This is a genomic window from Nocardiopsis sp. B62 (assembly GCF_018070675.1).
Taxonomy (GTDB): Bacteria; Actinomycetota; Actinomycetes; order Streptosporangiales; family Streptosporangiaceae; genus Nocardiopsis; species Nocardiopsis prasina.
In genome coordinates, this window is record NZ_JAGPXK010000017.1 from 56,799 (window position 1) to 114,399 (window position 57,601).

Consider the following 57,601-nt stretch of genomic DNA (forward strand, 5'->3'; position numbering starts at 1 on the left):
CCAGAGAGGGCATGGGTAACTCCTTCGGCGCCTCCTGGCGGGGAGACGCGGTTGGGGGCCGGGCGGATCGGACCACCGCTCACGGTGGCCGCGTGCGCCGCGGGTCACTGGTGGGTGTGACGCGCGGCACGAACGGCGACGGGAGAGACAATAATTTATAAATGACAAAATGCCAAGGTGCGATAGTCTGATCCCCATGTCGATCGAGCGCGCGGAAGCCCCGACCAAGTCCGAGGTGGCCTACCGCGCACTGCGTGACGCCATCCGCTCGGGAGAACTGCCTCCGGGGGAGCGGCTACGGCTCCAGGACCTCGCGCGCAGGCTCGGGATGAGCCTGACCCCCGTGCGGGACGCCCTCCGGATGCTCGCGGCCCACGGCCTCATCGAGCAGAAGGCCAACCTCGGTGCCGTCGTCGCCCAGTGCACCCCCGAGCGGGCGGAGGACGTGTACCGGCTCCGCCTCGTCCTCGAACCCATGGCGGCCCGGCTGGCCGCGGAGCAGGCCACGGACGCGCAGCTGGAGGAGATGGCGGAGGCCCTGAAGGTCCTCGACCGGGCCGTCGCGGACGGGCGCAACGAGGACATCACCGGGCTGAACGTCCGTTTCCACCGAACGGTCTACGGCGCGGCCCGCTCCGACTACCTCATGGACTTCATCGACCGGCTGTGGAACGGGGTCCCCTACCAGGCGATCAGCCTCGTGGGGCGTGCCCACGCGTCGTCCGAGCAGCACCACGCGATCATGGCCGCGCTCCGGGACCGGGACGGCGAGCTGGCCGCCGAACTCATGCGCGCGCACATCGACGAGGCGGCCGAGCACACGATGCGCCAGCTCACTGCGGAGACCGCTGGCGACTGAGGTGGTCGCCGGTGCGCCCGACGGGCCGGGATGGTGTGCCCAAGGCCTCCGGCCCGGGGTTGAACACGCCAGGCGGACTCGGGGCCCGGATTCCGTCCTTGGGCGTGGTCCGAGGCAGCCCGTGGACCTACACGACCGGGACCGTGCTCGGACCCCTACGGTCCGGCCCGGGGCCGAATGCGTCAGGTGGACCCGGGGCCAGGATTCGGTTCTTGGGCGTGGTCCGAGGCAGCCACCGGTGGGGCCGAACCGGGGCGGCCCGGGGGCGGATCGCCCCAGGGAGCCCGGGGTCGGGTCCCACCTGGTCGGTACTTCGCCGTGCCCCGGTCAGCCCTCGAACGGCTCCACGCCCAGCGGGGGGTCGAAGGCGCGGACGCGGGGCGGAGCGCCCTCGTACGGCTCCACCCGGACCCGCACCAGCTGACCGGTGCACCCCTGGGACAGCGACGAGGTGCCCACATCCTCGGTGAGGGCGTTCGGGTTGCCGTGCACGCAGGTGACGTCGGTGCCCGAGGGGTCGTACCAGGCACCGGTCGAGAGCTGGACCACCCCGGGCCGCAGGGCGTCACTCACCACCAGACCGGCCAGGCACGAACCCCGCGCACCCGACACACGCACCACCTCGCCGTCGCGGACCCCGGCCCGCTCGGCGTCGTCGGGGTGCATCCGCATCGGGTCGCGGCCGTCGACCTTCCGGGAGGCGCTGTAGGCACCCATGTCCTGCTGACTGTGCAGCCGGGTGCCGGGTTGGTTGGCAACGAGCACCAGCGGCAGGTCCGCGTCGTCGGCGCCGGTCACCACCGGACCGGGCAGCCAGACCGGGTGCCCGGGGCAGTCCTCGTAGCCGAAGGACGCGATGGTTTCCGAGTACAGCTCGATCCGCCCGCTCGGCGTCCGCAGCGCGTTGGCCTCGGGGTCCTCGCGGAACTCGCCCAGGTGGGTCTCGTCCTCGACCCGGCCGGGCATCTCGATCCGCCCCCGCTCCCAGAACTCGTCGAAGCCGGGGATCTCCAGGTCACGGCGCGCCAGCAGCGACCGCCACCGCTCGTAGGCCACCCGCGCCCACTCGCCGCTGGTCCGCCCCTCGGTGAACTCCTCCCGCACACCCAGACGTTCGGCCAGGTCGGCGTAGGTGTCGTACTCGTCGCGCGCCTGCCCGTGCGGCGCGACCACGCGCGGCATCGCTCGCAGAGCCAGGTCGCCGTGGCTGGCGGCCATGTCGTCCCGCTCCAGCACGGTGGTCGACGGGATCACGATGTCGGCGTGCCGGGCGGTGGCCGTCCAGTGCGTCTCGTGCACCACCACGGTGTCGGGACGGCCGAAAGCCCTGGTCAGCCGGGCCAGGTCCTGGTGGTGGTGGAAGGGGTTGCCACCCGCCCAGTACACGAGCCGGATGTCCGGGAAGACGCGGCGCTCGCCGTTGAAGTCGTAGGCCTGCCCGGGACGCAGCAGCATGTCGGAGACCTGCGCGACCGGGATGGAGGCGGTCACGGCGTTGTTCCCCTGCGGCATGCGCGGCAGCCCCAGCGGGGTGGCCCCGCCCCCGTAGTTGCCCATGGAGCCGTACCCCGACGCGAACCCCGCCCCGGGCAGCCCCACCTGGCCCAGGACACAGGCCAGCGCGAACCCCGCCCACAGCGGCTGCTCGCCGTACCTCGCCCGCTGGAGCGACCAGCCCACGTTCACCAGGGTGCGCTTCTCGGCCATCCGCCGGGCCAGGGCGCGCAGGTCGGCGGCGGGCACCCCGCTCACCCGCTCGGCCCACTCGGGGGAGCGCTCCACCCCTCCCGGATTCCCGCGCTCGTCCCGCTCACCCATGACGTAGGCGCGCACGCGGTCCGCGCCCTCCGTGTAGCGGTCGAGGAAGGCGGTGTCGGCCAGCCCCTCGGAGAACAGCACGTGCATGAGGGCCAGCATCACGGCGGTGTCGGTCCCCGGCCGGAGCGAGACCCACGCCGACTTCACCCCGGCGTCGGTGTCGTCGCGCAACGGCGACACCGAGACGAACTCGACGCCGGCGTCCGAGGCCGCGCGCATCGCCTGGGCGGCGGTCTGCGAGTCCCGCCCGCCCGAGGTGGTCCACGTGTTGCTCACCCGCAGCCCGCCGAAGCTCACCAGGAGCTCCGTGTGCTCGCGGATGCGCTTCCAGGACGGCACCCGCCGGAACAGGCGGTTGGCCGCCCGCGTGCCGATCAGGTGCGGGAACAGCACCTCGAGGGCGGCGTGGCTGTAGGTGTTCACCGACCGCGTGTAGCCGCCGATGGTGTTCAGGAACCGGTGCAGCTGGCTCTGCGCGTGGTGGACGCGACCCGCGCTGCCCCAGCCGTAGGAACCCCCGAAGACCGCCTCGTTGCCGTGCTCCGAACGCACCCGGTCCAGCTCCCCGGCGAGCAGGTCCAGAACGGTGGACCACTCCACCTCCACGTAGGAGTCCTCGGGGTCCCCCCGGAGCGGGTCGGGGCCGGGGCCGTGCTCCAGCCAGCGGCGGCGCACCGCCGGGCGGGCCACCCGGGTGCGGTGGTGCTGCGCCACGGGGGTGTTGCCGATGACCGGTGACGCCTCCGTGTCCTCTGGGTTGGCGCGCACGCCGACCACCCGGTCGTCGTGGACCTCGACCTGGTAGCTGCCCCAGTGGGCGCTGGTCGGGCGAAGCGTCGCGGACATGTGCACTCCCGTGTTCCCCTGCGTGACCCGGACGGGGGTTCGACCCCTGTCCCAGGTCACACTCTACGCAGCGCGGGGGGCGCGCCTCGTGCGGCGACGGGACGCGGTGCGATGATGATCCGCGCAGCCAACACCAGGACACACGCGGCAAGGGAGCAGGCGAAGATGGGCGAGCTCAGGTCACGGCGGTCGGTACTCGCGGTCCCGGGGTCCAACCCACGGTTCGTGGAGAAGGCCCGGGGACTGGAAACCGACGCCTTCTTCCTGGACCTGGAGGACGCCGTCGCGCCGACGGAGAAGGAGGCGGCCCGCGCCACCGTGGTCCGGGCGCTCAACGACGGCGGCTGGGAGGGCCGGGTCCGGTCGGTGCGCGTCAACGACGTCGCCACCGAGTGGGCCTACCGCGACGTCATCGCCGTCGTCGAGGGGGCCGGGGCGCACCTGGACACCCTCGTCCTGCCCAAGGTCACCGAGGCCCGGGACGTCCACTGGCTGGACACCCTCCTCACCCAGATCGAACGCGCCTCGGACCTGCCGGTCGGCCGGATCGGGATCGAGGCGCAGATCGAGGACGCCAAGGGACTGGTCGAGGTGGACCGGATCGCCGCCGCCTCACCCCGCCTGGAGACCCTGGTCTACGGACCCGCCGACTTCATGGCCTCGGTCAACATGAAGAGCCTGGTCGTGGGGGAGCAGCCGCCCGGCTACGACACCGGTGACGCCTACCACCACGTCCTCATGCGCATCCTCGTGGCCGCGCGCGCCCACGGACTCCAGGCCATCGACGGCCCCTACCTCCAGATCCGCGACGTCGACGCCTTCCGCAGGGCGGCCGGGCGCACCGCCGCGCTCGGGTTCGACGGCAAGTGGGTCCTGCACCCGCTCCAGGTGGAGGCGGCCAACGAGGCCTACGCGCCGACCCAGGAGGACTACGACCACGCCGAGCTGATTCTGGACGCCTACCGGCACGCCACCACCGTCGACCGGCGCGGCGCCGTCATGCTCGGCGAGGAGATGCTCGACGAGGCCTCCCGCAAGATGGCTGTGGTCGTGGCGGGCAAGGGCCGCGCCGCCGGGCTCACCCGCACCCGCACGTTCGACCCCGGCGCCTGACCCGCGACCACCGGTCTCGCACCCCTCCGGCCCGCCTCTTACCGACCTCTCACCAAGGTGGGAGAGCATGTCCCCCATGGAAAGCACCGCCACCGTCCTGATCGCCGACGATGACCGGGCCATCAGGGAGTCCCTGGAACGCGCCCTCCAACTGGAGGGGTACACGGTGCGAACGGCGGCGGACGGCGTCCAGGCGCTGGCCGCCGTCCACGCCGACCCCGTGGACCTGCTCGTCCTGGACGTGATGATGCCCGGGGTCGACGGGCTCGGAGTGGCCCGCGTGCTGCGCGCCGAACAGGACAGGACCCCCATTCTCATGCTCACCGCCAGGGTGGAGACCCCGGAGCGGGTGGCGGGGCTGGACGCCGGGGCCGACGACTACCTCGCCAAGCCCTTCGAGCTCGACGAACTCCTGGCGCGACTGCGCGCCCTGCTGCGCCGCGCCGCACCCGTGCCCGAGGAGGCCGACGGCGACGCTCCTCTGCGGGTGGGCGAGCTGCGGCTGAACGCCAGGGCCCGCCGGGTCTGGCGGGGCGAACGCGAGATCGAGCTGTCCAAGACCGAGTTCGACCTGCTCGAACTGCTCATGCGCAACTCCGGGATCGTGCTCGACCACGCCACCATCTACGACCGCATCTGGGGCTACGACTTCGGTCCGGAGTCCAAGAACCTCGCGGTCTACATCAGCTACCTGCGCCGCAAGCTGGAGGACGGTGGCCCGCCGCTGATCCAGACGGTCCGGGGTGTCGGGTACACGCTGCGTCCCCAGGGGTGAGGCCCGTGTCCGCTCCCGCTCCCGCACCGATGCCCGCTCCCGCCGGTCCCTCGCGCGCCAGCATGGTCCTGCATCCCAGGGAGTGGCGCCTCGGCACCCGGTTCGCCGTGCTGTTCGCCCTGGTCGCGGCGTTCACCATCGCTCTCGTCGGCACCCTGGCCTACAGCACCGCCGCCGCGCTCATCCGGGCCGACGCCGAGAGCGAGTTCGACGAGGCCGTGCAGAACCTGTCCCGGCAGCTCGTGGTCTCCGCGCAGAACAACCAGGACGCCCCGGACGGCAGCACCTTCACCTTCCTGGCGCCCGGCAGCCTGGACGCGCAGATCCTCACCCCGGACGGCACCTGGGCGCGGCTGATCGCCAACCGGCACGAACTCTCCTCCTTCCACCCCACCTCGGCGGACCTGGAGGTGGCCCGGGCCGCGGGCGCCGGGGTCGTGGACACCAGGGAGACCCAGATCCAGGGCCAGGAGTACCGGGTGGGCACCGTGTCCCTGGGGGAGGGGCGCGGCGCGATCCAGCTCCTGCAACGGCTCTCGCCCGTGGAGCAGATGATCGGGCGGCTGGCCACCCAGATCCTGTGGGTGGGCCTGCTGGTCGCCCTGTGCGCGGCCTCGGTGGGCTGGCTGGCGGGCCACCGCATCACCGGCCGCCTGGTCCGGCTCACCAACGCGGCCGAGTACGTCAGCTCCACCGGACGCCTGGACCCGGTCACCCCGAACCGGAACACCCACGGCGAGCAGGGCGACCCGACTGGAGGGACCGGCGCCCCGGAGGAGCCGGGCAACGACGAGGTGGGACGGCTGAGCACCGCGTTCAACGCCATGCTGGCCCGCCTGGCACGCTCCAAGGACGAACAGCGCCGTCTGGTCCAGGACGCCGCGCACGAGCTGCGGACCCCGCTCACCAGCCTGCACACCAACGTGCAGGTCCTGGGCCGGGTGGACAGGCTCAGCCCGGAGGGGCGCCAACGGCTCATCGACGACCTCCAGGGGGAGACCCGCGAGCTGACCGGGCTGGTCAACGAACTGGTCGGGCTGGCCACCGGCAACCACGAGGACGAGTCCCCGAGCCCGGTCGCGCTCGCCGACGTCGCCAGGCGGGTGGCGGCGCGCAGCCACCGCCGCACGGGCAGGGAGATCCTGGTGGACGCGGACGACAGCGTGGTGTGGGGACGGCCCGGCTCCCTGGAACGGGCCCTGGCCAACCCGGTGGAGAACTCCGCCAAGTTCGACCCCGAGGGGAGCGAGCCGATCGTCATCCGGGTCCGCCAGGGCGTGGTGGAGGTCCTGGACCGCGGTCCGGGCGTGGACCCGGCCGAGATCGGTCACCTCTTCGAGCGCTTCTTCCGGGCCACCGTCGCGCGCGGCCTGCCCGGCTCCGGACTGGGGCTGGCCATGGTCCAGGAGATCGCGCACACGCACGGCGGCCAGGTCTTCGCCCGCAACCGGGAGGGCGGGGGCATGGTGATCGGCCTCCAGCTGCCGCTCCACCGGCCGCCGCAGGACGGCCCACCGCCCGCGGACCCGGGAGGTTCGGGACCTGCGGCCGGACCCGCGGCCGCGCCGCCCGGACCTGCGGCCGCGCCGCCGGGCACGCCGCCAGGGGTTCCGCCAGAGCCCCCGGGACCACCCGCCTAGCCGGTCAGGGGGAAGGCGTCGGGGGCGGCCGCGACGGCCAGCTGGTCGAAGGTGCGGTGCAGCACGGCCCGGCGCTCCTCCCTGAACTCCGGGGAGGGTTCGAGCCCGTCGATGCTCCGCTCCCAGGCCGCCATGTAGACCCGGCGCCAACCGAGCACCACCTCGGGTGCGGGCAGCCGCCCGCCCGAGTAGCCCTCACGCGCCAGGACGTACAACAGCTCCAGGTGGCACGGGACGGCGTCGCCCCAGTAATCGTCGGCCTCCAGCTCGACCGGGTCACCGGCCATCGCCGCGGCGACCTCCCCGACGAGCCGGTCGACGACGGCCGACAGGTGGTCGGCGGCCGTGTCGTTGTCGAGGTTTCCGCTGCCCCAGGTACCCATGGACGTCCTCCCGGTCACGTGTTCCGACTGTGGACATCGAACCAGGCGGCACCGACACTTCCGGGTCGGAGCGGCTCCGGGGCCGGACCCCGGGCCGGTCGGGACTCTCACCAGGGGCGCGCGCCGACCATCGCCTCCCGGTAGATCCGCTCGAAGCGCTCCAGGGAGTCCTCCAGACGGTGCCGGGACGCCATCGACCTGCTGTGCGCGCCCATCCGCTCCCGCGTCGCCTCCTCGTCCAGCACCAGGCGCAGCCGTGCGGCCAGCTCGATCGGGTGGCCCGGCCGGTACAGGTAGCCGTTGCGGCCCTCCTCCACCAGGTGGGGCAGGGCCATGGCGTCGGCGGCCACCACGGGCAGCCCGCTGGCCATGGCCTCCAGGGTGGCGATGCTCTGCAGCTCCGCGGTGCCCGCGATCGTGAACACGTCCGCGCACCGGTACACGTCGGGCAGGTCCCCGTGGGCGACGAACCCGAGGAACACCACCCGTTCGGCCACCCCCTCGGCTCGGGCCAGCTCCTCCAGCCTCTCCCGGTGGGCGCCGTGCCCGGCCAGCACCAGCTGGACGCCGGGCAGGAGCCCCACGGCCCGGACCAGCTCGTCGGCGTTCTTCTCCTCGTCCAGACGGCCCACGAACAGCATGGTCGTGCGGTCGGGGACACCGAGCCGCTCACGCAGGCGCCGCCGTTCGGCCGCCGGGGCCCTCGCGGGCAGCGGCTGGAACCGGGCGAGGTCGATGCCGCAGGAGACGGGCTCCACCGGCCGAGCGAACCCCTGCTCCGTCAGGAGCCCCGCGGCGGCCGGGGTCGGTGTGGTCACGTGCTCGACCTTCGACAGCACGCGGCCCAGGTCCCACCAGGCCAGGCGGGCCGCGTACGGGCGCAGCGGCTCGGGTATGCGCATGGGGTCGAAGAGGTTCTCGGGCATGAAGTGGTTGGTAGCCACCACCGGGATGCCATGGGCGCGCGCGGCGTGGGTGAGGATCCGGCCGACCACGAAGTGGTTCTGGATGTGCACGGTGTCCGGGCGCAGCCGGTCCAGGAGCCGGTTCAGGTGCCCACGGACCCCTGGCGGCAGGGCCAGGCGCACGCTCTCGTGCGCCAGCGACGGCATGGACCGCAGGCGGTGTTCCACCACTCCGTCGCGCTCGGCCACGAAGGGGCGGCCGGTGGGCGAGGGGCCCAGGACGTGCACCTCGGCACCGCGCTCGGCCAGCCCGTGGGCCAGGCGGGCGGTGAAGTAGGCGGCGCCGTTCACGTCGGGCGGGTAGGTGTCGGTGCCGATGAGGACCCGGACGCGGCGCCCCCCGCGACCCTTGTCCGGCGACCGGGGAACGGTGGGGGACTGCGGTACGAAGGACGTGGACATACCGGTTCTCCTGGAGGCGTCGAGCGGCTGGGCCGTGCTCTGGTCCGGTGCGGTGTACGACGAGTGTGGTCCACCGGTATGGACCGTCGCCGACCTCCCGGTGACGCCGAGGCGACCGGCGACGTAGCAGAAGGCGCAGGGAAGAATACTCTCCGTGGTCGCCTCGTGTGTCAAGGCACCGTGTGTCAAGGCACAACGGCCGCGTCCCGGACACCGGTTCGCAAAGCCCCCACCCCGCACAGCGGACGGGGGCGGACCGGCCCCCTGGCCAGTCCGCCCCCGTCCCGGGATCGGAGAAAGAAAAGGAAGACGCCCCCGTCAGTCCTCCTCGATCTCCGAGGCCTCCTCCTCGGCCGCGGCCGCGCTCTGCTCGCCCAGCGTCACCGTGACCTCCTGCTCGGAGCCGCTGCCACCGGGCAGTACGCCCAGGGTGACCTCGTCACCGGGCCGCAGGGCACGGATGAGCGCGATCAGTTGGTCCGGGGAGGAAACGGCCTCCCCGTCCACGGACACGATCACGTCCTCGACCTTCAGGCCCGCCTCCTCGGCGGCCCCGCCCTCGGTCAGCTCCATGATCTGCGCGCCGCCGACCGGGCTGGGCGCGATGGTGGCCTGGATGGCCGGGTAGCTCGCGCTGCCGGTCTCGACCAGCTGCTCGGTGATCGGCCGGACCTGGTTGATGGGGATGGCGAAGCCCAGTCCCACCGAGCCGCTCTCCTGGGAGAGCCCGGCGATCGCGGTGTTGATCCCGATCACCTCACCGGCCATGTTCACCAGCGGGCCGCCGGAGTTGCCGGGGTTGATCGCGGCGTCGGTCTGGATCGCGTTGATCACCGTCGCGGTCTGGCTGCCGCCGCTCTCGGTGGCTCCGGTGTTCACCGGGCGGTTGAGCGCGCTCACCACACCCGTGGTCACCGTGCCGGACAGCCCGAGCGGCGAACCGATCGCCACCACGTCGCCGCCGACACCGACCTGGTCGGAGTCGCCGAGCTTCGCGGGGGTCAGGTCGGTGCGGTCCTGGGCCTGGAGCACGGCGATGTCGGAGACCGGGTCGGCCCCGAGCAGCTCCGCCTCCGCCGAGGTGCCGTCGTTGAACCGCACGAGCAGGGGCCCCTCTCCGGCGGCCTCCACCACGTGCGCGTTGGTCAGGATCTGGCCGTCCGAGGAGATGACGACACCGCTGCCGCCGCCCGCGCTGGTCTGGATGGAGACCACGCTGGGCAGGACCTCGTCGGCGACGTCGCCGACGGCGCCCTCGGTCGCGGTCGTCCCCTGCTCGCCGGTGAGCGAACTGATCGGCGAGCTGCCCCCGCCGGGCATCAGGTAGGCGGTGCCCAGAGCGGCGGCCGGGCCGACGATCAGGCTGGTGACGAGTGCGGTCGCCGCCGCCACGCCCACGATCCGGCCGGTGCCGCGCTTCCTGCGGGCCTCCTGCGGCTGGCCTGGGAAGGGTCCCTGACCGAACTGCGGGTAGTGGGACGGTCCGAACGGACCCGTCTGGTGCGGCCCTTGGGGCTGCGGACCACCTTGCGGGTGCGGACCCTGGGGGTGCGCTCCACCGAAGCCACCCGGCCCCTGCGGGCCTCCGTGACCCCCGGCCATGAAGGCCGCCGTGTGCGGCCCCTGGGGCGGCGGCGCCCCGGGAGGCTGGTGGCCCGCGATCCGCGGACCCTGGGGCGGGCCGAACGGGCCGCCGAAGCCGCCTGGCCGCTCGGGGCCGTCACCGGGCCGCGGGCCCTCCGGCGCGGGACCGGGAGCCGAGCCCGCGTGGCCGTCGGGGCCGGGGAAGACGTAGGAGGCCCGGTCGGTGTCGTTGGGGCCGGTCGCCCAGCCGGGCTCGGATCCCTCGGGCGCGGTGAAGCGTGGCGCGGACGGGCCGGGCTCGCCCGGCTGCTCGTTCGCGGCGTCGTCGGGGAGGGTGCCCTCGAAGGGACGCGCCTCACCGGTCTCGGGCTGGTCCGTGGCACCGGACCCGGTGTGACCGTGCTCGGCGTCGCCGCGCTCGGCTCCAGCACCGGTCTCCGGACCTTCACTCGGGTCGTTCGGGTGCAACTCATCCTCCGGCTGACGGGACGATGTACTGACTTGCTTCATCTTGGGGGGCGTGGGTTAGAACAGGGTGAGAGCCCCATACATCGTGGTTTCGAGTTGGCTCCGGCCCTGGTCGGCGGTGCGCCCCGGTGTGTGTTGCCCTGCGAACACAGGGACTTATGCACCACAATGTCCGAAACGATACCGCGCCCCCGCCTCCAGAACCCGGTACGACAGGGAAGGCCCCACCCGTGATCAAGCTCGTGCTCGCCGACGACGAACACCTCGTGCGCGGAGCGATCGCCGCGCTCCTCGGACTGGAGGACGACCTGGAGGTCGTCGCCGAGGTGGGGCGCGGGGACCAGGTGGTCGACACCGTCCTCGAACACGGGGCCGCCGTCGCCGTCCTGGACATCGAGATGCCGGGCGCCACCGGGCTGGAGGCCGCCGCCGAACTGAAGGAGCGCGCCCCCGACTGCGGGGTGGTCATCCTCACGAGCTTCGGCCGCCCCGGCTACCTGCGCCGCGCCCTGACCTCCGGGGCCCGGGGCTTCCTCGCCAAGGACGCCCCCGTCGAACAGCTCGCCGGGGCCATCCGCAGGGTCCACGAGGGCGGGCGCTACATCGACACCGAACTGGCCGCCGCCGCGATGGTCGGCGGGGAGAGCCCGCTCACCGACCGCGAGTCGGAGGTGCTCCGAGCCGCCGCCGACGGCGCCACCGTCGCCCGCATCGCCAAGGCCCTGCACCTCACCGAGGGCACCGTCCGCAACTACCTGTCCAACGCCATCGGCAAGACGGGCGCGGACAACCGCATGGCCGCCATCCGCACCGCCCAGGACATGGGTTGGCTCTGACCGGCTCGGGACTCCGGCCGATCCGGCGTGCCCGGTCCGGCTCGGGACCGGCGCGACCGGAAGGGTCGTCGGGAACCGACGGGGCCGGGCCGGAAGGCGGCCGGGCTACAGGAAGCGCAGGACGAGCATCGCGGTGTCGTCGGAGTTGCCGCCCGGGGCGTACTCCTCCAGCTCACGGTCGATCCGGCTGATCACGGCCTGCGCGGTGAGCCCGGCGGCGCCGGAGAAGATCTTCATCAGACCCTCGTCACCGAGCATGTCCGAACCGCTGCGGCGCTCGGTGACGCCGTCGGTCACCGCGAGCACCACCTCGCCCGGGCGGATGTCCACGCTCTCCGTGCTGAAGCCCACGTCCTCGAAGGCGCCCAGCAGCGGCTGGGACGTGCCGAACGGCTCGACCTCGCCCTTCTGGTTCAGGCGCAGCGGCAACGGGTGCCCGGCCGAGACCATGCGCACCCGCATCCCGCCGGCCTCGTCCGTGGCCGGGGTCATCTCCCCGTAGAGCATGGTCAGGAACCGGGTCGAGGTGTTCTCGTCGAGGATCGCCAGGTTCAGCCGCTGCATGATGTGCGCCGGGGTGAACCCCTCCCGGGCCAGGGCGCGCAGCGTGTGCCGGGCCAGGCCCGTGACAGCCGCCGCCTCCGGTCCGGTGCCGCACACGTCACCGATGGCGAAGCACCAGCGGCCGCTCGCGGAGAACACGTCGTAGAAGTCCCCGCCCACCTCGCTGCGCTCGTCCGAGGGCCGGTAGTAGACCGCGTGGTCCACACCAGGGATCACGGGTTCCTTGTCCTTGGGCGGCAGCAGACTGCGCTGGAGCGCGGTGCTCATGGCCGTGTGCCGCTCGTGCAGCCGCGCGTTCTCCATCGCCGACGCCACCCTGCGGCTGAGGTCGTCCGCGACGTCGGCCTCCTCGCGGGTGAAGTCGTCCGAATCGTTCTTGCCGATGGTCATCCGGCCGAGCGCGCGCCCGTGGGCCACCAGCGGGATGCTGATCGCCGGACCCCGCGCGATCGCCCCGGTCATCTGCTCGTCCAGACCCTCCTCGGCCAGCTCCTTGTTCGACCACAGCGGGCCAGGCTCACGCTGTTCACGCGGGGGAAGCCCGGTCAGCAGGGAGCGCAGGACGTCGTTGAGGTTCTCGTCCCCGTGGACCACGTGGGTGAGCCGGGAGATCCCGAGCTCGTTGGTGGTGTGGATGGCGCACCAACGGCCCAGCCGGGAGGTGATCAGCTGCGCGGCCAGCGCACCCGTCATCCGCTCGTCCAACGTGCCCGCGAGCAGGTCGCTGGCCTCGGCCAGGAAGCTCAGCGAGGCGCGGCGGCTCAGCTCCACCTCGGCCAGACGGGACCGCTCCACCGGCAGGGCGATCAGGTCCGCGCCCTCCTGGAGCCGCTTGGCCGCGGCCGGACCGAAGTGCCGGGCCCTCGTGGATGCCACGCCGAGCAGACCGGTCACCCGGCCGTCGACGATCAGCGGAGCCGTCACCAGCGAACGCATCCCGGCCCTGGCCAGGGCGCCCCGGGTGGTGCGGGCGATCATCAGGTCGTCGTTGATCACCGGTCCGGGTTCGGGCGCCGCGGACGGGAAGATCTCCTCGGAGCGCACCCGCAGCGGACGCCACGGCGCACCGCCGGTGAGCCCCACCGCCGAACGCACCTCCCACATGGTCTCGTCCGAGGTGGCCAGCGCGACGTAGGCGGCGTCCCCGCTCAGCGCCGTGGTCGAGTACTCCACGGTGCGTTCCAGCAGCTGGGGCAGGGACAGCCGGGAGCCCAGCGCCGAGTCCAGCGCCGACCACGCGGGCGGGCGCACCGGACGGGTCGGGCCCCTGCGCACCGGAGGGGACTCCAACGACGGGTGGTCCCCGGGCCGGTCCTCGATCCGGAACCACACGGCCTTGTCGTTGCGTCCGTAGCTCACGCCCCAGCTGGAGGCGATCGCCGACGCCAGGGCCAGTCCCAGGCCGCCGCTGCGCTCGTCACCGGTGGAGGGAGAGGTGTCCACGGCGAGCGGCCCGGCCTGCGGCACGGCGCGCTCGGGCGCGGAGTCGGTGACCATCACCTCGGTCGAACCCTCCGCGCGGCGCACCGCCACCTCCAGCGCCGAGTCCGCGTGGATGACGGCGTTGGTGACCAGTTCGCTCACCAGCAGGATGATGTCGTCGAAGGGGTCGGGCACGCCCCAGCTGAGCAGGGTGTCGTGCACGAACTCTCGGGCGGCCGCCGCGGTCTCGGGAGCAGGGGGAAACTCTCGTCGTGCGACCTTCAACGCGTCTTGTGCTGCCAAGCCGTCGGTGTCCTTCGTCACTGGGCGCGGGTGTGGGAGGGGTGGCCACTGCCACGATACGCGTGCCGTCCTCCCTGGGAACCCCGAACCACCCCGAACCTCACGCGACCCCGCGCGGGAACGGCTCTCACGGACGGGAACCCGAGGCGGGTCAGCCACGAGCGAAAGGGGAACATGCCCAACACTCCTGTGCGCTTTGGCTCCGCCAGTTAGTGTAAGACGACACATCCGCTTCTTTCGGGTGGTATTCCGCGACGATAACGTGACGGGGTGTCACCAGGGGTGCTCGTGAGGCACGTGCACCTCCGTGTCCCGTGCGTGCGATTCGTACGGGGCCGTTCACCGTGGGCCGATACGCGTTCGGTGGCCGAGAAGACGTGCGGGATTGAGGAGGGGTTCATGCCCGAGGCGGTCACGGAACTGGCCGACGACCAGCTCGACGAGATCCTGAGTGCCCTGTACCGGATGCGTGACGGCGACTTCAGTGTCCGGCTCAGGTCGCGCGGCAGCGGCAAACTCCGCGAGATCACCTCCGTCTTCAACGAGGTGATCGACCACAGCGAGCAGCTCAGTACCGAACTCCAGCGGGTCGGCGACGTCGTGCGCGACGAGGGCAGGCTCAACGAGCGGGTCAACGTCCACCCGGCACGCGGCGCGTGGGGCAACAGCGCCCGCGCCCTCAACGTCCTCCTCGACGAGGTCGCCGAACCCGTCACCGACGTCGCGCGCGTCCTGGACTCGGTCGCCGAGGGCGAACTGAACCGCCGGGCCTCCACCGAGGGCCGCCGGGGCGAGCTCAAGGGCGACCTCCTGCGCCTGGCCAACACCGTGAACCGGATGGCCGACCAGATGAGCGGCTTCACCGAGGAGGTCACCCGGGTCGCCCGCGAGGTGGGCACCGAGGGCAAGCTGGGCGGCAGCGCCCGCGTCGAGGACGTCTCCGGTGCCTGGCGCGAGGTCACCGAGTCGGTCAACCAGATGGCCTCCCGCCTCACCCTCCAGGTCCGTGACATCTCCACCGTCACGACCGCCGTCGCCCGGGGTGATCTCAGCAAGAAGATCACCATCGACGTCCAGGGCGAGATGCTGGAGCTCAAGGACACCTTCAACACGATGGTGGACCAGCTCTCCACGTTCGCCGACGAGGTCACCCGCGTCGCGCGCGAGGTGGGTACCGAGGGCAAGCTGGGCGGCCGCGCCAACGTCCGGGGGGTCCAGGGCATCTGGAAGAACCTCACGGACAACGTGAACTCCATGGCGGACAACCTGACCAACCAGGTCCGCGACATCTCCAAGGTGACCACCGCGGTGGCGCGGGGCGACCTCACCCGCAAGGTCGAGGTGGACGTCCAGGGCGAGATGCTGGCCCTGAAGAACACCGTGAACACCATGGTCGACCAGCTCGACTCCCTGGCCGACGAGGTCACCAGGGTGGCCCGTGAGGTGGGCACCGAGGGCAAGCTGGGCGGTCGCGCCAACGTCAAGGGCGTGTCGGGTATCTGGAAGGACCTGACCGACAACGTCAACTCGATGGCCAACAGCCTCACCTACCAGGTCCGCAACATCTCCCAGGTGACGACGGCGGTCGCCAAGGGCGACCTGAGCAAGAAGATCACCGTCGACGCCCAGGGCGAGATGCTCGACATGAAGGACACCATCAACAAGATGGTGGACCAGCTGTCGACGTTCGCCGACGAGGTCACCAGGGTGGCCCGCGAGGTGGGTACCGAGGGCAAGCTGGCCGGGCAGGCCCATGTGCGGGACGTGTCCGGGGTCTGGAAGGACCTCACGGACAACGTGAACTCCATGGCCAACAACCTGACCTACCAGGTGCGGCAGATCTCCATGGTCACGCGGGCGGTCGCCGCCGGTGACCTGACCAAGAAGGTCACCGTCAACGCCAAGGGCGAGATGCTGGAGCTGAAGGACACCATCAACGTGATGGTGGACCAGCTGTCCGCGTTCGCCGACGAGGTGACCCGTGTGGCCCGTGAGGTGGGTACCGAGGGCAAGCTGGGCGGACGCGCCAGCGTCCGGGGCGTCTCGGGTATCTGGAACGACCTCACCGAGAACGTGAACTCGATGTCGCACAACCTCACCACCCAGGTGCGCAACATCTCCGAGGTCACGACCGCCGTCGCCGCGGGCGACCTCACCAAGAAGATCGACGTCAACGCCCAGGGCGAGATCCTGGAGGTGAAGACGACGGTGAACACGATGGTCGACCAGCTGTCGGCCTTCGCCACCGAGGTCACGCGAGTGGCGCACGAGGTGGGCAGCCAGGGGCAGCTGGGCGGCCAGGCCAAGGTCGAGGGCGTCACCGGCACGTGGAAGCAGCTGACCGACAGCGTGAACGGGCTGGCGGGCAACCTCACCACACAGGTCCGCGCGATCGCCGAGGTCGCCAACGCCGTCGCCAAGGGCGACCTGACCCGCAACATCCAGGTCGACACCCGCGGCGAGATGGAACAGCTCAAGGACAACATCAACCTGATGGTGTCCAACCTGCGCGAGACCACCGCCGACCAGGCCGACGCCGACTGGCTCAAGTCCAACCTGGCCCGCATCTCCGGTCACATCCAGGGCCACCGCGACCTCAACGAGCTCGCCCGCCTGATCATGACCGAGGTGACGCCGCTGATCGGTGCCCAGCACGGAGCCTGCTACCTGCCCGAGGACCAGGACAACGAGGGGGTCTTCCGCCTCTACGCCGGGTTCGGCTTCGACCCGCCCGAGGGGCGCCAGCGCATCCGCAAGGGCATCGGCCTGGCCGGTGAGGCGCTGTCCCAGCAGGTCGAACAGCAGATCTCCAACATCCCGCCCGGTTACGTGCAGGTCGAGTCCGGGCTGGGCGGCGCGCAGCCGCGCAACCTGTACATCCTCCCGATCGTCACCGAGGGGCGCTCGCTCGGCGTGGTCGAGTTCGCGTCCTACGACGAGTTCCGAGAGATCCACAAGAACTTCCTGCGCCAGCTGGTGGCCCTGCTCGGCACCACCATCAACACCATCCTGGCCAACAACCGCACGGAGCACCTGCTCGAACAGTCCCAGCAGCTCACCAGCCAGTTGCGCGAACGCTCCAACGAGCTCCAGCGCCAGCAGGAGGAGCTGCGCGGCAAGAACGCGGAGCTGCGGCAGAAGGCCACACAGCTGGCCAACCAGAACCGCGCGATCGAACTCCAGAACCAGCAGATCCAGCGTTCCCGCAACGCCCTGGAGGAGCGCGCGCACCAGCTCCAGGTCTCGTCCAAGTACAAGTCCGAGTTCCTGGCCAACATGTCGCACGAGCTGCGCACGCCGCTGAACAGCCTGCTGATCCTGGCCCGCCTGCTCGCGGACAACGCCGAGCAGAACCTGTCCGCCAAGCAGGTGGAGTTCGCGCAGACCATCCACAAGGCCGGCAGCGACCTGCTGCTGCTCATCGACGAGATCCTGGACCTGTCCAAGGTGGAGGCGGGCCGCGCCGAGGTGCAGCCCAGCGAGGTCTCCATCGCCCAGCTCGTCGACTACGTGGAGGCCACCTTCCGCCCGGTCACCGGCGAGCAGGGGCTGGCGTTCGCGGTGGACGTCTCACCGGACATCCCGGGCACCCTGTGGACCGACGAGCAGCGCCTCCAGCAGATCCTGCGCAACCTGCTCTCCAACGCGGTGAAGTTCACCCCGCAGGGCGAGGTGCGGCTGCTGATCGAACCCGCCTGGGCGCTGGAGAACGCCGACCTCGACATGTTCGTGGAGAACGAGGAGGTCATCGCGTTCACCGTCGCCGACACCGGGATCGGGATCGCCGAGGACAAGCTCCAGGTGATCTTCGAGGCCTTCCACCAGGGTGACGGCGGCACCTCGCGGCGCTTCGGCGGCACGGGCCTGGGCCTGTCCATCAGCCGGAACTTCGCCCGCCTGCTCGGCGGTGAGATCCGCGTGCAGAGCGTGGCCAACCAGGGGTCGACCTTCACCCTGCTGCTCCCGGTCCGGCTGCCCGACGACGCCGGGGAGAACGCGGACGAGATCACCACCAGCCTGGAGCCGGTGCCCGCGATCGAACCGAGCCGGATCGAGTTCGACTCCCTGCCGGACCTGACCGACGACGAACTCAACATGCCGGACGAGGACTTCGACGCCGTCGTGGCGGCCCTGACCGACTCCGGGGAGACGGTCGAGCCGCTGCCCATGGTGCAGGTGCTCAAGGCGCCCGATCCCGCCGAGGCGGAGTCGAGTGAGAGCTCCCAGGAGACGGTGGAGGCCCGGACCGACCCCGAGCGGCGGGCCGTACTGGCCGGACAGCGGGTGCTGATCGTCGACGACGACGTGCGCAACGTGTTCGCGCTGACCAGTGCCCTCGAAGCCCAGGGGCTGGAGGTCCTCTACGCTGACAACGGGCACACCGGCATCGAGAAGCTGGAGGCCAACGAGGACATCTCCCTCGTCCTGATGGACGTGATGATGCCCGAGCTGGACGGCAACCAGACCACCCAGCGCATCCGCGAGATGCCGCAGTTCGAGGACCTGCCGATCATCTCCCTGACGGCCAAGGCCATGCAGGGCGACCGGGAGCGCAGCCTCGCGGCGGGGGCCACGGACTACGTGACCAAGCCGGTGGACCTGGACCACCTCCTGGACGTGATGCGACGCTGGCTCACGGCGGGCCCGGAGGAGACCAGAGCGGGCGCGGCGGGCGACGACCTCAGGGCCGGTGGAGCGGACGCGACCGAGGCCGGGCACAATGGCGCCACGGGCCACCACGGCCACGGCGAAACCACGGATAACAACGACGCGAGCGGGGACACTGGCAGCACCGGTAGCACCCCGACAGAAGACTCGGAGTAGCCAGCAGTGACTCAGAAGGCCAACATCCTTCTCGTCGACGACCGAGACGAGAACCTGATCGCTTTGGAGGCGGCCCTCACCTCCCTCGACCAGAACCTGGTCAGGGCCAACTCCGGTGAGGAGGCTCTGAAGCACCTTCTGGGCACCGACTTCGCGGTCATCCTGCTCGACGTGATCATGCCGGGCATGGACGGGTACGAGACCGCCGCGCACATCAAGCAGCGCGAGAAGACCAAGGACGTGCCGATCATCTTCCTGACCGCCCAGGAGGTCGATCGGCACCAGGTCTTCCGCGGTTACTCGTCGCGCGCGGTGGACTTCCTGATCAAGCCGTTCGACCCGTGGGTGCTGCGCTCCAAGGTCGAGGTGTTCGTGGAGCTGCACCAGCTCAAGGCGCAGATGCGCGAACAGGCCAGGTCACTCCAGCGGGTCCTCAACCAGGAGACCGGGGAACCCGGCCGGGTCCTGGCCGAGCAGCTGGCCCAGCGTTCGCGCCAGGTCCAGGCCGACCTCGCCTCCCTGCGCGAGCACGTCGTCGACAACTACCAGGAGGCCGACCAGCCGCTGGTGGACGCCGTCCGACGAGTCGACCGCTCCGCCTCCCGGCTGTCCACCCTGGTCGACACCCTGCACGGGCCCCAGTAATTCGGGGCCCTTGCGGGGAACCTTCGGTGTCTGCGGTGTGATGGCTCGTTCCTCGCGATCCCACCTCCACCACCTCCAGAACCCTCTCCGGCGTCTCACCTTTTTTGGGCCTCCGCTTCGCTTTGGCCCGGGTTCGGCGCCTTTGCAGAGGAACCTTCGGCGTCTGCGGTGTGATGGCTCGTTCCTCGCGATCCCACCTCCACCACCTCCAGAACCCTCTCCGGCGCCGAACCAAGCACCCCCCTTGGGGTGAGCGCGTAGAGGCTGGACTCACGCCTGTGGCTGAGGTGAGCCTGCGGGTTGCCGCCTGCGGCTGGGGCGGTCGGGCCTTCGGCCGCACGGGCGCCCATGGCGGCTGAGACCCCCGATCGAGCATCCGGCTCTGCCCTGCGGGAGTTGCCTGTACACCTGAGCCACGGTCGGGAAAGCCGATCCACCGCGTCTGCCACGCCAGCAAGCCGCCAGCGAGGAACGAGCCAGGCGTGGACGAGGACACTGTGTCCCGAAACCCGAATCCTCTCCAAGGCGCCGAACACGGGCCGAAGCGAAGCGGAGGCCCTGGAAGGACGCGGAGGCCCGAATATCAGGGACGGGGTGGGAGGGCCAGGCCGATGTGCTCGCCGATCTCCTCGATCAGTCCGAGGTCGGCCAGCCGGAAGCTGCCCCGGTTGCTGCGGCGGATCAGGGTGAGTGCGCCACGCACCCCCCGACTGCCCCTCAGCGGCACGGACAGCAGCGAACCCGCGCCGAGGACGGACAGGAGCGGGGCCCCGACCCGCGAGTGCCCCAGGACCGTCTCGTCCTCGATCAGGGGGAACAACAGGGACTGGCCCCGTCCCAGCACCTCGCCTGGGATGTCCGAGTCACCCGGCGTGAGTGAGGCGACCTCCTCCCGCTGTCCCTCGGGAGCGTCGGCGGGGCCGACCACGGTCGCGCGGCGGGCCGCCCTGGGGCCCTCGGGCAGGTCGCAGACGTCGATGATCACCCAGTCCGCGTAGGAGTCGGCCAGGAGGTCGGCCGCGTCGGTCAGGGCCAGGTCCCTGGTCGGGGTGGTGCCGCGCAGCAGCAGCCGGGTCATCCGGGTGAGCACGTCCAGGCGTCGAGCGGCCAACACGACCACCTGGTCCTCCACCTCGGACTCCAGCGGGGCCGGGCCCTCCTCCTCCGAGCCGCTCATGGGCGGCGACATCGCCACCAGCACCAGCGGCTGCGCCTCGGTGGGCAGCTGCAGGCGGGTGAGGGTCAGGTGCACGTCCTCCGCCCAGCCGCGCTGGGCCAGGCGCGACTCCAGGTGCGCCGGGCCGTCTCCGCGCAGGACCGCAGCCAACCACGACTGCATCGCGGCGCGTTTGCGCAGGTCCACGAAGTGCGTGAAGGGTTTGCCGGTGAGGTAGCCGGGGGCGCTGCCCAGCTGGGTGGCCCCGGCGCCGTTGATCCTTCGGACGTAGCCGTCGTGGTCGAGCAGGACCACGGGCACGCTGAGTTCGTTGAACACCGCGCGCAGCAGTGCGCGGTCGCCGTCCTCGGCGGGTCTGCGGGGTTCGGGCGGTTCGCTGTGCGCGCGGGCCAGCTCCGACCCGGCGGTCCCGAGCAGGCGCTCGGCGTACTCCAGTTCGGCCAGGGCCGCCTCCGCGGTGCCCTGGGCGTCGTCCGGGTACATGGCGTGCGTATTGCGCAGGGCAACTATCCGCTCACTCAGAGCGGCGATCTCGCGTTGCAGATCGGCGAGGTTCTCCGACACGCTCAGGGTCTCCCGGTCATCGTCGAGGGCGTCCCGCCAGCCACGGGCCTGACACCGTTGACCCGCGGCCGGGTCGGGCGACCGTCCGGTCGAGGGTCTCCCGAAGGTTACCTTTGGAGCGGGGACCCGGGAATCGTCGGAGGAGGTTCGGACAGTGTGGATCGAACGCCTCGCCCGTGACATCGGAGCGTTGGGGCAGGCCGAGCACACCACCCTCCAACGTGCCCTGGACCAGATGAGCAGGGCCGCCGCCCTCGGGGTCCCGGGCTGCTCGGCCGCGCTGGTGGTGGTCTGGCGCGAGGTGGTGGGACAGGACGGCTCCATCCGCCACGTGGTCACCGACTACGGCGCCTCGCACTCCGACCTCGCCGAGGCCCTGGAACACCAGTACACGACCGACCAGGGCCCCACCGTGGAGGCCGTCCGCGAGATGACCCAGGTCCGCGTCGCGGACGTGCTCCGCGAGAACCGCTGGCCCCGGTACACGAGCATGGCCGTGCAGTGCGGCGACCGCTCCTCCGTCACCCAGCCGAGCAAACTCACCGGCGACGGCGACGAGGACCGCATCCTCACCTTCGGCGTGCACTCCGGCCGCGCCGACGCCTTCGACGAGGTGGTCGTCACCCAGCTCACGGCGCTGCTGGCCGAACACGCCGCGATGGCCCTGAACACCGCCGACCGCCAGGCCGACGCCGCCCGCGAGTCCGCCCACATGCGCCGCGCGATGTCCGCGCGCACGGTGATCGACCAGGCCAAGGGCATCATCATGCACGCCCGGGGCTGTGACGCCGACACCGCCTTCGCCGCGCTTCGGGAGGTGGCGCAGCGTAACCGGAAGAAGGTCGTGGACGTGGCCCGGGATCTGGTCGCGGAGAACACCGGGCCGCAGCGGTCGCGCCGTCCGAGGCCAGACGGGCGCTGAGACGGCGGCTTCGCCTACTGGTCGAGGTCACTCCGAGTCCAGAGCGTGACCGTGAGCCGTCATGATGAGGGTTCGGGGCCGTCGCGGTACGCGGTGGCGGTCGGTCCGCCCGGGGGAGCGTCGAGCTCCGCTCGGCGCACGTGAACGACAAGGAGAACCGAGCGTGACGTCAGACATCTCGATCCGCCGCGAGGATGGCGTCGTCATCGTGACACCCGTGGGGGAGATGGACGCCGTCACCTCACCCGCCCTCGCGGAGGCCCTCGACGAGGTGCTGTCCGCGCCCCTGCCCGTCGGAGTGGTGGTCGACCTCGCCAAGGTGGGCTTCTGCGACTCCCGCTGCATCGGGGTGCTGGTCTCGGCCTTCCGCCAGGCCCGCGACCTCGGCCTGGGCCTCGTCGTCACCGAACCGCAGCCGCAGGTGAACCGCCTCTTCGTGATAGCGGGCATCGACCAGGTCATCCCGATCGACGCGAGCACGGACAACGCCGTGGACACGCTCAAGGCGTGAGCTCGACCCCCCGGCCGCACCCCGCCCGGGCACCGACCGAACCGCCCTCATGGTCGACACGTGTCTGATCGACGAAGTGCAGCCGGGTCAGCGACCCCTCACCGCTGCCGCAGATCTCCAGGAAGTCACAGGTCTGCCGGGTGATCCACAGCCCGTAACCGCGTGATCGGAGGGTGTCGGCCGGGCGGTAGCCCGCCAGCGGATCAGTGAGGTCGCCGTGTTCGTCGAGCACATCGCACACCCACCGGTCCCGCGCACGCCACAGGTGGACGCTGCCCTTGCCCGCGCCGTGTTCGAGCACGTTCGCCGCGAGTTCGTTCACCGCCACGACCATGCTGTCCACCCGCGCCCGGGGCAGGCCGACCGCGCCCGCCAGCGCCGCCAGCTCCTCGCGCAGACGGGGGAGCGACTGCCCGATCTCCAGCCGGTGCACCGGCCCCCTCACGGCGAGCGGCTCCGGCGCCAGGGGGCGGCGGCCGAAGGTCTCGGTCCCCAGGTAGGCGGGGTTGGGTCGCGGACCCGCCTCGTCCACCAGCGTCGGGTGGGTGGCGCGGATCGCGGCGCGCACGCCCGGCCCCAGGGGGCGCTCGTCGTGCACGCACAGCATGCGCATGCGCATCGGCGCCAACGCTGTGCTCAACACCGACTCCAGCCGGTGCCACTCGCGCAGCTCCATCGTCGGCCCGTCCGCCAGTGACGCCAGGGGAGGCTCGGCCACCACGCTCACCGGCCCCGGCCCGTGGAGGAGGGCCAGCCGGTGCAGGGCGGCCAGAGTGCGCCCAGGGGCCTCGTAGAGGTCGTCCCTCCCGATGACGTTCACCCTGTCACGCTCGTGCCGGTCCAGCTCGTTCAGGAGCGGTCCGGGGTCGGCGACGGAGAGCACGACGTGGGCGTCGGCGCGGACGGAGGACCGCAGCCGCTCCAACGCCACATCGTGGAACCGTCTCTCACGGCGGAACAGGAGTCCCTGGTGTTCGAACGTCATCGGTGTGGGCGGACCGTTCAGTTGGCGGAGCCGGACAGGAGGAGGTCCGCCTCATCCTCCTCGATCTCGTCGCGCGCGGCCAGATGCGGACGCGAACGTTCGTAGGCGAGCTCGGTCTCGATGGCGATGCGCTGCCACGTGAACCGGGAGCGGGCCCGGTCCACGGCGGCGATCCCGTAGGCGGTGCTCATCGTCGGGGTACCCAGGACGGCGCGAACCGAACGGGCCACCTCGTCGGGGCGGCCGAAACGCATCAGGACGCCGCTGGTGCGGTGCAGGACCGCGCCGGGGACAGCGCCGGTGGCGGTGGCCACCACGGGCAGCCCGCAGGCCATGGCTTCCAGGACCGCGCCGCCGTAGGGGTCATAGGAAGCCGCGGAGACGAAGACGTCGGCCGAACGCAGCAGACGCGGGAGCTCCTTGCGCTCCACCGGACCGGTCAGGTGCACGCGGTCGTCCACGCCCAGCTCCTTGGAGAGCAGCTCGATGCTCCGGGCGTTCTCGTCCAGGGCCACGTCCCGGTCCTCGGCCGTGGACACCAGCACCAGCTCGGCCTCGGGCAGGCGCACCATCGCCTCCACGAGGCGCCGGGCGCCGCCCGCCTCGGTCAGGGGGGTCACGGAGACCAGCCGGGCGCGCTCCTCGCGGCGGGCGTGCCACGGCTCGGCCGAGGCGCTGCCCTCCACGCTGAAGTGGTCCGGGTCCACGCCGAACGGCACGACGCTCACGTGGTGGCGCGGCACGCGCAGGCGGGCCAGCTCCCCCTGCTGGTCGGTGGAGTTGACCAGGACGTGGTCGGCGCGGGAGGCGAGGATCGTCTCCATGCGGGCGCGGTCGGGCCGCTCGGGCAGACCGGAGCGCTGCTCGCTGGCGTTGAGCGAGTGGAAGGTCTGGACGATCGGGGTCCCGCTCTGGTCCTTCTCGCTGTGTGCCTGGGCGTGCAGGGCGGCCAGACCGCTGGTCCAGCCGATGGCGTGCAGGACGTCGGGCACGTCCTCGTCCAAGACGGCGGCGAGCGCGGTCCCGAAGGCCCCGGTGTGCTCGGCGTGCTCCTCCTCGGCGAGCGGGCGGGCGGGCCCGGCGTCCAGGTAGGCGACGGAGACGCCGCGCGCCATGCGGGTGCGGCCGTCGGGCTGGGCGGGGTCGCTGCGGCGGACGTAGACGGTCACCCGGTGCCCGCGCTTGGCGAGCTGGCGGGACAGGGCACACACGTGCAGGCTCGCGGGGCAGGCCGGCTCGCCCCGGTGGGCGGGGAGGGGATTGGCGTGTTCGGCGACCATGGCGATCTTCACTGGGCTTCGGACTCCTTGGACACCGCCGTGGTGTCCGTCGTGGATGGGCCCGGCGGGACTCCGGAGCGGGGAGTCGGAATCCTGCCGGGCGGGGCTTGCGCGGTGGTCCCGCACCGGCGGCCGCGGTGGCGCCGGGCCGCTCGGGCACGGGAGCGGGGCGGACGGGTTCAGGAAGACGCGCGTCCGGGACCGGGGTCCGGTGGAGGGGGATGGCGGGCAGCGCTGAGGACCGCGCGCACGCGGTGCGCACGGACGGTGGAGACCGGAGAGGAGAGAGGAAGGGAAGGACGCATGAGACCACACCAAACGACCGTCGAAAGGGAGTTCGAGCCACCGGGGCACCCGAGGAAGTCAGGGCACCGCACAGGGCGGTCGTGTGTGTCTGCGTCTTAGACACCCAACGGGACCATTCTGCCAGACCCTCAGGGAACCGACAACGTGGCATCGATCCCCTTCAGGGCGCCGCGGGAGCGGGCGCACCCCTGTCCGGCGCCTCCGGGCCGTTGTCGCGCGGGGCCTCTGGTCTGCGGGTTGTCCGAACCTGGCGGTGGGCCCTGTCGGGCGGTCCCCGGCACCGCTACTGTCGGACCCGAACCGAACGACGGCACCACACACGTCCCAGGATCAACCGCGACCACACTTTTGGCGGCGAAAACCGGTGCGGGAACTGCATATCCGGGTGTTTTCCGCCATGATGTACGCGGATTTTGACCGACTCCGGCGGTGGCTCGGTACGGTTACTGAATCCAGACGATGTACGGGACTCGACCAAGGCCCGGCGCCAGGCGCCGGGCAACCGGCCACGGCCGATGAAACGGGAGGAAGGGCGTATGGGTGTCGCTGGTGGGGAAGTCATTGTCACGGCCCTCACGCACCGGGGCGCTATTCGCCCCGCCAACGAGGACTCCGTGGTCATGGGTGCTCTCACCGTCGCCAGCGCGAACATGACCTCCCCGGTCCGCTGCGTGCTGCCGGTGAGCGAACCGGTCATCCTCGCGGTCGCGGACGGGATCGGCGGCCAGGCCGCCGGTGAGATCGCCTCCGAACACGCGGTGCACCGCATGGCCGAGATGGGGCCGCGCCTGAACGGCGCCGAGGAGATCGCCCAGCTCCTCACCAACATCGACGAGGAGATCAAGGACCACGCGCTCCAGCACACCGAGTTCTCCGGCATGGGGACCACGGTCGCGGGCGTGCTGCTCAACAGTGACGGCAACTTCTGGTTCAACGTGGGCGACTCCCGCACCTACCGCCTCGAGGGCCGTCACCTGCGCCAGCTCTCCGAGGACGACTCCCCGGCCCTGCCCCCCTCCGAGGACGGCCGCCCCGTCACCACCAACTTCATCACCCAGTCCCTGGGCGGCAGCTCCGGCGGCTCGATGGTCCCCCACGTGGGACGCGACGACGCCGCCGACCCCAGCGCCTGGCTCATGTGCAGCGACGGCCTGTCGGACCTGGTGCTGCCCGAGGAGATGGAACGGATGATCGCGGAGGCCGGCAGCGACGAGGCCGCCGTACACGCCCTCTGGCAGGCCGCCATGGAAGCCGGCGGCAAGGACAACATCAGCATCCTGCTGGCCCGCAGAAGGTAGCCGGCGCTCGAACACGGAAGGGGCCCGCACGCGTCGGCGTGCGGGCCCCCATGTCGTGGGTGCTACTTCTGGGAGCCCTCTCCGGAGCCGGGGCGGTTGCGCGAACGCACCACCACGAGCACGACCGCGCCGATCGCGGCGACGGCCACGACGACACCGGCCAGGATCATCAGCGGGGAGGTCCCGCCCTCCTCGGCGGCGGTCTCCTCGGCCACGGGGGCCTCGCTCGTGGTCTCCTCAGGTGTCTCCTCCTCGGCGCCCGCGGGGTCCTCCTCGGGCTCCTCGGGGGCGGCGGCCGCGACGGCCTCCTCGGACAGCGTGAAGCCCAGGGTGTCCTGGATGGGGTGGCCGTCCGAGGACACCACCCGGTACGAGATGCCGTACTCGCCCTCCTCGGTGGGCGGCGTGAGCGCGACGGACACGTCGGTGCCGTCGAAGGTCAGCTCGCCCTCCTGGATCTCCTCGCCCCCGGGGCTGGTCACGACGATGGCGCTGCCGCTGCCACCGGACATCGGGGCGTTGTTGAAGGTCAGCGTGACCTCCTCGGGGACGGTGTCCAGGGTGACGCCGTCCTCCGGGTCGGAGGCGATCAGCACGTCGTGGGCGAAGGCGGGGGCGGGGGCCAGCAGCAGCGCGGCGGCGAAGGGGGCGACCAGGGCCGCGGTACGGATTCTTCTCATGATCTTCTCTCAGGCCGTTCGGGTGCGGTTCGCGCCCGGCGGGCACGGGTCGGGGACCGGTGCCCGTCGGGGCTCTTCGGGGGACCGCCTCGACCGCCGGAGCCCTGGGGCTACGGGGCCGTGCGGAACGCGGGCGAACCGGGAGGCCCGCGGGGACCGTGTGTCGACGGCTCTGGGGAAGGCGGCGCGAGGGCCGGGGGCGCGACGGGCGCGACCCCGGACTCCGCGGGCGTGAGGTCGGGCAGGCGCGGTGGCCGAGGGAGGGCCCGGGAGACGGCGGCGGTGAGGAACCAGAGCGCGGACTCGCCATGGGACAGCAGCGCGGAGGCGAGCAGGGCCGCCCACAGGTGGGCGAACAGCATCCCCGGCGCGAGGCCCAGGGCGGCGGAGCCGTGCCCGGCGTGCTCGACCTGGACGGTCCCGGGTCCCGACAGCTGGAGGATCAGGTGCAGGGCGACCTGTGCGAGGGCCATCACGGCGAAGATGTCGCCGAAGCCCCGCATGATCCTGGTGAACCGCCAGAGGAGACCGAACAGGAACGCCGTGGCCAGGAGGAACCCCCAGGCCCCGGCGGGGCTGTCGGCCCCGACGTTGTGGCCCACCCAGGCAATGCCCGTGCACGCACCGGCGAGGAGCGCCGTGCGTGTGAGGCGGAGCGTGCCGTGAGCGGGTCGCACGATAGTGAACCTAGGCCGTGCCACAGGGGCCCGCAAGACCTCCGGACGTGAGAACGCGCTCGAACGTCTCGGAGTGGGCCCTCGGTGGCGGAGATGAGCCGCCGGACGCGAACCCTCGCGTCCGGCGGCGCCACCTCGCCAGGACGTGTTCGGCGGGCGCACGCGGCGTCCGCCGAACACGACCTAACCCGCCGGAACCAGCTCGCGGCGCATGTAGCGACGCTGCTCGGGGGTGGTGCCACCCCAGACTCCGTGAGCCTCCCCGGCGCGCAGGGCCCACCGCAGACATTCCGGGCGAACAGTACAGCTGCGGCAGACGTCCAGGGCCCGCTCCGTGTCGGTGCGGCCGATCCCGGTGCTGCTCACCGGGAAGAAGATCTCGGGGTCGTACGAGCGGCAGTTCCCCTGCTCGACCCAGTCCTCGCTGTCGTGGTACAGGCGGTTCACGGACGCCTCCGATCCCTGGTCAGTGGTCCTCGCCGTGTTCCCACGGCGGGGGCGACGAAGTTCGAGTCCGCACTGCCGTCCCGGGGGTGCCGGTCCCGCATGGGCTGCGGCGAAGCGGTGCGACTAATCGTAGTACTACATGAGGTCGTACTACACAGAGTCTGATGGAAAGTCGGAGATTCATCAAGGACGTACGACGGTGGTCCCGGTCTCCACTGGTCGGTCGGGGGTGAGCCGAAGGGCGGTTCGCGGGGGTTCGTCCGGCGTCTTGAACCGAAGGAAATTCCTGCGTACAAGTGGTTCCCACGGGTGTCACGCGTAACGTGTGACGTGGGTGGTGAGTCACCCAGGGCGATATGTCGCGAGCTTTCCACCGAATTGATGTGACTTAACGCACGCTTAATATTCGTCGTGGAGGCTCTATGTTTGACCCTGACGGTTGCCGACCACCCGCCCGCGAGTCACCTCTCACCTCGCGCGACGCCGGTCCGCCCTGGGGGCTGAAGCCCCTGATAGACAGGGCGTGGACGGGCGGTCCGGCCGCTACCCAGCGTCACCTGGGAGCCCCGCCCAAGGCGGAATCAAGCTGCTAAATAAACAAGCCCTACCCATTGGTAATCCTCCCAAACATCTGCGCGGAATCTCGCCGAAACTCCTTTGACCTTCTTTCGCTAAGTTCGATCGACGTGCCACATCAACGAACGAACCTCCAAGCACGCGACCGAATCGAAGGTGGGGCTGTGAGCTCCGAGACCACGGAGGCCGCGGGCCGTGAGGACGTGCGCCTCTCGCACCCCTCCCCGGAGGACGGGCCGCACATGTGGCGGTTGGCCGGCGACACGGGGATGGACGTGAACTCCCCGTACGCCTACACGCTCTGGTGCCGGGACTTCGCCACGACCAGCGTCGTGGCACGGGACGCCGACGGCCGGATGGCGGCCTACGTCACCGGCTACGTCCGTCCCGACAGCCCGGACACGTACTTCCTCTGGCAGGTGGCCGTCGGCTCCGAGTACCGGGGTCAGCGGCTGGCCCGCCGGATGCTCGACTTCATCGGCGAACGCCTCGCCGGACAGGGCCTGCGCTACCTCGAAGCGACCGTCACCCCCGACAACGAGGCCTCAAGGGCGCTCTTCTCCTCGTTCGCGCGGAGCCTGGGCGCGGAGGCCGTGTGGAGCCCGCTCTTCGGCGCGGAGCACTTCCCGAAGGACGGCGAAGGGCCCCACGACCCCGAGGACCTCGTGCGCATCGGGCCCATCGGCGCGCACTCCGACACCGACGACTAACCGACCGTCCCGGATCGAACGCGATCCCCACCCGCCCCTCGTCCCAAGCCCTGAGCCCACGAAGTTGGGGAAAGGAACCAAGGAACATCACGATGGAGACCTTCCAGCGCCTCGAGTCCGAAGTCCGCGGATACTGCCGGAACTGGCCTGTCGTCTTCGACAAGGCGGTCGGCAGCCACGTCCACGACGAGACCGGCCGCCCGTACCTGGACTTCTTCGCCGGGGCCGGATCGCTCAACTACGGGCACAACCACCCCGAGTTGAAGACCTCGCTCATCGAGTACCTGACCGACGACAAGATCGTCCACAGCCTCGACGCCTACAGCGTGGCCAAACGCGAGTTCCTGAAGACCTTCGAGGACGTCATCCTCAAACCCCGGAACCTGGACTACAAGGTCCAGTTCCCCGGCCCGGCGGGAAACAACGCGGTCGAGGCCGCGCTCAAGCTGGCCCGTAAGTACACCGGTCGCCAGACCATCATCAACTTCACCAACGGCTTCCACGGCATGACCCTGGGCGCCCTGGCCGTCACCGGCAACTCCATGAAGCGCGGCGGTGCCGGTGTGCCGCTCGACCACGTGGCCACCATGCCGTTCGACAACTACCTCGACGGGAAGACCCCGGACTTCCTGTGGCTGCGCACCCTCCTGGAGGACAGCGGCAGCGGTCTGGACGCCCCGGCGGCCGTGATCGTCGAGGCCATCCAGGGTGAGGGCGGCATCAACGTGGCCAGCGCCCCCTGGCTGCGGGGCCTCTCCGAGCTCTGCCAGGAGTACGGCATCCTGCTGATCCTGGACGACATCCAGATGGGCTGCGGCCGTACCGGCGAGTTCTTCAGCTTCGAAGAGGCCGGCATCACCCCGGACATCGTCACCCTGTCCAAGTCCATCAGCGGCTACGGCCTCCCGATGGCGCTCACGCTGTTCAAGCGCGAGCTGGACGTCTGGGAGCCGGGCGAGCACAACGGCACCTTCCGCGGCTTCAACCCGGCCATGGTCACCGGTACCGAGGCGCTGCGCCGCTTCTGGTCCGACGACACCTTCGCCCAGGCCACCCTGGCCAAGGGCGAACTGGTCGCGGGGCGCCTCGCCGAGATGGCGGAGGAGCACTCCGACTTCGGCGCGCACGTGCGCGGCCGCGGTCTGGCCCGTGGTCTGGCCTTCGACGCCGAGGGCGGCATCGCCAAGAAGGTCGCCGCCGGGTGCTTCGACCGTGGTCTGCTCCTGGAGACCTCCGGCCCCGAGGACGAGGTCGCCAAGCTGCTCCCGCCGCTCACCACGACGGAGGAGGAGCTGACCGCCGGCCTGGACATCATGGCCGACGCCGTCCGCGAGGCCGTCAAGGTTCCCCAGACCGCCTAGTACGCGACACGCCGGTGCGGTTTCGGACCGGCGTGCCCATCGAATCCGGCGCGGGGCCGACCAGTACCTCTACCCGGGGTGACGGTCGGCCCCGTACCGTGTACCACCAGCGCACACAGCGCGCATCAGAGCGTGAAGGAGACACAAGTGATCGTTCGCAGTATGGACGAGGTCAACGACACCGACGCTGACATCAAGACCGAGAACTGGCGGAGTCGTCGGATCGTCCTGGCGAAGGAGAAGGTCGGCTTCTCCTTCCACGAGACCGTTCTTTACGCGGGCACCGAGTCGACGTTCTGGTACGCCAACCACATCGAGCTCGTGCACTGCATCGAGGGCGAGGCCGAGCTGACCAACGAGGAGACCGGGGAGAAGCACATCATCACCCCGGGCACCCTCTACCTGCTCAACGGCCACGAGAAGCACACGGTCCGCCCGAAGACCGACTTCCGCGTGCTGTGCGTCTTCAACCCGCCGGTCACCGGCCGTGAGGTCCACGACGAGAACGGCGTCTACCCGCTGGTTGTCGAGGAGGACGTCAACGCCTAGGCGTAGAGCCAACGCGGGGCGGGGTCCGGTGGTCCGGACCCCGCTTTCGTGTTTTCGGGGGTAGGAATCCCTCGGTAACGGGCATAAGAACCCATAGTCACGAACCACAGGTGGCCAGCTCGGAGGGAGTACGTCGTCGGGTCACCCGACGAACAGCGACTCATAACCAGTGCATAACGGACCAATCGGGTTCAGTTACTGCACCTCGGGCTCGGGGAGGGAGACCCCGTACCAGCGCCGTCGTCCCGAGCACCCGGGCAACGGTCACGACCGCGGCCACCGAGCCGCGGACCCCGCCCACTTGAGGCGATCCAGCATCCGAACGCGTGAGGCCCTCGCCCCGTCCTTCGGGCGAAGGCTCCGCACCCGCGAGTTTTCGAGGAGCAGTCGTGAAGAATCAGGTACCAGCGCGTCGGCGGGGAACCTGGGGACGTCGAGACGCGTTCCGCCTGGCCGGAGCCGGCGTCGCGGTGGCCGCCCTGGCTCCGTCGCTCGCGTCGTGCTCCAGGGTCAGCAGCGGTGCGTCCCTGGCCGACCTGCGTGAGCAGGGGTTCGTCCGGGTCGGCCTCGCCAACGAGATCCCCTTCGGGTTCGTCGACGGGTCCGGGGAGGCCGCGGGGCAGTCGCCCGCCGTCGCCAAGGCCGTCTTCGAGGAACTGGGGATCCCGGAGATCGTCGCCACCTCCACCAGCTGGGACGGCCTGATCCCGGGCCTCCAGAACGACCAGTTCGACGTCCTCGCCGCCGGTGTGTTCATCACGCCGGACCGGTGTCAGGAGGTCGCCTTCAGCGAGCCGACCGCCACCGCACCCGAGGCCTTCATGGTCGCCCAGGGCAACCCCAAGGCCATCCAGCACTTCGAGGACATCGCCGCCGACCCTGACATCAGGCTGGCCGTGCTGAACGCCTCCGTGGAACAGAACTACGCCGAGTTCTTCGGCGTCCCCGAGGGCCAGATGGAACTCATCCCGGACCAGACGACCGGCTTCGAGATGCTGGAGAACGGCCGCGTCGACGCCATCTCCATGCTGAAGGTCTCGCACGAGTACCTGCTGATGGAGCGCGGCGGCGACTTCGAGGTCACCGAACCGTTCTACCCGGTCATGGACGGCAAGGAGGAGAAGGGCTGGGGCGGCCTCTGCCTGCGCCAGGGTGACGACGAGATGCTCGACGAGGTGAACCGGGTCATCGCCGAGTTCACCGAGAGCGGCCGCCTCCTCGAGCTCGGCGAGGAGTGGGGATTCACTGAGGACGACCTGCCCGACGGCACGAGCACCGCCGAGCTCTGCGAGGGCTGATCCAGCGTGGAGTTCCTGCAAGCACAGCTACCCCGCTACCTCGACGGTGCCTGGATCACACTCCAGCTCACCTTCGGGGGGGCCGTCCTGGCCTTCGTCTTAGCCATGGTCTTCGGGATCATGGGCACCGTACGGTCCTGGCTCCTACGCGCGATCACCACTGTCTACGTGGAGGTCTTCCGGGGGATCGCCGCTCTCGTGGTGATGTTCTGGTTCGTCTTCGCGGTCCCGGACATGACCGGTTTCGAGCTGGAGCCGATGTTCGCCGCGATCCTCGCGCTCGGCCTGAACGTCGGTGCCTACGGCGCCGAGGTCGTGCGGGCCGCGCTCAACGCGGTGCCCAGGGCCCAGGTCGAGGCCACCGTCGCGCTGAACCTCTCCTGGTTCCAGCGCATGCGCCTGGTTGTCGTGCCACAGGCGTGGGCGCAGATGCTGCCCACGTTCGGCAACCTGATCATCGAGCTGATGAAGGCGACCGCCGTGGTGTACATGGTCGGCATCCTCGACCTCACCGCCGTCGCCCGTGAGGTGCGCAGCGGTACGGGCGAGACGTTGGCCGCGTTCGCGATCGCGTTCGTCATCTACTACCTGATCGCGCAGGTGCTGATCTTCGGTATGCGACTGCTCGAGCGCCGCGCCAACCAGAAGCTGGGCCGTACCCCGCCGACCGGCGGCGGGATCATGAGCCTGCTCCGGCCTCCGTCGGTCGGTACCCAGGTGGGGGTGGCCAAGTAATGAACAACGATTCCACGCCCATGATCTGGGACTTCGCCTTCACCTTCGAGGTCATACCGAGCCTGCTCCAGGGCCTGCTGGTGACGATCCAGCTCACGCTGATCGGCTACAGCATCGCCCTGACCCTGGGCCTGTTGATCGCGGTCGTGCGACGGGTCCCGTACGTCGGTTCCATCGTGCACTTCGTCATGGAGTTCATCCGGACCACACCGCTGATCATCCAGCTGGTGTTCGTCTTCTTCCTGCTGCCGGCAAGCTACGCACTGCCGGTGGTCGGCCCGGTCCCCATCACGGCGTTCACCGTCGGTGTGGTGGTCCTCGGCATCCACTACGCGGCCTACACCGCCGAGGTGTACCGCTCGGGTATCGAGGGCGTGGCCAAGGGCCAGTGGGAGGCGGCCCGGGCCCTGAGCCTGCCGACCACACGGACCTGGGGAGCGGTCGTGCTTCCCCAGGCGATCCGCAAGGTCATCCCCGCTCTGGGCAACTACCTGATCTCCATGTTCAAGGACACGCCGCTGCTCTTCGCCATCGGTGTGGCGGAGCTGCTGACCAGGGCCCAGCGGGTCGGCAGCGAGAGTTTCCGGATGATGGAGGCCATCACCCTGGTCGGGCTCCTCTTCCTCCTGGTGAGCATCCCGTCCGCGATTGTGATTCGACGACTGGAGAAGCGATATGCCGCCGTCTGATACCCCTGAGAACACGACGGCACCGGGTGTCGGGGACGGCGTCGCCGACGGCCCGCTGATCGTGTTCGACCAGGTGGTGAAGCGCTTCGGCGACCTCACCGTCCTGGACCACCTCGACTTCGACGTGGCCGCCGGCGAGCGCGTCACCCTGATCGGGCCGAGCGGTTCCGGCAAGACCACCATCCTGCGCCTGCTCATGACGCTGGAGAAGGTCACCGAGGGCCGCATCAACATCGGCGGAGAGCCGTTCAGCCACATGCCGAAGGGCAGTGGCCTGGCCCTGGCCAGCGAGAGCTACCTGCGGCGCCGCCGCAAGAGCATCGGCATGGTGTTCCAGCAGTTCAACCTGTTCCCGAACATGACGGTGCGCAGGAACATCATGGAGGCGCCGGTCAACGTCCTCGGACTGTCCAAGGACGAGGCCAGCGCCCGGGCCGAGGAACTGCTGGACCTGGTGGGCCTGGGCGACAAGATCGACGCCCACCCGACCCAGCTGTCCGGCGGTCAGCAGCAGCGCGTGGCGATCGCCCGCGCCCTGGCGATGCGCCCGGAGATCCTCCTGCTGGACGAGGTCACCTCGGCCCTGGACCCGGAGCTGGTGGCGGGCGTGCTGGACGTGCTGCGGGAGGTGGCCGAGACCACCGACATCACGATGCTGTGCGTGACCCACGAGATGGGCTTCGCGCGGGACGTGTCCCACCGGGTCATGATGTTCGACGAGGGCCGCATCGCCGAGGAGGGCCACCCGGACCAGATCTTCGGGGACCCCCAGGAGGAGCGGACCAAGACCTTCCTGAAGTCGGTCCTGGAGAACGGGCACTAGATCCGGAGACGGGGCCCGCCCGGGCGTCGCGGCACACGACCGCGACGGTCCGGGCGGGCCCCGCCCCGTGTCACCTCCTGTTCGGCCTACTCGGCGACCAGGACGAAGAAGAGGAACCCGAGGAACCGGGTGCGCCCGCGGAGCCGCTCGGGCAGCAGGTGCCGGGGGGTGTCCGGCGCGAAGGGCGGTTCGTCGATGTCCGCGACGCGGAAACCGGCCCCGGTGAAGTCCCGGACCATCGCGTGCAGCGGGCGGTGCCAGACGCGCAGGACCGCCGTCCGGCCCTGGAACTCCCACTCCACCGGCCAGGGGGAGACCTCGAAGTAGTCGGTGTCCGGCTTCAGCAGCGCGTGGGCGGCCGGATGGTCCACGGAGACCAGGAGACGGCCGCCGGGCCTCAGGACCCGGCGCAGCTCCCGGAGCGGTCCCTCCCACTCCCTGAGGTAGTGCAACGACAGCGAGGAGACGACGTCGTCGAACCCGCCGTCGGGGAACGGGAGCGGTTTCGCCAGGTCGAGCACGCGCAGGTCGGCGTCGTCGCCGAGGCGCTTCCTGGCCAGCCCGACCATCTCCGTGCTGGAGTCGAACCCGGTCACCTCGGCGCCCCGGTTCCGCAGTTCCAGGGAGAGGGGGCCGGAGCCGCAACCCGCGTCCAGGATGCGGCGGCCGCCGACGTCACCGGCGAGGTTCAGCATGGCGGGGCGCTCGTAGTGAGCGTTCATGAGGTTGGCGTCGTTGTCGGCCGAGTACGCCTCGGCGAAGTCGTCGTAGTCGCTGGTGGTCACGTTGGCCTCGACTCCTGTTCGGGGGTGGTCGGGTCCGACGGTAAGCGGTCAGGAGCCCCTTGGGGGCGCCGTCCTCCGCCTCGGGACCACCTCGCCGGATTCCGGTCGTGGGTGACGCTCTCCGGGCGTGTCGGGGCCCTGGTGACAACGGGGTAACGACATACCGTAGTCATTAAGTCGCTTTTAGTTTTCCCTGGTGCAGAATGTGTGTTCTGAGACAGGGGGGACACTTGTGACCATGGTGCGAAGATGGGGGCTCGCCTGGGCCGTCGCCCTCGCCGCCGTCCTGATCATCGGGCCGGCGCTCATCCGGCCGGGGATGCGGGACGACGTCCTCGGTGAGTCGTCCGTGCTGTACCTGGTCTCCTGGATGCCGATGTTGATCGGCATCGTCATGGCCTGGGGACTCGTCCGGGCGTTCGGGCGACGGGACGAGCTGGACCGACGGATCGCCACCGCCATGGACGGCCACCCCGTCCTGCGCGAACTCGGCTGGATGGTGCTCCTGCTCGTCGGGTTCGTCCTCTCGATGGTCGTGCTGTCGTGGATCTTCACCGTCTACGGGGAGGAGACCGGCGTCTCCCCGGACCTCGCGATGTCCGTGGCGCTGGTCTCGCGCCTGCTGTTCCTGTTCGCCATCCCCCTGCTGATCCTGGACCGCTCGGGGCTGACTGTCGACGGCAAGGGCACCGCCATGCCCTCGATCGCCCTGAAGGTGGGGGAGCTCTGGCGCTGGCTCGGGGTGGTGCCCGTGTTCGTCACGGTGGTCCTGATGGGCTTCCTGATCACGCCGCACATCGGGCTCCCCGAGCCCTCACTCACGCTGTACGCCATGCTGGTCGCCTTCATGGTGATCGCCACCTGTGAGGAGATCTTCTTCCGGGGCATGATGCAGACCCGGCTGGAACTGCTCCTGGGGCGCTGGGGCGGCATCGTGCTGACCTCGGTGGTGTTCGCGATGACCTACGCGTTCATCCAGCCCTACGACGCCGTCTCCCAGCTTCCCGGCATCGACTTCGTGCACGACACCGGCATGGCCCTGCTCACCTACGGCGCCGCGGGCCTGTTCTACGGCTACCTGTGGGCCTGCTTCCGCAACACCTGGATCAACGTCCTCATGCGTGTGGCCATGTTCCTGCTCATCCTGCCGCCCGACCTCCAGATCGGCATCAGCCGGTAGCTCCGCCGCCCGCGAGTCCACGCGTCCCACCAGGTCAGGTGGGGCGCGTGATCGCGTCATGAGGCAAATCTTGCCCGGCGTCCAGGGACACGGGCCGCGATATGGGTACAGGTCCTCCACAGCAGTCGCGTTGCGGTCATTTTCCCCTCACGGGGACGTCACCGTGCGGTCATGCAAAAGGGGGAGTCTGCCCACTGTGAGCACGGAATCAGCGCCAACGCCAGCGGGGCCCGCCACCGCCGACCTTCCCGCCGACAGGTTCATGGACCGGGAGGAGGGGTGGCTCCGGTTCAACCAACGAGTGCTCGAACTCGCGGAGGACGAGAACATCCCGCTGCTCGAACGGACGCGGTTCCTCGCGATCTTCTCCAGCAACCTGGACGAGTTCTTCATGGTGCGGGTGGCCGGGCTCAAGCGCCGTCTGGCCACGGGCCTGTCCGTCGCCTCACCCAGCGGGCACCACCCCAGGGACCTGCTGGAGCGCATCTCCCTGTTCACACACGACCAGATCCTGCGCCTGATCGCCTGTTTCGAGGACAGCGTCGCCCCAGCCCTGGCCCGGGAGGGCATCAGCATCGTCCGGTGGAGCGAACTGGACGACCGCGAACGCGAGTACCTGCACGGCTACTTCCGCCGCGCCATCTACCCGCTGGTGACGCCGTTCGCGGTCGACTCCGCGCACCCCTTCCCCTACATCTCGGGCCGTTCGCTCAACCTCGCGGTCACGGTGCGCGACTCCAACGACGACCGGCCCATGTTCGCCCGGGTCAAGGTGCCCAGCGCGCTGCCCAGGTTCATCGAGCTCACCACCCACGGCGGCGGCCGCTTCGTCCCGGTCGAGGACATCATCGCCGCGCACCTGCCCCAGCTGTTCGAGGGCATGCAGGTGGTCGAACACCACGCCTTCCGGGTCACCCGCAACGCCGACCTGGAGGTCGACGAGGACGAGACCGACGACCTCGTCCAGTCCCTGGAGAACGAACTCCTGCGCCGCCGCTTCGGACCGCTCGTGCGCCTGGAGGTGGAACAGTCCATCAGCGACGGGGCGCTGTCCATCCTCCGCGAGCAGCTCGGTGCCGAGGAGGAGGAGATCTACCGGGTTCCGGGGCCCCTCAACCTGGCCGGGCTCGCCCAGATCGCCGACACCGACCGCCCCGACCTGCGCTACCCGCCCATGGTCCCGGTGGAACCGCGCGCGCTCACCTCCGGCGACCTGTTCGCGACCATCCGCGAACGCGAGGTGCTCGTCCACCACCCCTACGAGTCCTTCGCCACCACCACGGAGCGGTTCCTCACCCTGGCCTCCACCGACCCCAAGGTCGTGGCGATCAAACAGACCCTGTACCGCACGAGCGGCGACTCACCCATCGTCGAGTCGCTCATCGAGGCGGCCAGGGAGGGCAAGGAGGTCGTGGTCCTGGTCGAGGTCAAGGCCCGCTTCGACGAACAGAACAACATCCAGTGGGCCCGCAAGCTGGAGGAGGCGGGCTGCCACGTCGTCTACGGGGTCGTGGGGCTCAAGACCCACTGCAAGCTGTCCATGGTCATCCGCCAGGACGACGACGGCCTGCTCCGCCGCTACTGCCACGTGGGCACGGGCAACTACAACCCGAGCACCGCACGGATCTACGAGGACTTCGGCCTGTTCAGCGCCGCCGCGGAGGTGGGAGAGGACGTCAGCGACCTCTTCAACAGCCTCACCGGGTTCTCCCGCAAGAAGCACTACCGCAGGCTCCTCGTGGCCCCCGCCGCCCTGCGCCGGGGACTCCTCAAACAGATCGCCACCGAGGTGGAGAACGGCCTCAAGGGCGAGCCCGCCCACATCAGGATCAAGGTGAACTCCCTCGTCGACGAGGAGATCATCGACGCCCTGTACCGAGCCTCTCAGTCCGGGGTCGACGTCGACCTGTGGGTACGCGGCAGCTGCGTGCTGCGCGCCGGGGTTCCGGGCCTGTCCGAGAAGATCCGGGTGCGCAGCATCCTGGGCCGCTTCCTCGAACACTCACGGGTGTTCGTCTTCGCCAACGGCTGGCGTCCCAAGGTGTGGATCGGCAGCGCCGACCTCATGCCCCGCAACCTCGACCGGCGCGTGGAGGCACTGGTCCGGATCGCCGACCCCGAGCAGTGCCGTCGGCTTGTGGGCATCATGGAGCTGGCGATGTCCGACAGCACCTCCTCGTGGCGGCTCGAACCCGACGGCTTGTGGAAGCGGGTCACCCACGACGCGGAGGGCCAACCGCTGGTCGACCTCCAGGACACCCTGAGAGGCGACCGGCACCTGAGAGTGGTGGACGGGTGAACACCCACGAACACGGGGCAGGTCACGAGGGCCCCGACGCGGGACCCTCGAGGACGAACGTCCCCGAGATCCGTATGACCAGTGCCTTCCCGCCGCGCGACACCGCGGTGGGCGGCTACCTGGAACCCATCCGCGCGGGCGGCGCGGTGCTCTGGCGCGACGGCCCCTCCGGTCGGGAGGTCGTCCTCATCCGGCGCCCCGACCGGGGTGACTGGACCCTGCCCAAGGGCAAGCTCAAGAACGGGGAACACCCCATCATCGGCGCCGTCCGGGAGGTCGAGGAGGAGACCGGCCTCACTCCCGTGATGGGGCGCCGGCTCCCGCCGCAGCGCTACCTCAAGGACGGCTGGCCCAAACAGGTGGAGTGGTGGGCGGCCACCCCGGCCCAGCCCGGCGGGCGGATCGACTACGAACCGAACGAGGAGGTGGAGACGGTCGAGTGGGTCGCCGTCGAGGAGGCCCGTGCCCGTCTCACCTACGACCACGACGTGCAGGTGCTCGACAACTTCCGGGTCGGTCCCGCGCGGACCTTCCCGATCGTCCTGCTGCGGCACCTGTCAGCGGGGGAGAAGCGCTCCTGGACCGACAGTGACCTGCTGCGACCGCTCGACGAGACCGGCCGCGCCGACGCCCTCGCCCTGCCCCGGGTGTTGGGCGCCTACGGGGGACTGCGCGCGCTGACGTCGGCGGCGGCCCGCTGCACGGAGTCCCTGCTGCCGCTGACGGTCGAGTGCGACGTCCCGATGAGTACAGAGCGCGCCCTCACGGTGGGACTCGAGGGCGGGGGCTACGACGTGGAGGAGGCCCGGGAGGTCATCGCGCGCGTCCTGGACGAGCAACGGCCCACGGTCGTGTGCACCCACGGTGAGCTGGTCCCGCACCTGCTCACCGAGGCGCTCACACGGCTGGGCGCGCCGCTTTCGCAACAGCGCGGCCTGCGCAAGGGGTCGTTCTGGGTGGTGCACGTCTCCCCGGAGGGGGAGCTGGCCGGGGTGGAGCGGCACGGGGTGCGCGAGTAGGTCCGCCCGTCGGCCCCGGTGAGGGAGTGGTCCCCGACGGTGACATGATGCCGTCATGCCCAAACACATGGTGGCCCGGAGCGTCGTGGTCGACGCACCGGCCAAGCGGATCTTCGACATCGTCGCCACACCGTCCCAGCACGCCGTGCTCGACGGCTCCGGCACCGTCCAGGGCGGGCCGTCCGGCCCGGACCGGTTGGAGCTGGGCTCCGAGTTCGGCATGGACATGAAGATGCTCGGGCTCCCCTACCGGATGACCAACCGCGTGGTGGAGTTCGAGGAGGGGCGGCTCATCGCCTGGAGGCACGTGGGCTCGCACCGCTGGCGCTACGAGTTCCGGGAGCTGCCCGAGGGCGGGACCCTCGTCACCGAGACCTTCGACTACTCGCGGGGCCAGATCGCCCTCTACGTGCTGAGCGGGGCCCCGGCGCGCAACGCGCGGGGCATCCTCCTGACGCTGGACCGGCTCAAGGCGGCCGCCGAGGCCGAGGAGGCCTGACCGCGACCGGGGCTCGCGATCCCCCCGGTCAGCGGTCGACCGCCACGCACGGCACTCTCCGAAATGCCCTAAAGTTCGGCAAGGGCCGCGTTCCCCCGCGCCTCCCGGCCGCCGCGGCGCGCAGGGTGAGCGGGCCCGCTGACAGGGAGTTTCCGGTGACAGGCGTGCCGGTCGATGCGGGAAGTCGGGAGACCAGTGGTGGGAACGAGCTTGGGCGACGTGTGGCAGGACGTGCTGACCGGCCAGCCCGATCCGGAACAGTGGATCATCGTCACGACCGCCGTGGTCGCCCTGGCGGCCGTGCTGCTGGGTCCGCCCTGGCGCGTGGCTCGCAACGTCGTCACCATCGCCCATGAGGGCGGGCACGCACTCGTGGCCCTGCTCAGCGGCCGCCAGCTGACCGGGATCCGACTGCACTCGGACACGTCCGGGGTGACGGTCTCCCGTGGCAGGCCCACGGGTATCGGCATGATCCTCACGGTCTTCGCGGGCTACGTCGCCCCGAGCGTGATCGGCCTCCTCGGCATCCTCATGCTGATGGCGGGCTACATCACCGCGCTGCTGTGGCTGAGCATCGTGATCCTGGCGGCCATGCTGCTCATGATCCGCAACTTCTACGGCGTGCTGTCGGTCGTGGTCACCGGAGCGGTGGTCTTCGGGGTCAGCTGGTTCACCCCGCACGAGGTCCAGGCGGCCTTCGCCTACCTGTTCATCTGGTTCCTGCTGTTCGCCGGTGTGCGCCCGGTCATCGAGCTCCAGTCACAGCGAGTGCGCAACCCCTCCCCGCACTCCGACGCGGACCAGCTCGCCCGCCTCACCGGACTCCCTGGCACCCTCTGGGTCGGGGTGTTCCTGCTGGTGAACGCCGCCGTCACCGCCCTGGGCGTGTGGCTGCTGTTCTTCTGAGCGGGAGACGCCGACCCGAGAGACGAAAACAGGCCCCGCGTCAGGACGCGGGGCCTTCGTCGTGCCCGGAGGCGGTGCGGCTACTGGGCGGTCTGCGGGGCGCTGAGCGCCAGGGCGACCGAGGCGAACACCGGGATGCGGGTGTCCAGCGAGGTGACGCGCAGGGTCTGCACCACGCGCGGCAGCGGGGCGGCGATCACCAGGAGGGCCTGCTGTTCCTTGGCGGCCTTGTGGGCGCGGATCAGCACGCGCAGCCCACTGGAGTCGATGAACCGCAGGTCGGCGCAGTCCAGCACGACGCGGCCGAAGGGCTGCGTGGTCAACGCCTCCGTGACCGCCTCCTGGAAGCGGTTCTCGGTGGCCATGTCGATCTCGCCGTCCAGGGCCAGCACTCTTCCGGCCTCGTGGAGGGTGGAGGAAATGGTCAGGTCGGGCATTGCGACTCCGGCGTACTCGGGCCGAGCCCGACGGGTCGGCGAGGCAGGCCGCACGTCGCCCCATCGGGGACGTGCGGTGACCGGTGCGATGGATGCGTTACCGCGTGAGCCAAGCTGATGGTTCATCAAGTTCCTTGCGTGGTGCCCCGGGCTGGGAACCGGGGAGGAAACGCCTTTCTCGCCTGGTTTGCTCGGAAAAGCACGGCACCGGGGCAACGCCTGGCCAGGGCCAGGAGTTCCTGGTGCCGTGTGTCGGTGTGACGTGCGTCGGTGTGACGTGCGTCGGTGTGACGTGCGACGAGGGCTCGGTGCATGGTGTCCCCGCGCTCGGCCGTCCCGCCGTAGCCGGCGGCCGCGTCGGGTCCTCCACTCGTGAGAACCCGCCCGCGACGGCGGGCATTCCCCGGTGGGTCGCGGCGGGGACCGTGGCTGGGCCGGTGGTCCCCGGTGGACCCGACTCCTCCCGGCGCACTGTCAGGGCGCTGGGACGCGTTGGAGTCGGGGCCGTCCAGCCTCGGACTTTACCACAGCGCCGTGGCCGATTCGTGACGGGAGCGACGCAAGGTCGTGCCCCCGCCAATTCACCGTTTCCGGGATACCTGGTGTATGGATTACGCCTTTTGCACGCACGGGGGCTCCGCGGGGTTCTCCTCGGGTTCGCGCTCGCTCTGCTGGACCGCCCACACACACGCGGAGAGGGTGAGCGGGACCGCCACGGTCAGCGCCAGCGCGGGGATGGCCACGCCCGAGTCGTTGGCCGCGAATCCCACCAGGGCCGTCACCAGGGAACCGGTCAGCCCGGCCCGGAGTGTCGGGGCGTACTCGTAGGCCCGCTGGAGCGCGCCGATCCGCCATCTGCCCGGCCGGTTGAGGACGGCGAACAGGAACACCAGGGCCCCGGCGGCCAGCAGGGTGAGGTGCCAGTTGCCCAGGGTGCCCAGCATCGCGCCCAGCTTGCGGGCCAGCACCGTCCCGGCGTCCCCGTTCACCACCAGCTCCGCGAACGCGCCGAAGTGGCTGCGGTCCTCCACCGGGCGCAGGTAGTCCATCCAGGCCAGAAGGGAGATCGCCGTGACCGAGACGACGGCCACCGCGGCCATGCGCAGGGCGGTGATCCGCACCCCCGCGATCATCATCGTGGTCACCGCCAGACCGGGGATCAGCGCGATGACGCCGCCGAAGTCCGTGCCCAGCCCCGGCCAGCCGATGATCAGCACCGAGGCGGCTCCCACGACGATGGTCGTCACGACGGCGGCGCGGCGCCTGCCCCGCGAGATCAGCGAGTGGGAAATGCCCGCCACCGCCATGAGCATGCCGGTGGCGAAGGTCGCGAAGGCGATGTTGCCGATCCCGTAGAACCGTCCCGCCACGATCGGGGAGTACCCCGTGGGCGAGTTCATCTGGAGGTGCGCACCGACACAGAGGTCGACGAAGAGCACCAGGGTGGTCGCTCCCGCCACCACCGTCATCGGACCCAGGATCGTCCGGCGCCACGGTCCCGCCACAGCCAGTGCCACCACCAGAGCGTCCACGGCCAGGACCGAGGCCAGTAGGGCCAGCAGCGGGAACTGCGTCGCCCACCACGGGATCAGGTTGGCCAGATAACTCGCCACGGGGAAGGCCGCGCCCGCCAGCGCCACGACGCGCGTCACCGACAGCACCACGGCCCGCTTGCCCCGCTCGCCCCACGAGTACCGGTGCATCGCGTAGGCCGCCGCCGCGTAGATGAGCAGCTGGATGGCGACCAGGCCGCTGAAGAACCCGGGGATGGCCGTGCCCACGACAACGGCGGCGGTGTTGAAGTCCACCAGGCGGACCATGGCCTCCTCGGCGGGTTGCGGGCGGTCGGTGGTCTGCCACGCCCGACCGCCGGTGGGCCCGCCCGGATCCATGCCCAGAGTGCGCAGCACGGTGACGGTGGTGTCGGTCAGGGTCACCAACCCGGGACGCCGGGTGGACTCCGACGCCAGGAAGGCGGAGGGCCCGACCAGCCCCTGGGCTGTCATCTCCCCGGTGAGCGCCACGGTCAGCTGGGAGGGGCCGGTGTCCATGGAGACGCCGACCACCATCAGGGTCGCGCCCGCGGGCAGGTTCCGCACCAGAGCGGACAGCCGGGAGTCGAGTGTCTCCAGGGTGTCCTCGCGGATCTGCTCGGGCACGTCCTCGGGCTTGGCCTCCTGGGGTTCGTCGTCCTCGTCGGGTTCGGCGGGGTACAAGCTGGTCAGCTCGGGCAGTTCCACCGTCGCGAGGGACACGCCCTGGAGGCGCTCCTGGGAGAGGTCGCGCGCCGAGTCGACGTAGTGGTCGACCCGCCCCGACTCGTCCGCGGCGCCCAGAGCGGCGCCCGGACCGGCGGCCAGGGTCAGACCGCCCTGGTCACGCACGGTCTGTCCGAGCAGGCCCACCGGTGCGGAGAAGACCGACCGCGCGTTCTGGTCGACGAAGTCGCCGAATCCCGGGACGGTCGCTCCCGACCCGTCCACGACCGGCTCCGGGGCGGGCTCGCACACGGTGAAGCGCTCACGGTCGGAGAGTGCGCGCTGCCCGGCCGAGACCGAGAGCCACCCGTCAGTGGGGCAGGTCCGCGAGGTGGCGGTGCGGATGGACACGTTGCCGATCGCCCCGGCCTCGGCCATCTCCCACAGCGCGGGCGTGTGCTCGGGGGTGACGTCCTCCCAGAGCAGGCCCGGAACGCCCACCAGCACGACAGGGCCGTCGGCCTGACCGGTGTGGTCCGGGCCGAGGTTCGCGGAGGCCCCCGAGCTCGCGGCGGCGGGAGCCGTGCAGAGCAGGACCGCGGCTACCAAGATGAGGGCGTACAGGCGCCTTCTGGGGCTCCTGCGCGGGAGCCCCCCTGGGAGCCCGCCCGGGCGCCCTCCAGGTCGCCGGGCACGGCCTTCGGCCGAACACCGTTCCGAGCGCAGGCCGAGCCATCGACTCGGTGACATGGCGGTCCCCCCGATCGCGATCACCTCACTGGTCGCCCACCCTAGTGATCACACCGCTCTGAGCGGGGAAAACGGCGATTCCGGACAGGGAGGAACCGGACGGGAGAAGCGGGGCGCGGAGTACCGGGGGACCGGGGCGCGGCCTCGGGGCGGGCACCGTGGTTCAGGGGGTCAGGCCCCACTCCTCCAGGGTCGCGTCGGCGTCGGGCAGGGGGCGTCCCCGGGTGACCTCGCCGGGGGTGCGGCCGAACCTCGGCGCCGGGCCCGCCACCAAGCGGTCGCCCTCGCCCCGCACGAGCGCGCCCCGGGCCCGCACGTGCGGGTGGTCGGGCGCCTCCGCCAGGGACAGGACGGGCATCACACAGGCGTCGGTGTCCTCGAACACCGCACCCCACTCGTCACGACCGCGCGTGCGCAGCACCTCGGCGAAGCGTGCGCGCAGCCGGGGCCACCCCTCGGTGTCCCACTGTTCGGGCAGGTCCTCGCCGTCCAGCCCCACTCCCGCGAGGAACGCGGCGTAGAACTGCGGCTCGATGCAGGCCACGGAGACGTGGCGGCCGTCGGAGCACTCGTAGACGTCGTACCAGGGAGCGCCGGTGTCGAGGTAGTTGGTGCCGCGTTCGTCGGTCCACGCTCCGCGCGCGCGGTCCTCGTGCACCATCGACATCAGCAGGGCGCTGCCGTCCACCATCGCGGCGTCCACGACCTGGCCGCGCCCGGAACCGCGCCGCTCCAGGAGTGCGGCCAGGACACCCGTGACCGCGAACATCGTCCCTCCCGCGAAGTCACCGAGCAGGTTGATGGGCGGGACCGGGGGCCCTTCCGCGCGTCCGATGGAGTGCAGGGCTCCGTTCACGGACACGTAGTTCATGTCGTGCCCTGCGGTGCGGGCCAACGGGCCGTCCTGCCCCCAGCCGGTGACCCGCGCGTACACCAGGCCCGGGTTGAGCTCCAGACAGTCGTCGGGGCCAAGGCCCAGCCGTTCCATGACCCCCGGTCGGAAGCCCTCCAGGAGGACGTCGGCGCGGGCGACGAGTTCGCGGGTGCGGGCCATCCCCTCGTCGGACTTGAGGTCGGCGCCGACCACGGTGCGCCCCTCGCTCATGTGCGGTCCCGTGGAGCCGCCGTTCATGGCGTCGGCGGCCATGGGGCGGTCGATCCGGATCACGCTGGCGCCCATGTCAGCCAGCAGCATCCCGGCCATCGGTGCCGGGCCGATCCCGGTGAACTCGACGACGCGGGTTCCGTTGAGCGGTCCCATGGTGCCTCCGGGGTGTTGGTCGGGAGTGGTGACTAGAACGACGTTCGGTTCATTGTGCAGGCTGTGTCGCCCCGACGCCAGGTCGCCGACTCCGGTCGGGGAGGGGAAAAGAATAGAGGGAAATACGTGATTTGCCAGGGAATGGTTTTCGGGTCATGTCAAAACTCCACGTACTCCTGGTGTTAATGTGACCCTGTTCGGCGCCCCCGAACTCCCCTCCACCACCGAGAACTCCACGAACCAACCCTTGAAGAAGGGCTCGGAAGTCATGCCCAGAAAACCCGGGAAGAACGGCGCCAGCCGCCGTTCCCGAAGGCGTCGGCGACGCAGGGCGTCCCTCGTCCTTCCGCTGCCGGTGATGGCGGCCGCCGTCGCCGCCGTACTGGCCGCGGCGGGCGGAGGAACGGCCCTGGCCATGGAGAAGACCGTCCGGCTGGACGCCAACGGTGAGCAGAGCGAGGTCCGTACCTTCGGCGACAGCGTCCAGGACGTTCTCGACTCCGCCGGGATCGAGCTCGGCGAACACGACGTGGTCGCCCCCTCCCCGGACACCACCCTCAGCGCCGGTGACCACGTCGTGGTCCGCTCGCCCCGAGAGCTCACCGTCGACCTCGACGGGCACGAACTCGCCCACCGGGTGCACGCCGCCACCCTCGGCGAGGCCCTCGGACAGATCGGACTCGACCCCGAGGGCGTCGAACTCTCCCTGGCCCACGACGCCGCGATCCCCGAGGGCGGGCTCGAGGTGAGTGCCCAACGCGCTCCCCGGATGGTCGTCATGTACGACACCGTGCGCTCCGAGACCCGCACCACCGGCGAGACCGTCGCCGACGTGCTCAGCGCGGCAGGGGTCGAGACCGGCGAGCACGACATCGTCTCCCCGGAACCCGACGAGCCCGCCGAACCCGACATGGTCGTCCGCGTCCTGCCCGCCCTCGGCACACCCGAGACCGAGGAGGTCGTGATCGAGGCCGAGACGGTCGAGCGCGAGAACCCCGACCTCCCCGAGGGCGAACGCGAGGTCGTCACCGAACCGGAGGACGGGCTCAAGGAGGTCACCACGCTGCGTGTCCTGCGCCACGGAGAGGAGGTCGAGCACGAACTCTCCGAGAAGGTCGTCACCGAACCCGTCGAGGGCCTCGTGGAGATCGGCACCAAGGTCGAGGAGGAGCCCGACCCCGACGAGGCCAGCGGCGAGGCGAGCGGCCTCAACTGGGCCGGGCTGGCCCAGTGCGAGTCCGGAGGCAACGCCTCCGCGGTGAACTCGGCCGGCGGCTACTACGGGCTCTACCAGTTCAGCCCGAGCACCTGGGCGTCGGTCGGCGGCAGCGGGCTGCCCTCCGAGGCCAGCCCCGCCGAGCAGACCCAGCGCGCCCAACAGCTCTACGACACCGTCGGCGGGAACTGGCAGAGCCAGTGGCCGCACTGCGGGGTCCACCTCTTCGACTGACCGGGACGAACAGGCCGTTCGTCGGGAGGCGATCCCACCGAACACGGCGTGGATGAGCGGGTGGGCGGCGGCTGGCAAGATGTGTGGGTGACACAGACACCCGAATCCGACCCCGCCGACCGTTCCCGCCTGCTCACCCCCGCCGACGTGCGGGCCCTCGCCGAGCGGTTCGGTATCCGGCCCACCAAGACCCTGGGCCAGAACTTCGTCATCGACCACGGCACCGTCCGCCGCATCGTCCGTGTCGCGGGCGTCGGCGCCGACGACGTGGTCGTCGAGGTGGGGCCCGGACTCGGCTCGCTCACCCTCGCGCTGCTCCCGCACGTGCGGCAGGTCACCGCGATCGAGATCGACCCGGGGCTGGCCGAGGCGCTGCCCGGCACCGTCGCCGACCACGCCCCCGACCTCGCCGACCGGCTCACGGTGGTGCCCGGCGACGCCATGCGCGTCACCGAACTGCCCGGCCCCGCCCCCACCGCGCTCGTGGCCAACCTGCCCTACAACGTCTCCGTGCCGGTCCTGCTGCACCTGCTCGAACTCCTGCCCAGCCTGGAACGGGTCCTGGTGATGGTGCAGGCCGAGGTCGCCGACCGGATCACGGCCACCCCAGGTGGCCGTATCTACGGGGTGCCCTCCGCGAAGGTCGCCTGGTACGCCAGCGCGCGCCGGGCCGGTTCGGTCGGCCGTAACGTCTTCTGGCCCGCGCCCAACGTCGACTCCGGGCTGGTGGAGCTGATCCGCCGTCCCGAGCCCAGCACGAAGGCGCCGCGCCGGGAGGTCTTCAAGGTCATTGACGCCGCCTTCGCCCAGCGCCGCAAGACCCTGCGCGCGGCCCTGTCCGGGTGGGCGGGCTCGGCCCCCGCCGCGGAGGAGGCGCTCCGGGCCGCCGGTGTCCAGCCGAGCGCGCGCGGTGAGTCCCTGGGCATCGAGGAGTTCGCGGCGATCGCGGAGCACCGGCCGGAGTAGTGCCCGGAGTGCCGTTGGGGCACCGGCGGGAGTGCTCCTGGAGCGCCGCCCGGGGTGCGCTGGGCGCACCGCCAGGGGGTAGCCGCGGGAGTGGCTCGGCCGGGGACACCGCCGGGAGCAGCGGCCGAGGCGTGCGGTGTGCCCGGAGCGCGCCAGGGGCTGGCCGGGGAGTGGGCGGCGGACGGTGACGCGTGACGGTTGGACGCGCGGGCGTTCGGGTGGGGTGGGTTTCGGACAGGAACTCGCCGGCATCCGATCGCCGCGCATGACGAAGGGGCGCCCTCCGAGGAGGACGCCCCTTTCCTGTTCCTGAAGCCGGACGGCGAATCAGCCCCGGTCCGGCGGGGGAGGGAGTTCCTCCGACTCCCGGGGGCGGGACCGGAACAGGGCCCGCGCCACCGCGGCCACGCCCAGACCCACCGCCAGCACCGGCAGCAGCCACAGCACGTTCGGTTCCCACTCACCGCTGCCCCGGACGACGAACGCGACCGCGAGCCCCAGGAACAGCAGTCCCGCGAGCAGCGAACCCCAGTCAGTTCCCCGCTTGGTCATACCGCACCTCCACTGTTCCGGCCCTGCTCATGGCGTGCACGTTGATCACCGGCACACCGTCCTGTCCGTTCCCTGCTTCCCCGGTCCCCTCGGCGCTTCCGGATCCGTCGGTACTCCCGGAACCCTCCGGGGCTCGCGTCGGCTCGAAGGTCTCCTCATGGGTGACGCGCAGCCCGGTCACGAAGTCGCCGTCGGGCTCGGCGTCCCCGACACCGACCGTCCCGGCCCAGACGTTCGACACCAGGTTGACGCGGGCGTCCTCGGGGATCACCAGGACCAGGGAGCCCACGTCCACCCGGGCCGTCACGTCCACCGACTCACCGGGGTCGACGTCCGCGGGCAGCCCCGTCAGGTCCAGCGTCCCCGACCCCACGTTCAGCCACAGGTCGTCCGACCCGGCCTCGGCGGCCGTGGCCGGCGCCCAGTCCCGGTCACCGATCCGGACCTTGGTGACGTCGGTGGCGGACACCAGCATCGCGCCGAGCACGGCGAGGCAGCCCAGGGACATCAGCCCCCGAGGGTTGCCCACCCAGGCCCCGACCAGTGCGTACAAACCGATCACCGCCACCACGGCGGCCATGAAGTAGACACCGAGGTCCGGCCCCCACAGCAGCTGGGCGGTGCTCGCCTCGGACACGGGCGGGCCCAGGTGCGGAGCGGTGAACGCCCACGCGATCCCCATGGCGACCACGGTCCACAGCGCGTGTGAGGCCAGCGGTGAGGAACGCGGCTTCCATCCGTGACCGGAACCGTCGCCACGGCAGCCCCCGCCGTGCCGGTCCGCCTCCTTCCTCCCTCCGTCGCAGGTGTCCTCGTCCCCGTCGTCCTCGTACTCGTCCTCTTCGTCGTCCGGGTCCAGCGACGTGCGCTCGGACACCACCGCCAGGTCCACCGGGCCCTGCGGGGCCGAGGCCCACGGCTGGGCCGGGTTGTAGTAGGCGGGAACCGGTTGCGGCACCGGACCGGTGGGTGGCGGTTCGCGCGTGGCGAGGTCCGAACGGAGCGCGAGCAACGAGGCCCGCAGGTCCACACCCCGGTTCCTCGCGGTCAGCAACCCCAGGACCAGCGGGATCGCCAACACGAGCGTTCCCCAACCGAACCCGCCCACCAGGCTGAGCGCCGTGGCTCCGGCGAGGCCGACGGTCAGCAGCTTCAGCACCGCGTGCGGCGGGATGCTGCGGTTGAGCATCTGCTCGAAGGTCGCCGGACCGCCCTCCGAGTCGCGCATGAGCATCCACGCCGCGATGTACAGCAGCAGCCCGGCACCACCGGCGAACGCGGTCAGCACGAACGCCGCCCGCCACACGACGGGGTCCACCCGCGTGTACGCGCCCAGTCCGGCGCACACCCCGGCCAGGGCCTGTCGCTGGTCGTCGCGGCGCAGCTCGGGGCCGGTCGCCCGGCCCGACGCCCCAGCGGGCGGATGGTTCTCGGTGGCGACGCCCTCGGCCGCCGTGGCCCCGAAGCCGGAGCCCGAGCCGGAACCGAAAGCGGTGGGACCCCCGGGGCCAGTGGGACCGCCCCCGGGGGGGCCGTACCCGAAGGCCGCCCCGTCTCCAAGGGCCCCGTTGCCCAGAGGGCCGCCCCCCGCCGACGCCCCGGTCGGCGACTGTCCGTCAGACATGGACGCTCACCACACTTTCCTCATGGAACCATCGTGACCTCTGATACGTCGCGAAGGGAATCCGGGACGACCCTGAACCCACCCTGACCAGAACACCAGGGCAGGACCAGGGCCGTGCCCCGGATGTCCCACGAGGCTCACACAGGGCATGCTGGAACCGTCCAGAACCACGCGCGAGCCACGCCAGGAGCTTCGCGCCACACACGAAAGCGGTGATCGGGCGGTGCCAACGACGGCCGTGGAGACCCCGCGGCTCACCCGCGCGGTCAACGGCAGACTCCTCGGCGGCGTCGCCTCGGGGCTGGCCCGGCACCTGGGCCTGGACCCGGTCGTGGTCCGCCTCGCGTTCATGGCGCTCGCCGTCGGCGGCATCGGGGTGGCCGTCTACGTGGCCCTCTACTTCCTCGTACCCAAGGAGGAGGCCGGCGGCGACGGACCCGAACCGGCCGAGGACGCCAGGCGCAAGGGCCGCGACATCTCACAGCTCGTCGCCTACGTCGGACTCGCCGCCGGGCTGGGCTTCCTCTTCCTGATCTTCGGCGGAGTCTTCGACCCGCTCCTGTGGTTCGTCATCTTCGGTGCGCTCGGGGCCACCATCCTGTGGCAGCAGGCCAACCCCGCCGAACGCAACGAGTGGATGAACAGCACAGTCAGCCGCACGCGACCCAAGAGCATCATGCGCACCGCCGCCGGTGTCCTGCTGGTGGTGGTCGGCGTGATCGGCTTCCTGGTCTTCCAACAGCAGCTCCAGGAGGCCCGCGCCGGACTCACCTTCGCGTTCACGCTCATCACCGGGATCGCGCTGATCGTCGCCCCCTGGATCATCGGGCTCATCCGCGAACGCGACTCCGAGCGCCGTGAGCGCATCCGCAACGCCGAACGCGCCGAACTCGCCGCGCACATCCACGACTCCGTCCTGCACACGCTGACCCTCATCCAGCGCCGCGCCGAGGACCCCCGCGAGGTCCAGCGCCTGGCCCGCGTGCAGGAACGCGCCCTGCGCAGTTGGCTCTACCAGCGCCCCGCCGACGCCGAGACCACCGTCACACCCGGCCTGGAGCGGGTGGCCGCCGAGGTCGAGGAGGAACACGGCGTGCCCATCGAGGTGGTGTGCGTCGGCGACGCGCCCATCGACGACGGCATCAGCGCCATGCTCCGCGCCGCCCGCGAAGCCATGGTCAACGCCTCCAAGTACGCCGGAACGGACAGCATCTCCGTGTTCGGGGAGGTGGACGAAGGTGAGGTCCTGGTGTTCGTGCGGGACCGTGGCGCCGGGTTCGACCTCGACGACATCCCGGAGGACAGGATGGGCGTGCGCGGCTCCATCATCGGCCGCATGGAGCGCCATGGTGGGACCGCGCGCATCCGGACCGAGCCGGGCGAGGGCACCGAAGTACAACTCCGCATGCCGCGTATCCCCGACATGTGAGCCCGGGGCCCCGTCGGCCGGGGGACCCCGGGGCCGGACGCGCGGGGCCGGAGCCCCGGAGCCCACGGGCCCGTGGGTCCGGCGACCAGTGGTCCGGGAAGTGGCCGCTTCGGGCCAGAGGAGGTCCGGAGCGACGCGGGCCACTACCTACCGGGTGAGTTCCCTGGATAGGGTCCAGGTGTGGGAGAAGAGAGCACGAACTTCAGTGACGGAGACGCGGTCCCCCGCGTCGTGATCGTGGACGACCACCGGCTGTTCCGCAGCGGGGTACGCGGGGAACTCGGGGACGCAGTCAACGTCATCGGCGAGGCCGGGGACGTCGACAGCGCGGTGCACGTCATCGGTGAGACCCTGCCCGACCTCGTACTCCTCGACGTGCACCTGCCCGGAGGCGGGGGAGTCGAGGTGCTCCGGCGGGTCCTGGCCAAGCACTCCCAGATCCGCTTCCTCGCCCTGTCGGTCTCCGACGCGGCCGAGGACGTCATCGGCGTGGTGCGCGGCGGCGCCCGCGGCTACGTCACCAAGACCATCTCCGGCAAGGACCTGGCCAACGCCATCGTCCGGGTCGCCGACGGGGACGCGGTGTTCTCACCGCGACTGGCCGGATTCGTGCTGGACGCCTTCTCCGCGACCGACGCGCCCCCGGTCGACCCCGAGCTGGACCGCCTCACCCAGCGCGAACGCGAGGTCCTGCGGCACATCGCCCGTGGCTACGCGTACAAGGAGGTCGCCAAGGAGCTGTTCATCTCGGTCAAGACGGTCGAGACGCACGTGTCCTCGGTGCTGCGCAAGCTCCAGCTGTCCAACCGGCACGAACTCAGCCGCTGGGCCACCGCCCGCCGCCTGGTCTGAGCCCGGCGGGGACACGCTCCACGAAGGGTGCGGTCCCCGCTCGGCGGTCCCCAGGGGCCCGGTCAGCGCAGGGAGTCGAGCATGCGGTCGAGGAACTCGTCCTCCCGCACCTCGGTGATCACCCGCGCGGCCCGGCGCTCGTCCGCGCTCGGCCGCAGCCGCCGGTCCGCGACGGTCATCCCGCGGGTCAGCCCGCCGGTGAGCTCCACCCGCACCGGAGCCTCGAAGGCACCGGTCACCAGGTGCGGGTCCACCAGCACCGCCGCGGCCAACGGGTCGTGCATCGCGCACTGGCGCACCCCGAAGATGCCCCGGTAGAACTCGGCGTAGAAGTCCAGGAACGCGGACGTGTTCTGGGCGCGCGCCCCCGGAACCTCCTGGAGCCGGTCCAGCCAGGCCCCGGTGGCCACGGTCCGCATGGTGATGTCGAGCGCGATCAGGTCCAGGTCGAACCCGGCCGCGAACACCGCCTCGGCGGCCTCGGGGTCGTTGGCGATGTTGGCCTCCGCGTGCGAGGAGACGTTCCCGGGCACCTCCACGGCGCCGCCCATCACGACGAGGCGCCGCACCAGCTCCGGCAGACGCGGCTCCAGGCCGAGCGCCAGCGCCAGGTTGGTCAGCGGTCCCACGGCCAGGACGTCGATCTCGCCCGGGTTCTCCCGCACCAGGCGCACGAGGAGTTCGGCGGCGGACTCGGCCACCGGCTCGCGGGCGGGCTCGGGGAGCTTCACGTCACCCAGGCCGTTCCCACCGTGCACGTGACCGGCCAGACTCGGCTCCTGCACCAGCGGGCGGGCGGCGCCCACGGCCACCGGCACGTCCGGGCGACCGTACAGGTCGAGCAGGCGCAGTGCGTTCAGCGCGGTCACCTCGACCGTGTTGTTGCCGAACACCGCGCCGATCCCGACGATCTCCACCTCCGGCCGCGCGGCCAGGTAGGCGAGTGCGACGGCGTCGTCGATCCCCGGATCGCAGTCGACGAACACACGCATGGACTCCTGGTCAGCCAAGACCAATCTCCCCCCGAACAGGACACGGACCAGCCAGGCGAAGGACCTGGTTGGTGTTGGGGGCGTGTCCGGTGGCCTCGTGCCCGGCCGCGTCACAGGAGGAGCGGCGGGCGCGCCCGCGTCCCGTCGCGTGGCGTGCACGCGCGCGACCGGCGACATCCACCGAAAACGCCCCTAACAGGGTAAGCCGCCGACCACACCGGACGTCGACGGATGGCTCGGGCCGGGGGAGGAGGAGAACAGGGGAGGAAGACAAGGGAGAGGGGTGGGCGGCACGGGGCCGGGAGAGGAGGAAGGGTGAGACGAAGCGGAAGGAGAGAGGTGGGAGGGGCGAAGAGGAAGAGGAGGGGGAGGCCGTGGTCCCGGGGGAGGGTGGGTCCCACCTCGGGTGGACGGTCACGTCACTGGTCGCCCGTAACCTGGTAGGCGTGTCCTCCCAAGAACAGCTTCTCGAAGGTCTGAACGGTCCCCAGCGCGACGCGGTCACCCACGCCGGGTCGCCGCTCCTGATCGTGGCGGGCGCGGGCTCGGGCAAGACCCGTGTCCTCACCCACCGCATCGCCCACCTCATGGCCGAACGCGGGGTGCGCCCGGGGGAGATCCTCGCGATCACCTTCACCAACAAGGCCGCCGCCGAGATGAAGGAGCGCATCCAGGCCCTCCTCGGCACCCGCGCCGCCAACACCATGTGGACCATGACCTTCCACTCGGCGTGCGTGCGCATCCTGCGCAGGGAGGCGCACCGGCTCGGCTACCCGAGCAGCTTCACCATCTACGACGCCGCGGACTCCCAGCGCCTCATGCAGCTGGTCTGCAAGGAGATGGACCTGGACCCCAAGCGGTTCCCGCCCAAGTCCTTCAGCTTCCAGGTGTCCAACCTCAAGAACGAGCTCGTCGACTACGACACCCACGCCGAGCAGGCCCAGACCGAGCAGGAGAAGAAGCTCGCCGAGGCCTACCAGCTCTACCAGCGCCGCCTCCACGAGGCGGGCGCCATGGACTTCGACGACCTGATCATGATCACGGTCAACCTGTTCCAGATGTTCCCGGACGTCGCCGAGTACTACCGGCGCCGCTTCCGTCACGTGATGGTCGACGAGTACCAGGACACCAACCACGCCCAGTACGCGTTCGTCCGCGAACTCGTCGGCGCGGCGGAGGGTTCCGACACCAGCGTGGTCCCGCCCGCCGAACTCTGTGTGGTCGGCGACGCGGACCAGTCGATCTACGCCTTCCGGGGCGCGACCATCCGCAACATCCTGGAGTTCGAGCGCGACTTCCCGAACGCGCGCACCATCCTCCTGGAGCAGAACTACCGCTCCACCCAGAACATCCTCTCCGCGGCCAACACGGTGATCGACCGCAACGAGGGCCGCCCGGCGAAGAACCTGTGGTCCGAGCAGGGCGAGGGCCCGATGATCACCGGGTACGTCGCTGACAACGAGCACGAGGAAGCGGCCTTCGTGGTCGGCGAGATCGACCGGCTCACCGACGAGGGCGTGGTCAAGCCGAGCCAGGTCGCCGTGTTCTACCGGACCAACGCGCAGTCCCGTGTGTTCGAGGACGTGTTCATCCGGACCGGCCTGCCGTACAAGATCGTCGGCGGCGTGCGCTTCTACGAGCGCAAGGAGATCCGCGACATCCTCGCCTACCTGCGGGTGTTGGCCAACCCCGAGGACACGGTCAGCATGCGCCGCATCCTCAATGTGCCCAAGCGGGGCATCGGCGCACGCGCGGAGGAGTCCGTCGAGTTGCTGGCCGCGCGCGAGCGCGTCTCGTTCTCGCAGGCGCTGCGCCGCGTGGACGAGGCACCGGGCCTGGCGACCCGTTCGGCCAAGGCGATCCGCAACTTCACCGCCCTGCTGGACGAGCTCGCCGAGGTCGTCCCGGGCAGTACCCCGGCCGAGATCGTCGAGGCGGTGCTCAGCAAGACCGGTTACCTCTCGGAACTGGCGGAGTCCAAGGACCTCCAGGACGAGAGCCGGGTGGAGAACCTGGAGGAGTTCGTCGACGTCGCCCGGGAGTTCGAGCACACGTTCGCCGCGCTCATCGAGGACGAGGCGGAGCTGGAGGGCGAGGAGAACCAGGGCATCGACCCGGGGGAACCGACCCTGGTCGACTTCCTGGAGCGCATCTCCCTGGTCGCCGACACCGACCAGATCCCCGACGAGGACGACGAGGGCGGGGTGGTCACCCTGATGACCCTGCACGCCGCCAAGGGACTGGAGTTCCCGGCGGTCTTCCTCACCGGCATGGAGGACGGGGTCTTCCCGCACACCCGCACCCTGGGGGACAAGACCGAACTGGAGGAGGAGCGGCGCCTGGCCTACGTGGGCATCACGCGGGCCGAGCAGCGGCTGTACGTCAGCCGCGCGGCGGTGCGCAGTGCCTGGGGCACCCCCTCCTACAACCCGGCGTCGCGGTTCCTCGACGAGATCCCGTCGGCGCTGGTCGACTGGCGCCGCGCCGAGTCCACCCTGGCCGCGCCGCCCAGCAGGTCCATCGGTGGCCGGTCGGGTGGCGGCTTCGGCGGTGGCTCCGGGGGTGCGTCCGGTGGTGGCTTCGCGAGCCCCTTCGGCAGCGGGAAGAAGAAGGCCGTCAAGGAGGCCCCCACGCTGAGTGTGGGCGACCTGGTCAACCACGACTCGTTCGGTATGGGCCGCGTCCAGCTGGTCGACGGTGCGGGGGACAAGACCAAGGCCAGGATCGACTTCGGCGCCGACATCGGGGAGAAGGACTTCCTGGTCAAGTACGCCCCGATCGAGAAGCTCTAGGGCCTGAGCGTGGGCTTGGGCCTCCAGAAGGTGGGGCCCGGGCCGAGCCTCGGTGGCGGGTGCCCGGGGCCCAGGGGAGGTCCGGTCGCAGCCGAGCGCACCGGAGTTCCACGGGGCCTTTCGGAGCTTTCGGGGGTGTTTCCGGGCCGTGTAAGCCAGGACACCGGAGAGTTCTTCGAAACCTGTCACGAGCACTCCACCCCGGGGGTACAGTTGGTCAAGACCGAGCGAGACGAACGCGGATTCATCTGCGGGCGGGCCGGTCCACCTCCTCCGAAACACACCGGTTCGAGCACTGCTCGGGGCATGTAGGATCGGGGAGTTGCTTCAAAAGCCCGGCGGAAACGCGGGGCGGAAGAAGCACCGGGAATTCTTTCTCCGGATCAGGTTTGAAGCGAAAACGCCGATTTGGCGGGGCGCGGAACACCTGATAAAGTAAAGACACAACAGCGGAAACGCAAAAAGCCTTCTCCGGAAGAGCAGACGGAACTTCGGTTCTGGCGCTTGTACGGGAAGAGTGATTGTTTCTTGAGAACTCAACAGCGCGTGTTTGATTTTCTTTAAGCCATGTTTGT

Annotated in this window: 47 protein-coding genes (1 of these 47 running past the window's edge); 27 read left to right on the top strand and 20 right to left on the bottom strand. The window is 70.7% G+C overall.

The features are described 5' to 3' along the window. Nucleotides 1-13: the 5' end (the start) of a CaiB/BaiF CoA-transferase family protein gene (locus tag KBX21_RS18140; RefSeq protein ID WP_210842612.1), read on the bottom strand. 1,187 nt of this gene lie to the left of the window's left edge; 13 of the gene's 1,200 nt are visible here — the first part of the coding sequence; its start codon is at nt 11-13; the stop codon falls past the left edge of the window. 183 nt (nt 14-196) lie between these two features. Here KBX21_RS18140 and KBX21_RS18145 point away from each other — a divergent pair, with 183 nt between their 5' ends. Next, nucleotides 197-859: a GntR family transcriptional regulator gene (locus tag KBX21_RS18145; RefSeq protein WP_049569293.1), complete on the top strand. Its 663-nt coding sequence runs from the start codon at nt 197-199 to the stop codon at nt 857-859. Nucleotides 860-1,186: 327 nt separating this feature from the next. Here KBX21_RS18145 and KBX21_RS18150 read toward each other — a convergent pair whose 3' ends face one another. Further along, the gene (locus tag KBX21_RS18150; protein ID WP_210842613.1) at nt 1,187-3,523 is read right to left on the bottom strand and encodes a molybdopterin-dependent oxidoreductase; all 2,337 of its coding nucleotides are present in this window, start codon (nt 3,521-3,523) and stop codon (nt 1,187-1,189) included. Nucleotides 3,524-3,688: 165 nt separating this feature from the next. Here KBX21_RS18150 and KBX21_RS18155 point away from each other — a divergent pair, with 165 nt between their 5' ends. The 3 genes from KBX21_RS18155 to KBX21_RS18165 all read left to right on the top strand — a co-directional run bounded on the left by KBX21_RS18155 (nt 3,689) and on the right by KBX21_RS18165 (nt 7,051). Then, nucleotides 3,689-4,636 carry a CoA ester lyase gene (locus KBX21_RS18155; RefSeq protein WP_210842614.1) on the top strand — a complete coding sequence of 316 codons (948 nt, stop codon included), beginning with the start codon at nt 3,689-3,691 and terminating at the stop codon, nt 4,634-4,636. Nucleotides 4,637-4,712: 76 nt separating this feature from the next. Then, nucleotides 4,713-5,411 (top strand): response regulator transcription factor, encoded by a 699-nt coding sequence (locus KBX21_RS18160; RefSeq protein WP_210842632.1) that lies wholly within the window; start codon nt 4,713-4,715, stop codon nt 5,409-5,411. 29 nt (nt 5,412-5,440) lie between these two features. After that, entirely contained in the window at nt 5,441-7,051 is a 1,611-nt protein-coding gene (locus tag KBX21_RS18165; protein WP_374225733.1) for an ATP-binding protein, read from the top strand. On the opposite strand, the gene KBX21_RS18170 is transcribed toward KBX21_RS18165, so the two are convergent. The 3 genes from KBX21_RS18170 to KBX21_RS18180 all read right to left on the bottom strand — a co-directional run bounded on the left by KBX21_RS18170 (nt 7,048) and on the right by KBX21_RS18180 (nt 10,853). Next, nucleotides 7,048-7,434: a DUF4259 domain-containing protein gene (locus KBX21_RS18170; RefSeq protein ID WP_210842615.1), complete on the bottom strand. Its 387-nt coding sequence runs from the start codon at nt 7,432-7,434 to the stop codon at nt 7,048-7,050. The two genes, KBX21_RS18165 and KBX21_RS18170, sit on opposite strands and share 4 nt — an antisense overlap. 107 nt (nt 7,435-7,541) lie before the next feature. Continuing rightward, entirely contained in the window at nt 7,542-8,801 is a 1,260-nt protein-coding gene (locus KBX21_RS18175; RefSeq protein WP_049569303.1) for a glycosyltransferase, read from the bottom strand. Between the two features lie 318 nt (nt 8,802-9,119). Next, nucleotides 9,120-10,853, bottom strand: a complete 1,734-nt coding sequence (locus tag KBX21_RS18180; protein ID WP_210842616.1) for a trypsin-like peptidase domain-containing protein — start codon at nt 10,851-10,853, stop codon at nt 9,120-9,122. Between the two features lie 230 nt (nt 10,854-11,083). Here KBX21_RS18180 and KBX21_RS18185 point away from each other — a divergent pair, with 230 nt between their 5' ends. Further along, nucleotides 11,084-11,689 (top strand): response regulator transcription factor, encoded by a 606-nt coding sequence (locus KBX21_RS18185; protein WP_049569308.1) that lies wholly within the window; start codon nt 11,084-11,086, stop codon nt 11,687-11,689. A 105-nt stretch (nt 11,690-11,794) separates the two neighbouring features. On the opposite strand, the gene KBX21_RS18190 is transcribed toward KBX21_RS18185, so the two are convergent. After that, the gene (locus KBX21_RS18190) at nt 11,795-13,960 is read right to left on the bottom strand and encodes a SpoIIE family protein phosphatase (protein WP_049569314.1); all 2,166 of its coding nucleotides are present in this window, start codon (nt 13,958-13,960) and stop codon (nt 11,795-11,797) included. 417 nt (nt 13,961-14,377) lie between these two features. Here KBX21_RS18190 and KBX21_RS18195 point away from each other — a divergent pair, with 417 nt between their 5' ends. Both KBX21_RS18195 and KBX21_RS18200 read left to right on the top strand, forming a co-directional pair. After that, on the top strand, nt 14,378-18,802 hold the full coding sequence (locus tag KBX21_RS18195) for a HAMP domain-containing protein (RefSeq protein ID WP_210842617.1): 4,425 nt from the start codon (nt 14,378-14,380) through the stop codon (nt 18,800-18,802). A 6-nt stretch (nt 18,803-18,808) separates the two neighbouring features. Next, nucleotides 18,809-19,447, top strand: coding sequence for a two-component system response regulator (locus tag KBX21_RS18200; protein WP_049569320.1), 639 nt, complete (start codon nt 18,809-18,811; stop codon nt 19,445-19,447). Nucleotides 19,448-20,030: 583 nt separating this feature from the next. Here the strand turns inward: KBX21_RS18200 and KBX21_RS18205 are convergent. Beyond that, nucleotides 20,031-21,188: a PAS domain-containing protein gene (locus KBX21_RS18205; protein WP_210842618.1), complete on the bottom strand. Its 1,158-nt coding sequence runs from the start codon at nt 21,186-21,188 to the stop codon at nt 20,031-20,033. Nucleotides 21,189-21,342: 154 nt separating this feature from the next. Here KBX21_RS18205 and KBX21_RS18210 point away from each other — a divergent pair, with 154 nt between their 5' ends. Next, nucleotides 21,343-22,110 carry an ANTAR domain-containing response regulator gene (locus KBX21_RS18210; protein ID WP_049569324.1) on the top strand — a complete coding sequence of 256 codons (768 nt, stop codon included), beginning with the start codon at nt 21,343-21,345 and terminating at the stop codon, nt 22,108-22,110. Between the two features lie 163 nt (nt 22,111-22,273). Further along, a complete protein-coding gene (locus KBX21_RS18215; RefSeq protein ID WP_049569326.1) occupies nt 22,274-22,621 on the top strand; it encodes an STAS domain-containing protein in 348 nt (115 codons plus the stop codon). Here KBX21_RS18215 and KBX21_RS18220 read toward each other — a convergent pair. Beyond that, nucleotides 22,611-23,606 carry an anti-sigma factor RsbA family regulatory protein gene (locus KBX21_RS18220; RefSeq protein ID WP_049569329.1) on the bottom strand — a complete coding sequence of 332 codons (996 nt, stop codon included), beginning with the start codon at nt 23,604-23,606 and terminating at the stop codon, nt 22,611-22,613. The two genes, KBX21_RS18215 and KBX21_RS18220, sit on opposite strands and share 11 nt — an antisense overlap. Nucleotides 23,607-23,623: 17 nt before the next feature. Next, nucleotides 23,624-24,898, bottom strand: coding sequence for a glycosyltransferase (locus KBX21_RS18225; RefSeq protein WP_049569332.1), 1,275 nt, complete (start codon nt 24,896-24,898; stop codon nt 23,624-23,626). Nucleotides 24,899-25,728: 830 nt separating this feature from the next. On the opposite strand from KBX21_RS18225, the gene KBX21_RS18230 reads away from it, so the two are divergent. Continuing rightward, complete coding sequence (locus KBX21_RS18230; RefSeq protein ID WP_049569333.1) at nt 25,729-26,490, top strand: PP2C family serine/threonine-protein phosphatase; 762 nt, start codon at nt 25,729-25,731, stop codon at nt 26,488-26,490. A gap of 62 nt (nt 26,491-26,552) precedes the next feature. Here the strand turns inward: KBX21_RS18230 and KBX21_RS18235 are convergent, their stop codons facing one another. From KBX21_RS18235 to KBX21_RS18245, 3 genes are all read right to left on the bottom strand, one after another. Next, a complete protein-coding gene (locus KBX21_RS18235) occupies nt 26,553-27,170 on the bottom strand; it encodes a copper resistance CopC family protein (protein WP_210842619.1) in 618 nt (205 codons plus the stop codon). Nucleotides 27,171-27,280: 110 nt separating this feature from the next. Beyond that, nucleotides 27,281-27,847 carry a copper resistance protein gene (locus tag KBX21_RS18240; protein WP_210842620.1) on the bottom strand — a complete coding sequence of 189 codons (567 nt, stop codon included), beginning with the start codon at nt 27,845-27,847 and terminating at the stop codon, nt 27,281-27,283. Nucleotides 27,848-28,030: 183 nt separating this feature from the next. Further along, on the bottom strand, nt 28,031-28,294 hold the full coding sequence (locus KBX21_RS18245; protein ID WP_049569348.1) for a WhiB family transcriptional regulator: 264 nt from the start codon (nt 28,292-28,294) through the stop codon (nt 28,031-28,033). Between the two features lie 779 nt (nt 28,295-29,073). Here KBX21_RS18245 and ectA point away from each other — a divergent pair. From ectA to ehuA, 7 genes are all read left to right on the top strand, one after another. Beyond that, nucleotides 29,074-29,580, top strand: a complete 507-nt coding sequence (ectA, locus tag KBX21_RS18250; RefSeq protein WP_255352558.1) for a diaminobutyrate acetyltransferase — start codon at nt 29,074-29,076, stop codon at nt 29,578-29,580. 92 nt (nt 29,581-29,672) lie between these two features. Continuing rightward, nucleotides 29,673-30,941, top strand: coding sequence for a diaminobutyrate--2-oxoglutarate transaminase (gene ectB, locus KBX21_RS18255; RefSeq protein WP_210842621.1), 1,269 nt, complete (start codon nt 29,673-29,675; stop codon nt 30,939-30,941). A gap of 147 nt (nt 30,942-31,088) precedes the next feature. Then, nucleotides 31,089-31,490 (top strand): ectoine synthase, encoded by a 402-nt coding sequence (locus tag KBX21_RS18260; protein ID WP_026129663.1) that lies wholly within the window; start codon nt 31,089-31,091, stop codon nt 31,488-31,490. Nucleotides 31,491-31,939: 449 nt separating this feature from the next. After that, nucleotides 31,940-32,788, top strand: coding sequence for an ectoine/hydroxyectoine ABC transporter substrate-binding protein EhuB (ehuB, locus tag KBX21_RS18265; protein ID WP_369801061.1), 849 nt, complete (start codon nt 31,940-31,942; stop codon nt 32,786-32,788). Between the two features lie 6 nt (nt 32,789-32,794). Continuing rightward, entirely contained in the window at nt 32,795-33,523 is a 729-nt protein-coding gene (gene ehuC, locus KBX21_RS18270) for an ectoine/hydroxyectoine ABC transporter permease subunit EhuC (protein ID WP_049569355.1), read from the top strand. 20 nt (nt 33,524-33,543) lie between these two features. Then, entirely contained in the window at nt 33,544-34,212 is a 669-nt protein-coding gene (gene ehuD, locus KBX21_RS18275) for an ectoine/hydroxyectoine ABC transporter permease subunit EhuD (protein WP_210842634.1), read from the top strand. Next, nucleotides 34,199-35,035: an ectoine/hydroxyectoine ABC transporter ATP-binding protein EhuA gene (ehuA, locus tag KBX21_RS18280; protein WP_282104566.1), complete on the top strand. Its 837-nt coding sequence runs from the start codon at nt 34,199-34,201 to the stop codon at nt 35,033-35,035. Before ehuD ends, ehuA begins: the two co-directional genes overlap by 14 nt. 86 nt (nt 35,036-35,121) lie before the next feature. Here ehuA and KBX21_RS18285 read toward each other — a convergent pair whose 3' ends face one another. Further along, a complete protein-coding gene (locus tag KBX21_RS18285; protein ID WP_210842622.1) occupies nt 35,122-35,820 on the bottom strand; it encodes a class I SAM-dependent methyltransferase in 699 nt (232 codons plus the stop codon). Between the two features lie 238 nt (nt 35,821-36,058). Between KBX21_RS18285 and KBX21_RS18290 the strand changes: the two genes are divergently transcribed. The 5 genes from KBX21_RS18290 (at nt 36,059) to KBX21_RS18310 (ending at nt 41,723) form a co-directional block, all read left to right on the top strand. Further along, entirely contained in the window at nt 36,059-37,000 is a 942-nt protein-coding gene (locus KBX21_RS18290) for a CPBP family intramembrane glutamic endopeptidase (protein ID WP_247665942.1), read from the top strand. 196 nt (nt 37,001-37,196) lie between these two features. Next, nucleotides 37,197-39,299, top strand: coding sequence for an RNA degradosome polyphosphate kinase (locus KBX21_RS18295; protein ID WP_082206331.1), 2,103 nt, complete (start codon nt 37,197-37,199; stop codon nt 39,297-39,299). Nucleotides 39,300-39,373: 74 nt separating this feature from the next. Further along, nucleotides 39,374-40,318 carry an NUDIX hydrolase gene (locus tag KBX21_RS18300; RefSeq protein WP_049569429.1) on the top strand — a complete coding sequence of 315 codons (945 nt, stop codon included), beginning with the start codon at nt 39,374-39,376 and terminating at the stop codon, nt 40,316-40,318. Between the two features lie 55 nt (nt 40,319-40,373). Next, a complete protein-coding gene (locus tag KBX21_RS18305) occupies nt 40,374-40,817 on the top strand; it encodes an SRPBCC family protein (protein WP_049569363.1) in 444 nt (147 codons plus the stop codon). Between the two features lie 174 nt (nt 40,818-40,991). After that, a complete protein-coding gene (locus KBX21_RS18310; protein WP_199776500.1) occupies nt 40,992-41,723 on the top strand; it encodes a M50 family metallopeptidase in 732 nt (243 codons plus the stop codon). A gap of 80 nt (nt 41,724-41,803) precedes the next feature. On the opposite strand, the gene KBX21_RS18315 is transcribed toward KBX21_RS18310, so the two are convergent. From KBX21_RS18315 to KBX21_RS18325, 3 genes are all read right to left on the bottom strand, one after another. Further along, nucleotides 41,804-42,160 (bottom strand): STAS domain-containing protein, encoded by a 357-nt coding sequence (locus KBX21_RS18315; RefSeq protein ID WP_049569369.1) that lies wholly within the window; start codon nt 42,158-42,160, stop codon nt 41,804-41,806. Nucleotides 42,161-42,771: 611 nt separating this feature from the next. Next, on the bottom strand, nt 42,772-44,970 hold the full coding sequence (locus tag KBX21_RS18320) for a hypothetical protein (protein ID WP_210842636.1): 2,199 nt from the start codon (nt 44,968-44,970) through the stop codon (nt 42,772-42,774). Between the two features lie 301 nt (nt 44,971-45,271). Continuing rightward, a complete protein-coding gene (locus KBX21_RS18325; protein WP_210842623.1) occupies nt 45,272-46,369 on the bottom strand; it encodes a CaiB/BaiF CoA-transferase family protein in 1,098 nt (365 codons plus the stop codon). A gap of 358 nt (nt 46,370-46,727) precedes the next feature. Here KBX21_RS18325 and KBX21_RS18330 point away from each other — a divergent pair, with 358 nt between their 5' ends. Beyond that, on the top strand, nt 46,728-47,819 hold the full coding sequence (locus KBX21_RS18330; protein ID WP_210842637.1) for a resuscitation-promoting factor: 1,092 nt from the start codon (nt 46,728-46,730) through the stop codon (nt 47,817-47,819). Nucleotides 47,820-47,900: 81 nt separating this feature from the next. Then, complete coding sequence (gene rsmA, locus KBX21_RS18335; RefSeq protein ID WP_210842638.1) at nt 47,901-48,785, top strand: 16S rRNA (adenine(1518)-N(6)/adenine(1519)-N(6))-dimethyltransferase RsmA; 885 nt, start codon at nt 47,901-47,903, stop codon at nt 48,783-48,785. A 327-nt stretch (nt 48,786-49,112) separates the two neighbouring features. Here the strand turns inward: rsmA and KBX21_RS18340 are convergent, their stop codons facing one another. Together KBX21_RS18340 and KBX21_RS18345 are read right to left on the bottom strand one after the other, a co-directional pair. Further along, nucleotides 49,113-49,337: a hypothetical protein gene (locus KBX21_RS18340; RefSeq protein WP_210842624.1), complete on the bottom strand. Its 225-nt coding sequence runs from the start codon at nt 49,335-49,337 to the stop codon at nt 49,113-49,115. Continuing rightward, nucleotides 49,318-50,961 carry a PspC domain-containing protein gene (locus KBX21_RS18345; RefSeq protein ID WP_247665945.1) on the bottom strand — a complete coding sequence of 548 codons (1,644 nt, stop codon included), beginning with the start codon at nt 50,959-50,961 and terminating at the stop codon, nt 49,318-49,320. The genes KBX21_RS18340 and KBX21_RS18345 overlap by 20 nt, the downstream gene beginning before the upstream one ends. 223 nt (nt 50,962-51,184) lie before the next feature. Here KBX21_RS18345 and KBX21_RS18350 point away from each other — a divergent pair, with 223 nt between their 5' ends. Further along, nucleotides 51,185-52,390: an ATP-binding protein gene (locus tag KBX21_RS18350; protein ID WP_210842625.1), complete on the top strand. Its 1,206-nt coding sequence runs from the start codon at nt 51,185-51,187 to the stop codon at nt 52,388-52,390. 180 nt (nt 52,391-52,570) lie between these two features. Next, nucleotides 52,571-53,242, top strand: coding sequence for a response regulator transcription factor (locus tag KBX21_RS18355; protein ID WP_049569393.1), 672 nt, complete (start codon nt 52,571-52,573; stop codon nt 53,240-53,242). 62 nt (nt 53,243-53,304) lie between these two features. Here the strand turns inward: KBX21_RS18355 and KBX21_RS18360 are convergent, their stop codons facing one another. After that, entirely contained in the window at nt 53,305-54,234 is a 930-nt protein-coding gene (locus KBX21_RS18360) for a nucleoside hydrolase (protein ID WP_049569396.1), read from the bottom strand. A 446-nt stretch (nt 54,235-54,680) separates the two neighbouring features. On the opposite strand from KBX21_RS18360, the gene pcrA reads away from it, so the two are divergent. Further along, nucleotides 54,681-57,026 (top strand): DNA helicase PcrA, encoded by a 2,346-nt coding sequence (gene pcrA / locus KBX21_RS18365; protein WP_210842626.1) that lies wholly within the window; start codon nt 54,681-54,683, stop codon nt 57,024-57,026. Nucleotides 57,027-57,353: 327 nt separating this feature from the next. On the opposite strand, the gene KBX21_RS18370 is transcribed toward pcrA, so the two are convergent. Then, on the bottom strand, nt 57,354-57,601 hold a 248-nt coding region (locus tag KBX21_RS18370), incomplete at its 5' end, for a hypothetical protein (RefSeq protein ID WP_210842627.1).

What these genes read in the sequence shown, in the direction of transcription:
- KBX21_RS18340 (WP_210842624.1), bottom strand. Translation starts at nt 49,337, where the DNA reads ATGACCAAGCGGGGAACTGACTGGGGTTCGCTGCTCGCGGGACTGCTG.
- KBX21_RS18345 (WP_247665945.1), bottom strand. Translation starts at nt 50,961, where the DNA reads ATGTCTGACGGACAGTCGCCGACCGGGGCGTCGGCGGGGGGCGGCCCT.
- KBX21_RS18325 (WP_210842623.1), bottom strand. Translation starts at nt 46,369, where the DNA reads ATGGGACCGCTCAACGGAACCCGCGTCGTCGAGTTCACCGGGATCGGC.
- ectB (WP_210842621.1), top strand. Translation starts at nt 29,673, where the DNA reads ATGGAGACCTTCCAGCGCCTCGAGTCCGAAGTCCGCGGATACTGCCGG.
- KBX21_RS18315 (WP_049569369.1), bottom strand. Translation starts at nt 42,160, where the DNA reads ATGCCCGACCTGACCATTTCCTCCACCCTCCACGAGGCCGGAAGAGTG.
- KBX21_RS18160 (WP_210842632.1), top strand. Translation starts at nt 4,713, where the DNA reads ATGGAAAGCACCGCCACCGTCCTGATCGCCGACGATGACCGGGCCATC.
- KBX21_RS18220 (WP_049569329.1), bottom strand. Translation starts at nt 23,606, where the DNA reads ATGACGTTCGAACACCAGGGACTCCTGTTCCGCCGTGAGAGACGGTTC.
- KBX21_RS18165 (WP_374225733.1), top strand. Translation starts at nt 5,441, where the DNA reads ATGCCCGCTCCCGCCGGTCCCTCGCGCGCCAGCATGGTCCTGCATCCC.
- KBX21_RS18235 (WP_210842619.1), bottom strand. Translation starts at nt 27,170, where the DNA reads ATGAGAAGAATCCGTACCGCGGCCCTGGTCGCCCCCTTCGCCGCCGCG.
- KBX21_RS18155 (WP_210842614.1), top strand. Translation starts at nt 3,689, where the DNA reads ATGGGCGAGCTCAGGTCACGGCGGTCGGTACTCGCGGTCCCGGGGTCC.
- KBX21_RS18305 (WP_049569363.1), top strand. Translation starts at nt 40,374, where the DNA reads ATGCCCAAACACATGGTGGCCCGGAGCGTCGTGGTCGACGCACCGGCC.
- KBX21_RS18150 (WP_210842613.1), bottom strand. Translation starts at nt 3,523, where the DNA reads ATGTCCGCGACGCTTCGCCCGACCAGCGCCCACTGGGGCAGCTACCAG.
- KBX21_RS18300 (WP_049569429.1), top strand. Translation starts at nt 39,374, where the DNA reads ATGACCAGTGCCTTCCCGCCGCGCGACACCGCGGTGGGCGGCTACCTG.
- KBX21_RS18310 (WP_199776500.1), top strand. Translation starts at nt 40,992, where the DNA reads ATGCGGGAAGTCGGGAGACCAGTGGTGGGAACGAGCTTGGGCGACGTG.
- ehuD (WP_210842634.1), top strand. Translation starts at nt 33,544, where the DNA reads ATGATCTGGGACTTCGCCTTCACCTTCGAGGTCATACCGAGCCTGCTC.
- KBX21_RS18175 (WP_049569303.1), bottom strand. Translation starts at nt 8,801, where the DNA reads ATGTCCACGTCCTTCGTACCGCAGTCCCCCACCGTTCCCCGGTCGCCG.
- KBX21_RS18330 (WP_210842637.1), top strand. Translation starts at nt 46,728, where the DNA reads ATGGCGGCCGCCGTCGCCGCCGTACTGGCCGCGGCGGGCGGAGGAACG.
- KBX21_RS18145 (WP_049569293.1), top strand. Translation starts at nt 197, where the DNA reads ATGTCGATCGAGCGCGCGGAAGCCCCGACCAAGTCCGAGGTGGCCTAC.
- KBX21_RS18290 (WP_247665942.1), top strand. Translation starts at nt 36,059, where the DNA reads ATGGTGCGAAGATGGGGGCTCGCCTGGGCCGTCGCCCTCGCCGCCGTC.
- KBX21_RS18170 (WP_210842615.1), bottom strand. Translation starts at nt 7,434, where the DNA reads ATGGGTACCTGGGGCAGCGGAAACCTCGACAACGACACGGCCGCCGAC.
- KBX21_RS18195 (WP_210842617.1), top strand. Translation starts at nt 14,378, where the DNA reads ATGCCCGAGGCGGTCACGGAACTGGCCGACGACCAGCTCGACGAGATC.
- KBX21_RS18230 (WP_049569333.1), top strand. Translation starts at nt 25,729, where the DNA reads ATGGGTGTCGCTGGTGGGGAAGTCATTGTCACGGCCCTCACGCACCGG.
- KBX21_RS18360 (WP_049569396.1), bottom strand. Translation starts at nt 54,234, where the DNA reads ATGCGTGTGTTCGTCGACTGCGATCCGGGGATCGACGACGCCGTCGCA.
- ehuA (WP_282104566.1), top strand. Translation starts at nt 34,199, where the DNA reads ATGCCGCCGTCTGATACCCCTGAGAACACGACGGCACCGGGTGTCGGG.